Source organism: Moorena sp. SIO3A2 (assembly GCF_010672265.1).
Classification (GTDB): domain Bacteria; phylum Cyanobacteriota; class Cyanobacteriia; order Cyanobacteriales; family Coleofasciculaceae; genus Moorena; species Moorena producens.
Window position 1 is genome coordinate 1 of sequence record NZ_JAAHHC010000048.1, and the last position, 45,922, is coordinate 45,922.

Consider the following 45,922-nt stretch of genomic DNA (forward strand, 5'->3'; position numbering starts at 1 on the left):
ACCACCGCGATCTCCACTCTTTCCCTACACCCCCCTCTTCCTGACCGCTGACCCCTGACCGCTGACCCCTGACCGCTGACCCCTGACCGCTGACCCCTGACCGCTGACCCCTGACCCCTGACCGCTGACCCCTGACCGCTGACCCCTGACCGCTGACCCCTGAATAAAGAATTCCTAAGCCAATCCTAAAATAGATCTAAAAGCTGACCGATAAACTTGAGTTTTGTGGCACGATAACTATCCTGACAAGAAAAAATAGCAACAGGATTTAGCCATGACTCTACGATTGGGGGATACCGTACCCGACTTTACTCAGAATTCCAGCGAAGGGGAGATTAATTTGTATGAATGGGCAGGAGATAGCTGGGTGGTGCTGTTTTCTCACCCAGCCGACTACACCCCAGTTTGCACTACCGAGTTAGGTATGGTTGCTAAACTCAAGCCCGAATTTGAGAAGCGCAATGTTAAAGTGCTAGCCTTGAGCGTGGATGATGTTGACTCCCACAAAGGCTGGATTGGAGATATCAACGAAACCCAGACAACAACGGTCAACTACCCGATTTTGGCGGATCCAGATAAAAAGGTGTCTGACCTTTACGATATGATCCACCCCAACGCTGACAATACCCTAACCGTACGCTCTGTTTTCGTCATCGACCCACAGAAGAAATTGCGGTTAGTGTTAACCTACCCTGCTAGCACCGGTCGTAACTTTGACGAAATCCTGCGAGTGATTGACTCCCTACAGTTGACCGATGACTATAAAGTTGCTACTCCCGTTAACTGGACAGACGGGGGTGACTGTGTTATTGTACCCTCCATCAAAGATCCAGAAGAGTTGAAGGAACGGTTTCCCAAAGGATATGAGGAAATTAAGCCCTATCTGCGGATGACACCCCAACCGAACAAGTGAAATAATTATCTAGTCTGAAGGATGAAGGATTAAGGATACTTCATCCTTCATTCTTTAGAATTTAGAATTTAGAATTTAGAATTTAGAATTTAGAATTTGTAATTTAAACTTGATTTAAATGGATATCAAAGCAGGTTTTGTTGATACAGTTGGTAATACACCACTTATTCGCTTAAACAGCTTTAGCGAAGAGACGGGTTGTGAAATTCTAGGGAAAGCCGAGTTTCTCAATCCAGGAGGTTCTGTAAAAGACCGAGCTGCCCTCTATATTATTAAAGATGCAGAAGAAAAAGGCTTACTAAAGCCTGGGGGTACAGTTGTTGAAGGAACCGCTGGCAATACGGGCATTGGTCTAGCCCATATCTGTAATGCTAAGGGATACAAGTGCCTGATTATTATCCCGGAAACTCAATCCCAAGAAAAAATGGATACCCTCAGAACCCTGGGAGCTGAAGTTCGCCCAGTGCCAGCAGTACCCTACAAAGACCCGAATAATTATGTAAAGCTTTCTGGACGCATTGCCCAAGAGATGGATAATGCCATCTGGGCGAATCAGTTTGATAATTTGGCAAACCGACAGGCTCATTATGAAACTACTGGGCCAGAACTGTGGCAGCAAACTGACGGGAAAATTGATGCTTGGGTCTCAGCAACTGGGACAGGTGGAACCTATGCAGGGGTAGCGATGTATTTGAAAGAAAAAAATCCTAACCTTCAATGTGTGGTGGCTGACCCCATGGGCAGTGGTTTATACAGTTATGTCAAGACCGGTGAAATTAAACCGGAAGGTAACTCTATTACAGAAGGTATCGGTAACAGCCGTATTACTGGGAATATGGAAGGGGCTCCCATTGATGATGCCATTCAAATTGATGACCACGAATGTCTCCGGGTAGTTTACCAGCTGCTGAGCCGGGATGGATTATTTATGGGAGGGTCTGTCGGGATTAATGTCGGAGCTGCTGTTGCTCTGGCTAAACAAATGGGACCTGGTCATACAATTGTGACTGTACTTTGTGATGGCGGTGGTCGTTATCAGTCACGGCTATTCAATCAGGAATGGTTGGTATCTAAAGGACTTTCTGTGGGTGATTGCAGCTCTTGAGGAAAAAGGCTGAAGGGTCATTAATCTAGTCATCTTTGTAAGTATTCAGCCAATGGCAACGGGAAACGGGGAACAGGGAGCAGACAGAAATCCTTGACACTTATTACTAACTAATCTTTAAGCTTAACACAAATAAAAACAAATAAAAGTACCCTTTCGAGTACTGTCACAGATGCCAGCAAACTTGGTATTGTAATTGATATAGATCAATATCAAGCCTTGCTCTGTCAGCACCTTGAGCAACCTAGGCACCACGGATGTCCCTAAAAAGACACCTACACACACTGGTGCCAAGGCTTTTCACTTTGGAAAGACACCTCAAGTCAACTGAGCTTTTGGTTATAACTTGAACCATTACTCCTTCGCTCTCTGGGGCCTAGGGGCTGATAGCTGTTTGCAGAAAGTGTAGCATGGGCGTCGCGGGTTAGCTGACCGATCAAACTAGATCAGTGTCACAAATCAAGACTTAATTCTCATTATTTATTAAGAATAATGATGAGGCTTCTTCAAGAAAAACTGAAGTAAGAAGCCTGAACTTCGTATGTTGATTTTTCTAGAGGAAGTACACCAGATGCAAACCCAAGACCTCCTAAAATCCCCTAATCGTCAAAAATTTGATGCAGTAGTTGATTCTAGCTGGAAACAAAAAGAAAACTCTGAGGTATATACATTTATTAAACGCCAACTCAAGTACTTCAATCTTGAACAGGAACTTGATATAGGCCAGATACTTTTTGAGGGCTGTATTCGTGGCGTTAGCAAAATTGAATCTGGACAAGATATTCAAGACCCCTCAGACTGGCTAAAATCTACCTGCTTCTACATAATCCTAGACCATATCCGAATCACTTACGTCTACAGCAGTTCTGACTGGGAGCTAAGCACAGGCAATTGGGAGCAAGCATCCCAAGGGCACGCCATGGGCACCTACAACTAATGTGGCAACTAATGTGGCAACTACTGATGTGGTAATTCCTTGATGATCACAAGGGCTATAGTCATTAGGGTCAGCAAGGACAAATGTAAGTAGCGAGGCATACTAAAACACCGCTATGGAAAGATTTTTTATGCCAATTTGGCAACACAGCTCGGTAACCTCATTGTTTCATGGTTATACCCTTGATGAATTTATTTTACCCTACCTACTTATCAATGTCACAAATCGAGACTTAATCGTCACTAAGTGAGTAATAGTGATGATAAGTTTTATCAAATACAATTGAAAGTCAGGGGCATCATGTGCTTTTATTTTTCCCGAGGAACTACACTAGATGCAACCTAGAAAACCTCCAAAGTCCCCTAATCGTAAACAATTTGATGCCGCTGTTAATTCTCTTTTAAACCAAAGAAATAAATCGGGATTGTTTGCATTTATTGAATTTAGACTAAAGCAGTTCAATCTTGAACACAAATTTGATATCTTTGACATATTTATTGAAAGCTATATTCGCGGAGTTAGCAAAATTGAATCTGGACAACATATTGAAAATCCATCAGCTTGGCTAAGAACAACCTGCTTAAATGTGATTAGAGAGCATTTTGCTAAGAAAGGAAAGCATTGGAAAAAAGAACGTGAATTTAGCTCTATAGAATACCAGATTAGCTCTAATGATGCTTCCGATTATTTATCGGATCAATATGTCAAGGAAATACTGTCAGATATTAGACAACTAGTAAGTCCTCTAGATTTTGATATTTTTGTGTTACGAGTCATGGAGGAATTGTCCTGGATTGAAATTGAAGAACGCCTGAACTTGGCAAGTAATACAGCGTTGCGAAAACGATATCAGCGTATGAGGAAAGTTTTGAGAGATTATTTTTTTGATATCGACAACTCTATGCTCGAAGACTATGGCTTATCCTGAAGTAAGCATATGCGCTACGCGCACGCTACTTGAGGTGCCGTCAGCTGTCAGCCGTCAGCTAAAAGCTCACGGGTGCGCGTTCAGCCGTCAGCTGTCAGCCGTTAGCCGTTAGCCGTCAGCTTATTTTATTAAAAAGCACCTCAAGTAGCACCATCTGTAGCCCATAAGCTGATAGCTGATAGCACCTCAAGTAGCGTGCGCGTAGCGCTAATCGCTGATAGCTGATACGCGACACGCTGATAGCTTAGATTATTCTTAAAGATTTCCAGTGAAACAAGCAAATTTATGACGTAGAGTTTCACTGGTCTTAGGTGATTTCTGGGAAACAAAGATTTCTAAATACTCTTCTAACTTAGCGATTTGGTTTTTATAGGTATCAATATCATTGTCACTCAGCCAGCTAAATTGTTTAGCTATAACTAGATCAGCTTTATCTATCAACAGGTTAAGGATTTGGTCAGCTTCAGCTAGTTCGAGGATCTCAGCCATACGGTTGCTGTCTGACACAGACAAAGTTGGACGCGCTGCCAGTTGGCAATACTCCAGCAATAGTTCCAATCGGCGTAGATTTGATTGGGTTGGGCTTTCTGTTGAGATCGTGTACATAGAAAATCTGTTCATCTCACACTGGTTACTTTGATTGGGCTTCAGTCTTGATTGGGCTTCACTACATTAGTGAGATTTTTGCTGTAATTAGGACAAGAATCCAAGGAATTTTACAAAAGCTTTATATCTCAGAGGTTTTTTGTGAAGCAACCATGAAGCTTGAAGGGTAAAGGTGGAAGGTTTAAGGTTGATCAGGTTGAAGGTTGAAGGTTGAGGTTGATCAGGTTGAATGTTGAAGAGGTTGAATGTTAATCAGGTTGAAGGTTGAATGTTGAAGAGGTTGAAGGTTGAATGTTGACAAGGTTGAAGGTTTAATAACCAGCTAACCTGTAACCAGCTAACCTGTAACCTGTAACCTTCAACCTGATAACCTGATAACCTGATAACCTGATAACCAGATAACCTTCAACCAGATAACCTTCAACCTGATAACCTTCAACCTGATAACCTTCAACCTGATAACCTTCAACCTGATAACCTTCAACCAGATAACCTTCAACCTGATAACCTTCAACCTGATAACCTGTTCCCTATTCCCTATTCCCTGTTCCCTTTGCTATATGAGTTAGAATCTCTACCGTAGCTTGCCCAGTTTTTTGCCAACTAAATTCACTGGCTCTAGCAAGACCTGCCATACGAAGATGCGATCGCATTTGAGAATCGGTTGCTACTGCTGCCATGGCTGCTGTGATTTCCTCAGGGTTGTAAGGATTGATTAAGATAGCGGCATCTCCAGCTACTTCGGGTAAGGAGGAGAGATTGGCTGTAATTACAGGAGTACCGCAAGCCATTGCCTCTAATACAGGGATACCGAAGCCTTCCCAAAGACTGGGGAATACAAATGCGATCGCATTTCTAATCATGGTCGGTAACTGGTGCTGAGGAACATATCCCAGGAATTTGACCTGACTGGATATATCCAGTTGTTCCGCTTGGGCTTCCAGCAATGGTGTGTAGCGTTTATCCGTTGCGCCAGCAATCCAGAGTTGGTAGTCGTGGCAATTGGCTAGACCAGCGAAAGCCTCAATCAGCCGATGGAGGTTTTTGTGGGGGTCTGGGCGTCCGATGTAGAGAAAATAGGGACAATTTTCCCGGTTTTCCCGATCTTTTTCACCATCTACTGTATCCACATAATTAGGACTTACGAAATTTAGTTGGTTTTGCCCCCCTGCCCCCCAATTCTGGGGGGTAATGATGTCAAAGTCCCCCAGAATTGGGGGATTTAGGGGGCACTTGCGTAAGTCCTGATAATAATAGTGATTGGCATCGTAAGCCAGTAAGATCGGGGTGATTTTTGCGGCTGGAATCTCGAAGAAGTCAGTAAGGTCTCTAGCAGTAGCCCTAGAGTTACAGATGATGTGTTCTGCTTGACCAAGAACTTGGGGGATATAGTAGCGTTGGTAGGTAGTTAAGGGTGAGAAACCCTGGGGAAACCGTAACCCAATCAAATCATGAACCATTACCACATAGCGGCAATTGGTAAAGAGGGGAGCTTCTGGAACTGGAGAAAACAAAAGATGCGTTCGCAATTTTTTATAAATTCGCGGCAGTTGAAACTGAGTCCACAACAGACGGCGAAAATGTCCTTTCGTGCCTTGTTCAGGGCTTAAATTCCCTGGAATTGGGTAGCAAGTGTAGGTAGTAGCACTACAGAAACGGCTAGACGCAGTGGGAGAAATCAGTAGAGTAGGGTCGAGAGGTTTTAAATAAGGAAAAAGATTAGCGGCATAGTTAGCAATACCCGTGGGTTGGGAAAATAGAATCGAGAGATTAACCAACAACTGGCTCATAAGGAAAGAATTAAGAATTAAGAATTAAGAATTAAGAATTAAGAATTAAGAATTAAGTATGAGCTATTTGTAAATGCTATATAAGGCAATAGTAATTATAATTTTAAGGGAATCATCCTCAAAACAAATACTTTACATCATAAGTGCGATCAACGCTATAATTTTTGTTGACTTTTTTAAAAAAATTAACGTTACTTAACCCCTTTCTGTTCCCTACTCTCTACTCCCTACTCCCTATTCCCCTTACAACCAATTACCCACCAGAATAAAAGGTGCCCAAAACAGAGGTTCGTTAAACTTGGTATCCCCAATCAAATCTAGTTGGGCTTTCCTGACCGCTTCTGCTTTCGTAATTTCTGGCTGTTTTAGGTATTAGTAAAACTTGTTGATGAACATAGCAGTGGAGTCATCACGCACTTTCCACAATGTCCCTAAGGTAGAACGCGCTCCCGATTTAATCGCAAAACCCGCTAACCCTAACATGGCTTGATCATCCCCTTTAGCAGTTTGACAAGCACTAAGAACGAGTAAATCAATTTGGTCTTCTCCCAACAATTGTTGACTACGCAGCAGTTGCTCTAATTCTTTGACATTAATTTTATTTTCCCAGGTTAGTATAAAGGTCTCCTCAGCTTTGGAGCTAAACTGACCATGAGTTGCTAAGTGTATCACATTGGAGGTTTTAGTAGTTATTTCCTTAGAGGTTGTCTGAGAAGTCTCATTTGCTACATCCAAGCCCCCGTTGGTCCCCCAATTCTGGGGGACTTTTAGAAGCAAATTGACTCTTGTTCCCCCCAAGCGAGGGATTGCTCGCTTGGGGGGTCAGGGGGGCAAAATTCAGTATCAAAAAACTTGGGAGATATCCTCTTAGACACTCTCTCGCTAGTGAATTCTTGATTGAGCATGACTGAGTCTGGGTTCAAGCTTTTAGCAATTTGCTCAATTTTCTGCTTCACCCCTGGTAAAGCTTTAAAGCCTTGACGAGCTTCACTCAATCCCCCAGCAATTATACTAAATTTCTCTTTTCTTGACACTCCCCGCCCGCTTATGAGCGGGGATTCTTGGCTCTATGACTCGTCGTGGCTCTTTCAAACCGGAGTCAGAAAAAGTAGAGGACAAATCTCCCCAAGCGTTTAGATCCTAGATAATGGTTTCGGTGTGCCCCACCGTACCTTTTTTAGATGAATAGACAGATACTTTTTTATCTAAGTTTTTCATAGACGTTGTAGTCGTTAGACCAAATTACGCAATACGTATCTCATACATATTTTTTACGTTATCTACTTATTTTTAGATAGTATTTATCTAGCTTTTTAGTTTATTGTAAGGGTTTTTATTATAACACGCTCTGTGAAAACTGTCAAGTTTTAGCTGAAAAAGAAGGGAGCATCCCATTTTGGAAACAATATTACCCAAAGCAACGATATTTCAAGGGTTTCAGCCCCCTAAAAAGAGCTAACGTGCCAAATTAGGATGCTCCCAAAAAGAAAGCCGTCTCTAGAAGTTACCGTAAGAGTTAAGAAGCCTTAATTAATAAGTTTTAACCCTTTTGCTCATAGCCTGCTCCCAATAAATGCTTCTTAACTCTGAGGCGCGCGTCTCCTATAAGGACGGGGCTTTAAACCCAATTTTTTCGGTAACGGTTGTGGATCTAGCAGTTGCAACCCTAGAGACACGGAAATATTGTATTTTTCCACTAGATACTGCTCTCCATCGTGTAGGGTGAATCTCAGTTTTGCCTAATTGCAAAACTGAGATTCACCCTCGCACCGCAAGTGAGAGACAGAGCTATAGCAGAAGTCAGAAGTCAGAAGTCAGAAGTTAAACTCAAGCCAAACTGTAGTTTGAGACTTTTGTCATGTCCTAACTGCCCTGGCGACTGCTATAAATGTATATTGTTGAGTTATCAAAAGTTTTATATCAATGAATTAACGTCACTATTTGGAGTCAATCGAAAAACTATATATAACTGGTTAAATAGATGGGAATATCAAAAAATAAGAGGAATATATAATCAAAAAGGTAGGGGCAGAAAACCTAAGTTGAATCAGGAGCAAAAGACATTTCCATAATACTATAGTAAACTTTTGCCTCTTGCCTCTTGCCTCTTGCCTCTTGCCTCTTGCCTTGTCCGTAGCGCTATATTAGATTACTTCGTACCATACAAGCGATCGCCTGCATCCCCAAGTCCTGGAATAATATAGCCATGGTGATCTAATTCTTGATCAATAGCCGCCGTGTAAATCACTACATCTGGATGGTGCTGTTGGAAATAGTCAAGCCCTTGCTGTGCTGCTAATAAGCACAGAAACTTAATTGACTTCGGGCTAACTTCCTTGAGTCGGTCAACAGCAGCAATGGCAGTATTACCTGTAGCTAACATCGGATCAACCACCAACACATCTCGCTGAGTCATATCATCAGGGAGTTTGAAATAATATTCAATGGGCACAAAGGTATGGGGGTCACGATACAAACCGATATGACCAACACGAGACGATGGGATGAGTTCTAGAATGCCATCTAACAGACCCTGTCCGGCTCGCATAATCGAGACAATCACCATCTTCTTTTCTGAAGCCAGCATCGGAGCTAGCATCGGCGCGATTGGTGTATTGATTGGTTCATACTTTAGGGGCAAGTCCCTTGTTACCTCGTATGCCAACAATAACCCAACTTCTTTAAGGAGTTTACGAAATTTGGCTGTACTCGTTCCAGCCTGACGCATCAGGCTTAACTTATGCTGCACAAGGGGATGGTGAATTACTTTGACATTATTGATCATCAGTGATTGATCATCAGTGATTGGTGGCGACCTATTTGACTTTAACAGAATGTGAGACTATTTCAAAAATAAACGGTTGCGTGGATAATTTGTATATGGCTAATTTTTAGATAAAGTGTGATTAGCGCATTAATTATTGCCACATAAATAATGATATAGCATTTCCGGCTGATTTATCATAACACCAAAAAATATTCCTATTTCCTGCTGTTCCCTATTCCCTGTTCCCTATTCCCTTTTTATATCAATCCTATGTTTACATCTCAACTAAAAATTCTATATTATGAATACTAAATTATTGAGTTATCAGCGCCTAACTCACCTGAGCACCGCGTTGGGTATGCTTTTTCTAGGAGCTTGCATGGGAAAACCCAACCTTATAACCCAGCAAAGGTTTGAGGTCAAATTCTTAGTCGGTAGCGCTTTAGGGCAATTCTGCGAGCAAGCAGCGGAGCAATTTAACCAACAACAGCCGAAATTAGCCAATGGTAAGGGGTTCTCTCTCAGCTGCGACACTAAAAGTAGTAGCGATGTGGTAACTAGTCTGACATCCCTGGCGCAACAACTCAAATCCCGTAGCCTTAAGCGTAATGCGCCAGAATTTCCTAGCTTAGTTTCGGTGGATGGGGAAATCCATCATCGTCAGTTAATCGATCAGATCAATCAGATTTTCCCAGGGCGAGATTACATCGGAGAGATTACCGATGCACCATTGTTAGCCCAGAGCCCCATGGTATTTATGACATCGGCAGAATTAGCCGATGGATTACGCCAGCAACCGGATTTGTACAAAGCCTTGGTGAATACCAAAACCCACCAGGAACTGGATCCCAAGAGCCCTCAATTGCCCATTCACCTTGTCCACACTGCTCCTACTGGCTCCAATTCTGGTTTACAAACCTTAGTGGTTCAATTTGCCAGTGTATCTGGTAAACGACCAGAACAATTAACAGTAGCAGATGTGCAGCGTTATCAGACACAGATCCAAGGGATACAAAGTAAAGTGATTCGCTATGGTGTCTCTAGCAGTTCCTTGGCAAAGGACATGGTAAAGAATGGTTCTTTTTGGGCATCGATTGGTTCAGTGTACGAGTCTTCAGTAATTGCTGCAAATTCCCATCAGCAAGCTGGGCAAAGCCGCTATCAGGCCGTGTATCCCCAGGCAACCTTTACCTCCAATATGCGAGCAATTTTACCCAAAGCCCCTTGGGTGAGTAGGCAGGAAAAGGCTGCTGGGCAACAGGTGATTGATTATTTGCGATCGCCCCAAGTCCAAAAAATTGCCACAGAACTTGGTTTAAGGCCAGGTGTACCAGAAGTGCCATTAGGTGCCAAGTTTTCTGCTCAATTTGGTGTTGACTCCAAGGCCAGATACGATTCCCTGAGTTCCCCTCAACCAGAGGTAGTGGCAGCAATGGTCAAGTCCTGGCAGGAATTTGCCAAAAAACCCTCACAAGTGGTGGTGTTGGTAAACTCTTCCGGTTCTATGTCGGGGAATAAATTAGCAGCGGTTCAAAAGACTTTGCGCGCATACATCGAGAGTTTAGGACCAACAGAACAAATTGCCCTGATTGATTTTGATTCCGAGATTCGTCCACCAGTATTGGTAGATAGCACCCCTCAAAAACGCGATCGCGCTATGGCGTTTATTCTTAATCTCAACCCTGACGGGGGTAATCGGTTATATGATGCTGCCCTCGAAGCCCGTAACTGGTTACAAAAGAATTACCAAGAGCGTGCCATTAATGCTGTGGTGATTTTGACCGATGGCGACGATTCTGATTCTAAGCTTCGTCTTGAGCAACTATCTCAAGAACTGGAAAAAAGTGGCTTTTCCAGCGATAATCGAATTGCCTTTTTCACTATTGGTTACGGTAACGAAGGAGAGTTTAATCCTAAAGTACTAGAACAAATTGCTGAATTTAATTGGGGATACTACCGTCAAGGGGATCCATCAACTATTTTGAACTTAATGGCAGATTTAAAACTGGAGTTTTAAAAATTATGAATTATGACAGATTAATTGATAATGAGTCGCTCTAAATTATAGAGCTATCGTTGATCAGCCAATGATTAAACTTAGCTTACCCTGTTTTATCCCATGTCTTTGCTAGTCGGTGGGTAAGCATATGCGCTACAGATGGTGCTACTTGAGGTGCGGTCAGCGGTCAGCGCTCAGTGGTCAGCGGTCAGCGCTCAGTGGTCAGCATTATTCCAATGCGTACCTGTTTTATTCAAAAGCACCTCAAGTAGCGCATTAGCTGAGAGCTCTCAGCTGAATGCTTACGTCGGTGGTGTACTACTCGTAGTTGCTTTCCGGTTTATACCGAGCTACTGTAGTATCCTGATTTAGGGTAAGTGTTGTGCTCAGTTTACCAGCCGCCTTATTCTACCGATATTATCCTCCAAGAATTTATTGCCCATGGTTCCAATCACCCAGATGTTGCCACCGTTTACCAAAGTATTGCTCTCCATCGGTAGCAATAAGCACCAGATAAATCAGGGTAAACCGGATCAACACTCAGCACTCAGCACTCAGCACTCAGCACTCAGCACTCAGGGCACCTGAGATAATTCAAATCCATAAGACCACCAAATTGTACAGCAATAGCAGATAATTGATTCTTGACGACCAATAAATAATTAATAAATGATAAAGACTGCATGGGTGTTTCCCGGACAAGGTTCTCAGGTACCAGGTATGGGAGTAGACTTATTAGACCTGCCCTCTGCAAAGGTTAAGTTTAAGCAAGCTGAGGAAATTTTAGGCTGGTCTGTCCTAGATATTTGTCAAGGGGAGTCCGATCAGTTATCTCAAACCCTCTACACTCAACCTGCCTTATACGTAGTTGAGAGTATCCTGGCTGATCTGCTCATGGAACAAGGGGAACGACCCCATCTACTAGCGGGTCACAGCTTGGGAGAATATGTTGCCCTCTACACTGCCAGGGTATTTAACTTTGAGGCAGGGCTACGCCTAGTCCAACATCGGGCTAAATTGATGGATAGTGCAACTGAAGGCATGATGGTTGCTCTGATTGGCTTCAAACGCCCAGAACTTGAAGAAAAAATCGAGCAGATACAGGATGTTGTTATTGCTAATGATAACAGTCCTGCTCAAGTGGTAATTTCAGGTAAACCAACAGCAGTTCAGGATTTGCTGAGTCAGATTAAAGTCAAACGGGCTGTTCCTCTAAAAGTGTCCGGTGCCTTTCATTCTCCCTTAATGGCTGAAGCAGCGGCTCAGTTCCAGGAACTCTTGCTGTCTGTCCCCTTTACTGACGCCCAGGTACCAGTATTATCGAATGTGGACCCTGTACCCACGGTCGAGGCAGCTACCTTAAAACATCAACTCCAGTCTCAAATTACTGGTTCAGTACGATGGCGAGAAATTTCTCTGAGGCTACCAGTGGAAGGAATTGAGAAAGTAGTGGAAGTCGGACCAGGTAAGGTGCTGACTGGCTTAATTAAACGGATGTGTCCGGAGTTAAGTTTAGAAAACGTTAATAGCATTGCTGATCTGCAGCAATGCTTAGCAGTAGGCTAACTCGAAGCCCTAACCTCGATCTGATTCATGTCTTGGATGGCGGCGCAATCCTATTTGACGCGCCGCTTTGGTGGAATTCGGCCAATAATTACCAAGGTGTAGGGATGGCAAGTGTGGCAAGTGTGGGGCGTGTGGCAAGTGTGGGGCGTGTGGCAAGTGTGGGGCGTGTGGCGAGATTTTTATTAAGGGTAATTATCCGGACATGATGTCAGGAGCGCGATGAAGCGTTCGCGTAGCGTGGCCTACGGCCTCAGCTTCCGCGCTTATGCGATCGCATATCGATCAAATCCAGAACCATTAGGTTTTTTTGAGTTTTTCAAACTTACCTAACATTCTTGATGCAGTCGCTTTTGAAATCATAAAAATATGAGAAAATGCAAAATCACAGAGTAAATAAGTAAGTCAGTTGACCTTCGATGGCTCGAAAAGGTCTCTGGATTGGTGGTCTCTAGACAAAAGATCAACCACTGTTTCCTTATGGCCACTAAACTGACTTGTGCTGAGTTACCCCTGACCAGTCTAACACCTTGACCCAAGGGGTTTCGGTTAGGGGAAATGTCAGCATTCAGCTTTCAGCATTCAGCTTTCAGCTTTCAGGGACCACTGACCACTGACTACTGACGGCACCTCAAGCAGCGTGCGCGTAGCGCATATGCTTACTCAAAAACTTGTACCTTACTAGCTTAAAAAGCGCTATATTTTCTTAACCATATTCCTAAAACAAATCACTTTTATTACCAAAGGAGTTGCCGATGCTTGAAATAATGAGTATTCACAAAGCGGATGAAATCATTCAAATAAAAAAACCAAAAAATGGAATAGTTTATGGCAAAATGGAAATTACTATCAAAATTAACGAGTTACCGACAGCAAAAACTGTTAAAAACGGCTGGCAGGAATTTAGTGTTGATTGTGATGGCACGATTTTTACGATTAAGGTCAAACCTAAAGTTTGGAAAAAAATCACCACTGCTAATCAGATGTATTCCATGTGGGTGGCTGTTATTACTGGCAAACTGGGAGCCAAAATTAACAAAGGGTTTCGGGTAGAGCAACCAGGCATTCAAGTATTTGAGAAAAAACCCAAGGCACCGAAACCAGATAAAGCACAACTACAAGTACAAGCACAGGAACAACTACAAGTACAAGCACAGGAACAGCGACAGGAACAAGTACAAGCCCAATCACAGGAACAACTACAGGAGCAGCTAGCTCAATCACACGAACAGCTAGAAGCCCAATCACAGGAACAACTACAGGAGCAGCTACAGCAACAGCTAGCCCAATCACAGGAACAGCTACAGCAACAGCTAGCTCAATCACACGAACAGCTACAACCACAAGCCTAAGCAAAGACCAAGAATTGGGCGGTGAACTGATTTAATCTGAACAGTTATTATCAAATTTCGTTAATCGTTAATTGAGAATTAATAATTTTAAATTAACGATTAACAATTAACAATTAACAATTAACAATTAACAATTAACCTGGATTCCTGCTCCGGCGGGTCGGTTCGTCAGCCACCAAGCCAGAAAAGGTAATGTTATGCTAGCGTAAATGGCTAATTGTTCATAGAGTTCATTGGTTTACAGGCTTTAGCCATGAGCGATTTCCTATAGGCTATCTCCATATGAGCGATCGCATAACTCATATCCTTCTGATTGATGATGACCCAGTATTCCGATTGGGTCTCACGACTGCCTTGCAAGCCTTCGAGGAGCTGCTAGTTGTAGCTGAGGCTGATACTGGCACAGAAGCCCTATCAAGATTAGCGGCACTAGAGGCGACCAACTCCGTGGATGTGGCAATTTTGGAACTAGCTTTGGGTCCCCCTAATTCAAGTGAAGGGATAGCCTTATCAGGATTGCCACTGTGTCAGCGATTACAGCAGGAGTACCCTAACTTGCCAATCTTACTACTGACCAGGGAATCTAAACCCACCGTGCTAGCAGCAGCTCAAGCATTGGGTGTAAATGGGTACTGCCCCAAAGGAGTAGCGATCGCTACCATTCTTGAAGCCATTGGTCAAATTATTGAGGGTCAATCCTATTGGCAGACACTGTCTAACTTACCTACTATATCCTATAAAGGTGCAGGTTTTGCTCCCTGGTATCAACAGTGGCGTAACTCAGGATTCCAACAATTTGAAGCAGCTTTAGCCCAGGTCAATAGTCAGCTGCAAAATCCTCGTCTTTCCAATTGGGATTGGCTGTTTTGGACTGGACGCCGTCGAGAACTATTGGTAGCCCGTTGGCTGGCGGATCAGCTATTACCTGCTAGCATCATTCTGGTGGAACCGTCACGGGAGAGTTCCTTAGTTCCAATGCCTAAACCGGAAAGCTCACTGACTGTTGCGCCAAGGGCTCAATCCCAGCTTAGCCCTAAGGCACCACTAGTTGATCGAACATTTGAGCGAACATTTGAGCGGACAATGGTAAAACTTCAATCCGGTTTATCCAACCTCTCTGGTGTTCCCCTAGAAATTGACATTCTCCAAGTAGAGAAAAGAGCAGAGTTACTTGGTTTAGTCTTCCAAACCTTTGAAGCACTTGTTGAAGATTTGCGCTTGTCTGAAGTAAAACTGGAACATTTACCTCAGAAGCAACAGCTGATTCTGAAAGATCTGTGGGAAGCATCAATCACAGATTTCTTCGGCAAGTATTATACCTTGTACACGGACAATACACAACTAGAAGTTGTCACTATTTTGCTGGGTAACTATCCCATCGTAAAAAAGGAAATTATTGATAAAATTCCTCTAGTTATTGACTTATTAGCTCATCGGCTATTTGAGAAATCATTAGTAATTGATAATGTCTCCTATCCTGCCCAGACCCCCGAAGCAATTCAACGGTCAGAATTTCTCCTGGACAATTTAATTATCCAAATTGCTAATGGGGTGATTCAACCGTTATTAAATCAATTGGCAGATGTAGAAGTTATTAAGGTAAATTTTTATCATAAAAATCTAATGTCATCCCGGGAAATAGCCCGATTTCGCAATAATCTATCCTGGCGATATCGCCAAGATCAACTATTTGGTGAGCCACAAGCAATTTTCGAGAGTCGATATGATTTATTTATCCTAACTGACACTGGCATTAAACAAACTAGTATCTATGCTCCCCGACGTCGAGAATTAGAAAAGTTGCGAGGTTTTCAGCTAGCTGTGACTTTAGCCTATGAGCTACGGGATGCTCTTTCTCCCCGTCTGCAAGCGGCTGTTACTTGGATTGGTAATGGCGTGGTGTATCTGTTGACCCAAGTCTTTGGTAGAAGTATTGGTCTAGTAGTTCGTGGTGTAATTCAGGGAATTGGTAGTAGCGTCCAAGAGGCCAGGTTTGGGAAAAATCCTGGACGTGGAAAATAGGGGAAGACAGGGAAGAGGGGAAAGTAAAAAAATACCATGACATCCGGCATTGGGACTGATTCAACCCTCCCCACCTAAACAATTTTAGAAAACAATTTTAGAAGCCCCTGCCTTTAGGCATAGGTTTCATGACTCATTCACAGCCACACCATTTTTGCCATTACTCTGAGTATGCTCTACTACTTCCGAGCCTAGAGGATTAGCTTGATGCTGAGATGGTGGCAAAGCGGGTTCTAATATTTCCCAAGCCTCTTTGGCAATGGGCAAATACTGATCGTGAGCTGCTTTGGCTTCAGCAAATTTTGTTAAGGTTTTGGCAAAATTTCTATCCGTTGCCAGTTTCATATGTTCCGGTGTCAGGGGGTCTGGGGAAAATAAGGCTTCGATCACTGGCCGTAATTCCACCGCTTGTTGGTAAGCTTGTTCCAAGTTGACCCTTAAACTTGCTAAAGATGCGATCGCTTTTACTGACTGAATAATCTCTGCTTCCTCACCATCTGTACTACCGGTAGCTAGTGGCTCAACTAAAATCAAATCGTCAGCACTTAAGCCATCGGCAAAGCTATCCTCATTGACCGTAGTGTCTTCTGAGTCTTCCATGCGCCGTTGAATCTCTTGGATAGCTTTGGCTCTGTTTTTAGCATTGTCGGTTCTGCCTGGGACTTCAACGATGAAGCCGAGTTCCTTTAAATCCTTGGTTGTATATTGCACCGTAGCTTTTGACATAATGTTTACCCTAGTTTCGGTATCCGATTAGATTAATCCTACTTAGATTAATAGTACGCCTGATCGAGTTCCCCATGGAACATGGTTACCCCCAAATCAGCTCTCAGCTCTCAGCTCTCAGCTCTCAGCTCTCAGCTCTCAGCTCTCAGCCATTGGCCAACGGCTGACGGCTTACCACTGACCACTGACCACTGACCACTGACCACTGACCACTGACCACTGACCGCTGACCGCTGACCACTGACCACTGACTGCTTACCGCTGACCGCTGACAAATGACGGTCTAGCTAAGAATTTTTGCTTACTGAGTATTTATTAACTTTTGTAAAAATGAGTGTTCAAGACCTAGAAAACTGATATATACGTCGTTACACTATGCAAAGTGTGTGTTTATACTGATGCGTGAAAGTATTAACGGTGTGAGGCTTGTGGAACCTAGATGATTCCGATCCAACTAACTCTAAAAAACTTCCTCAGCTACCGCGACGCAACTCTAGACTTTCGGGGTCTTCACACTGCCTGTATTTGTGGTCAGAATGGAGCCGGGAAATCGTCCCTGCTAGAAGCCATTACCTGGGCGATTTGGGGACAAAGCCGTGTTGCTTCGGAAAACGATATCATCCATACTGGGGCGAAGGAAGTCCGAGTTGACTTTATTTTTCAAAATAATCAACAAACCCATCGAATTATTCGGACTCGCCATCGGAAACAGGGGACTTCCCTAGAGTTTCAAGTGGAAACACCAAATGGTTTTAAGTCTTTAACCCAGAAAGGAGTACGAGCAACTCAATTATTAATAATAGCGAATCTGAAGCTAGATTACGATACCTTTATCAACTCCTCTTACCTGCGTCAAGGTCGAGCTGATGAGTTTATGGTCAGGCGTCCCAGTGAACGGAAACAAATTCTGGCAGATTTGCTCAAACTAGACCAATACGAAAAATTGGCAGACCAGGCCAAGGATTTGTCAAAGCAGTTGAAAGGTCAAGTAGAACAGCTAGAGCAAAGTTTGCAGGGTATTAAGGAACAACTGGGAGAACGGGATGCGATCGCACAGGAAACAGCTACCCTGGAAACTGCCTTACACCAGCTGCAACAAGACCAAGACCAAGACGCCCAACAACTCAAAAAACTACAAGCGATCGGACATCAGCGGAATAGCTGGGAACAACAGCTGAACTTTGTTAGGACACAATATCTCAATCTCACTCAAGATTGCGATCGCATACAACAAGACATTGCTACTGCTGTTGCTCAACAACAACAACTTTCTGAACTACTCTCTCAAGACCAACAAATTACTGCTGGTTATGCCGAATACCTCCAGCTACAAGAACTTGAAGAAAGTCTTGCCGCCAAATTACAGACTTATCAGAAAGCGCAACAGCAACGACAACAACTCCAACAGCAGCTCGATCAACAAATTAATCAACTTAATCTGCAAATCCGTGATATCCAAGCTCAACTAGAAGCCTTGGGTACTCAAGAGCAAGAGATTCAAGATACCCTCTCCCGTTCAGGGCAAGTGGCTACAGCCCTCGCACAACTTAAGCAAGTTCGTGAACGGCTCAAGCAGCTAGATAATTTACAACTAGAAGTCTCTCCCTTGTTGCAACGTCGTGGGTCTATCCAAAGCGAACTTGACCGGGTTCAAGCCAGACTCAGTGCCAAATTAGAAGAACTGGTTTCTTCTGAAAAACAGTTATCCCAGCAAGTAGCAACAACACCTCAGCTGAGACAGGCCGCACTGCAGTTAGAGGCTGAACTTGGGGAATTAGAGAAAAAGCGGGTCTACCTGTCTCGGTTACAGGACAAAGGACTAGAACGTCGAGGCTTTCGAGAACGCCTCCACGAAAACCAACGTCGCTATGAAAAATTACTGGGGGAACTGACCCAAAAAATCCAATTGCTGCAAGTTCAGAACGCGGTTTGTCCCTTATGCGAGCAGCCTCTAGATGCAGCCCATTCTGACCGGGTGATTCAGAAAACTACTGCTGAGCACAAGGATGTTCAAGATCAATTCTGGGTAGTACGAGAGCAGCTAACAGTTTGTGAACGAGAACTTCAGGTGTTGCGCCATGAATACTCCCAAATTTCCAAACAACTCTCTCCTTATGAAGAGTTGCTAGAACAACGGGGACAACTAGCAGCACAACTAGAAGCCACTGACGAAGTTTACGACCGACTCTATGAAGTATCAGAGGAAAAGAAAGAACTGCAACAATCCCTTAGTATTCCTGGTTATGGGGTAGAATTACACGAAGAACTCAGGCAACTCGACCTCCGAATCCAACAGCTCAACTACGATGAACAAACCCATGCTCTAGCACGGGGGGAAGTAGACCGCTGGCGCTGGGCTGAAATCCACTCGGCTAAGCTAGAAGAAGCAAGGCGGCGTCAGAAAAAAATTGATGCCCAGAAACCACAGCTGCTTCGAAAGCTGGATACTCTTCAAGCCTCAGTGCATCAGTTACAAACCAATTCCCCGTTGAAGCAGCAATTGGATCAGCTGGATCGATACATAGCTGAGATTGGCTATAACTTGGATGCTCATAATCAGGTTAGAGCCTCGTTGCGTCAAGCCCAATCTTGGCAACTGCCTTATCAGGAATTACAAACTGCCCAAGAGCAACAGCCCCAAGTCGGTCAACGCTTGGCAAGCCTAACTCAAACCCTCCAGAGCAGACGCTCTAATCTCAAGGAGGTTAATACACAAATTGAGGACATTGTCAAGCAAATGGAACAAAGTCCTGATGTCACTAGAGACCTCCAAGCTTTAGAACAGGGGATGAAGCAGCGCCGACAGCAAATGGATAAACAACTATCCCAGCAGGGGCGTCTCCAACAACGGTTGCAGCAACTGGAATCCCTGCAAAGTCAGTATCAACAGCAACTCGAAAAGCTCCAACAACTCCAGCGGCAATATCGGGTGTATCAGGAATTAGCGATCGCATTTGGCAAAAATGGCATCCAGGCTCTAATGATAGAGAATATTTTGCCTCAACTAGAAGCCCAAAGCAATCAAATTTTGGCTAGACTGACTGGGAATCAGTTACACATCCAAATTGTGACCCAAAAGGCCGGGAGTCGGTCTTCTAAGAAAAAAACTAAGCTGATTGATACCTTAGATATTTTAATTGCTGATGCCACTGGTACTCGACCTTATGAAACCTATTCCGGTGGTGAAGCATTTCGGATTAATTTTGCCATTCGTCTGGCATTAGCACAACTGTTGGCCCAACGCTCAGGAACATCGTTGCAAATGTTGATTGTGGATGAGGGGTTTGGCACCCAAGATGCCGAGGGGTGTGAGCGATTGATTGCAGCAATTAATGCGATCGCATCCGATTTTGCTTGTATTCTAACCGTGACTCATATGCCTCAGTTTAAAGAAGCCTTTCAGACCAGGATTGAAGTATCTAAGACATCCCTTGGCTCTCAGTTAAGTTTGACCATGTGATCAATGCTAATATTTGTAGCAAAGGGAGTCGGGAGTCGGGAGTCGGGAGTCGGGAGTCGGGAGTCGGGAGTCGGGAGTCGGGAGTCGGGAATAGGGAATAGGGAATAGGGCATCAATAATTATAACAATTCCTACATGGATTGCTAATAACTGATATAGCACTACGCATTAAAGTTAGGACATTGATACAAGTAGCAAAAGCTGTTCTAGTAAGCTATTGCCTATTGCCTCTTGCCTCTTGCCTTCCCCTCCTGGGAGGGGTTAGGGGTGGGTTCCTCTTGCCTATTGCCTCTTGCCTATTGCCTAGCGCTATAGCTAATAACTGATTGCTGACGGCTGTTCGCGTAGCGTGCGCGTAGCGCTTAAGCTGATAGCCCTACAAAATCAAATCCATTGCTGTTTTTATAATTTCCTCGCGCTCCACCATTTTAGCAATTTCTTCAGCTTCATAAGTTCCTTGAAATGCTTCTAATGAGGCTCGATCTAGAGCGGATTCATAGGCATCTTCTAAAGTTTCTAATAATTCCTCTTCGGTTAGATAAGTTCCTTTAGCCTTGTGGCGCTTATTAGTCCGTTGAATTTGTTTAACCGCATTGCGGATTGATACTTCCCAAGATTTAGTCGTTCGTTTCTCAGCAGCTTTTTTAATTAGATGTAACAGCAGAATAATTCCGTAACTAAATAGTTTATTCAGTTTATCCGATTTGCTCATCTCCTCCAATTCTTCAATCAGTTCCAGGGCTTCAGGGATTTTGCCTTCGTAGAGCAATTCCTTTAGAGTCATTAATTCTTCCATTGGCTATTATTCCTCCGCTTTTAAATTGACCCGTCGCGACTAATACTGGAATAACCAAAGATAGTTTGTAAGCATTCAGCTAATGCGCTACGCGCACGCTACGCGAACAGCCGTCAGCCGTCAGCTCATCAACGGGAGGTAGTAAACAAGCTGGGGGGTGCTGGTACGGCTGCTTGAAAATCCCTGCTCGTTTTACTCAGCTGATAGCTGATAGCTGAGAGCGGAATACTTACTTATGAACTACATTCAATTCCCGACTCCCGACTCCCAACTCCCGATTTCCAACTCCCGATTCCCGACTCCCGATTCCCGACTCCCGATTCCCGATTCCCGATTCCCGATTCCCTACTCCCTACTCCCTACTCCCGATTCCCTACTCCCCTTAACCCATTACCCATTACCAAAATAACCGTAAAATTGCCCAATGTCTCCAATTAGGCTATTCAACTAATTCCGCAATTGTACGGTTATTTTAATCTTGAAATAGCTTCTACTATAGTAATATCTCAACCAAAATCCCGGCAGTATAGAGGCTGTTATAAACGAGCTAGTTTCGGGTCTTTTGTTGACTAACGTTAGAAAGACGGTAGGACGATAACTAGTCCAACGGGAATCAACTATCAGGGCATCTACACATAGGGTTGCAAAAAGGTTGTTGTAAACTAAGAAGCTGATTTAACTGTTGGCTGTAAACTGTTGACGACTTACTGACAACAGTTTACCACAGGCTAAGAGTACAAATGACGCTAATTGGATTATAGCACCTCTAATCAGGGTTGCATCTACTTTTTTTCTGGTTTATTATTACTTAGTTTAGAGTTTATTCCGGAGAACCTTTATAAATTCTTGCTTGCTGCTGAGGTGTTATCCATGCTCCTCTTGAAAACTGGGTTTGAGGGGGTAAAAACTGCTTTTGCAGTGGACTATATTCCAGAACCTCTCCCGTTTCTATCTTATAGACCCAGCCATGAAGCCGAATTTCCTCACTTCTGAGTCGAGATTGAATAACTGGGTAAGTACGTAAATTTTGTAGTTGGTTAAGGACGTTTTCCTCCACCGCCCCATTCAGGAGTTCATCACCTTCATAGTCTTGATAGTGTTCTTTGATAATCCGGCGAGTGGCTTCGGCATGCTTGAGCCATTGGTAAACGGCTGGCATGTCCTCTTCTAGCTTGTCGATTTTCAGTAAACCTTTCATCGCTCCACAGCGATAGTGACCGCATACGACAATTTCATTAATGCCTAAGGCATAAATAGCATACTCTACTGCTGCTGGTTCACCCCCATTACTTGCTCCATAAGGCGGTATGATATTCCCGGCATTGCGGATGATGAACATTTCACCAGGCTCAGTTTGAGTAATCAGACTCGGGTCAATGCGAGAATCTGAACAGGTGATGAATAGTACTCTGGGATGCTGCCCGTGAGACAGTAACTCAAATAGGTCTCGGTGGGTCTCGAAGTAATTGGTCTGGAATTGATGCAGACCTTGAATCAACTGCTTCATTTCAGGCTTACAGCTAGATGCTCTATAATTGGGATCTTCAATAATTTTATAGGCAATAGCGGTCTTAAATGACTTTTAGGTTTGTATTTCGGTAAGCATTCAGCATTCAGCTATCAGCTATCAGTTATCAGCTATCAGCTATCAGCTATCAGCTTATGCGCGTAGGGCATAGGCTTACCAGGTAAGTATTGGTTTAATCTCTGTTAGGTCTGCTGACCGCTGACCGCTGACCGCTGAATGCTGACCGCTGACCGCTGACCGCTGAATGCTGACCGCTGACCGCTGACCGCTGAATGCTGACCGCTGACCGCTGACCGCTGAATGCTGACCGCTGACCGCTGACCGCTGAATGCTGACCGCTGACCGCTGACCGCTGACCGCTGACCGCTGACTGCTGAATGCTCACGCCAGCATACTGATAGTATTGATTGAATTGCTACGGAGAGGGAGGGATTCGAACCCTCGTTAAAGTTGCCCCTAAACAGCATTTCCAGTGCTGCGCCTTCAACCACTCGGCCACCTCTCCAGGTAAAGTATTCAGTTAGAGCTTTGAATCTTTTTCAACTCATCGCCCGATTTCTGATTATACAGAAAATTATATAGGAAGTCAATGACTCAATCGTACACCATTCAGATTCATAATCGCCAAACTGGTGCTAAGCACAAGGTAAACGTGCCAACTGACCGCTATATCTTGCATTCCGCAGAAAACCAGGGTGTGGAGCTACCCTTTGCCTGCCGCAATGGAGCTTGTACCACTTGCGCAGTGCGAGTGTTGGCTGGAAAAGTCTACCAACCGGAAGCCATGGGACTATCTCCACAATTGCGGGAACAAGGCTATGCTCTATTGTGTGTGAGTTATCCCCGGTCAGACCTAGAGGTAGAGACTCAGGATGAAGATGAAGTGTATGAACTTCAGTTCGGTCGATATTTTGCTAAAGGTAAGGTTCGGTTTGGGCTGCCACTGGATGAGGATTAGGAAACTAGCCAAGCAGAGGTACAGTAGAGCGGGGAGCCTCCTTAGTTGCTTTCTGCTCTTGCTCGGGGGATGCCAATTGACAAATGTCCCCAACCAGATTGAAGCTCAAGTGCAAAAGGTGATCAGTGGACACACGGTGGATGTGTTGATCACCAATCAAGATCCACCATTAATGGCAAGAATCCGGATGATTGGTATTCAGGCACCAAGCTGGAAACAAAAGCCTTGGGGAGATCAGGCAAAAACCTGCTTAAAGAAGATCCTCAGTGAAACTAGTGATCAACAATCGGTTATTTTGGAGCTGGATGTCGAGGAAAAAGACCGCTATAGCCGCTGGTTAGCCTATGTATGGCTAGATGGTGTGTTGGTCAATGAGCAGTTGGTAGCTCAGGGCTGTGCCTTAGCTTCACCCCTAGTTCCTAATAACAAATATGATGATAAAATAGCCCATGCTCAAGAATATGCCAGAATTATGGGCTATGGGATTTGGAACCCAGATCAGCCTTTGCGCTTGACACCAGCAGAATTTCGCCGTCAAAATCCTTAGTGGTTATTAGTTATTAGTCATCAGCTATCAGCCATCAGTTATCAGCTATCAGCTATCAGCTATCAGCAATTAGCTATCAGCTATCAGTTATCAGCTATCAGTTATCAGCCTATGGGCTACTTGCAATCAGTACTTTTGAATAAAATAAGCTGACCGCTGACCGCTGACTGCTGATGGCCATGCTAGTTAAGGTACTTTTGAATAAAATAAGCTGACAGCTGACCGCTGACTGCTTACGGCTGATGGCCAAGCTAGTTGAGTTACTTTTGAATAAAATAAGCTGACAGCTGACCGCTGACTGCTTACGGCTGATGGCCAAGCTAGTTGAGTTACTTTTGAATAAAATAAGCTGAGCGCTGACCGCTGACTGCTGACTGCTTACCGAATTAATTCATAAACTACAGGTTATCTGCTCAATGACAGAACATACCTCCGAACAACTACAAACTTTCCTTGATATTGCCGCTAAAGCTGCCACTGCTGCTGGTGATGTTTTGAAAACTTACTGGGGCAATCTCAAAACTGTAGAAGAGAAAGGTCGTCCTGGAGATTTAGTCACTGCAGCTGATAAAGAAGCAGAAGCAGTAGTCTTAGATATACTCAAAAACGATGTGCCAGACCATTCGATTCTGGCAGAAGAATCCGGTCAACTGGGAGACAATGAAAGTAAATACCTATGGGCGATTGACCCCCTGGATGGTACTACTAATTATGCCCATCAATACCCCATTGCTGCTACCTCTGTGGGGTTGTTGATTGACGGCAAGCCTCAGGTGGGAGCAGTATATAATCCCTTTCGGGATGAGTTATTGTGCGCAGCTGTGGGCTTAGGGGCAACCTGCAATGGTCAGCCAATCCAGGTTTCCCAAGTCTCTGACCTGGGTAAGAGCTTGTTAGTCACTGGATTTGCCTATGACCGGCGGCAGACTTCCGATAACAACTATGCCGAGTTCTGTTACCTGACTCATCTGACTCAAGGCGTTCGCCGTAGTGGTTCTGCATCCATCGATTTGTGTGATGTTGCTAGTGGACGATTGGATGGCTATTGGGAACGAGGGCTTTCTCCTTGGGATGTAGCCGCTGGTATCGTTATCCTAGAAGAAGCTGGTGGTAAAGTTACTGCTTATGATGGCAGTCCTATTGATATTAATTCTGGGCGGATTCTGGCAACTAATGCCAAGATTCACGACAGTCTCAGTGCTGCCTTGTTAGAGACACCACCTTTATCGTCTTGGAAATAAAATATTAAGCTATTAGCTATCAGCTATCAGCTATCAGCTATCAGCTATCAGCTATCAGCTATCAGCATTAAGCTATCAGCTATCAGCTATCAGCTATCAGCATTAAGCTATCAGCTATCAGCTATCAGCTATCAGCATTAAGCTATCAGCTATCAGCTATCAGTTTTCAGCCAAAGGCCAACGGCTGACCACTGACGGCTGACCGCTGACCGCTGACCACTGACCACTGACGGCTGACCGCTGACCGCTGACTAATTATTTATAATAATAGATGTAAACTCGATTAACTGGCGTCCATGAGTGACGCATTTTTTATAGCTAATATCTACAATGTCTACAATCTCTACAGAAAATGTTGCTCAATTTTTCCATGCTATTTCTCTACAAGAAGATTTAAAACAGCAGCTAATAGCTACTAGAAATCCAGAAGAGGTAGTTAAGGTAGCACAGGATTACGATTTTAAGTTTACCGTAGCTGACTGGCAACAGTTTATCCAGGGGCATCACTCTAGTCAGCCTACCAGTGATACTTTTAAAAATGAAATAATAGGATTAGATGTTACTGAAGAACAGTTAGATGCTTGGTGGAAATTTGCTTGGGAAACAGGAGATATCAATCTGATCGGGTGGGTTTATGACAAGAGAGATGCTATCACTTGGGTGCAATTGCTAGATGAGTTTAAAGTAATTAAAAAAGACGATTAATTGTCAGCTATCAGCGGTCAGCGGTCAGCGGTCAGCGGTCAGCGGTCAGCGGTCAGCCTTCAGCGGTCAGTGGTCAGTGGTCAGCGGTCAGTGGTCAGCGGTCAGGCTGAAAACTGATAGCTGATAGCTGATCGCTTAAGATTCAATCACTCCATTAATCAGTAACGCTGCTTTAGTTTTGTCTAAAATAACTTTTTCATAGGTTTTGATCGACTCGTTATGAATGGGTGTAGCCATGAACCTATATTGACTGGACGTTGTTAGTTCATCAATCTTCAGGTGAGTCGCCATCGGGTCTTCTATCTGATACTCTTTCTCGAAGTAAAGTAAGCTAATTGTGGTCAGGTGTATTCGATCAGCAATAGCAGCAGCAAGCAATCGATAAAAACGAGCTGCAAAACGGGGGTCTTTCTCTAGTTTATGGGTTAATTTAGCTCGATCAATTGACCACACAATGGAGTCTTCTAAAGCTTTAACTGTAGCGGAAGGGGGATGATCTTTCACAAAAGACATTTCTCCGACTACTTCACCGTTGGATAATCGAGCAATTTCCAGACTTTTCCAAGCTTCAACGGAAACGGTTAAGATGCCATCTAGGACAATGTAGAGTGCATTGATAGATTCTCCTTCATGAATCAAGACATGACCAGCTGGAATTTCTTTACTGCCTAACCATATACTGCTCAGGGTTCCAGTTAATAATGGCTCACCACTTTTGGCAGCAAAAACCCAGGCTGGACTGCTTTCTCCACCTTTGGATGTGATCTGGTAATCCATGATGGTGAATTCATCAGTTTTTTCGTGATTGATATTTTTTCTGAGATTTAATTCTGTGCCAAGGTTGAACTCAATTTGATTGGAAGTAGGGTCTAAACCCATGGACATCTTATTGTCATGGTTAATTTTACTACCTTGCTTTGACCTTCGCTTTTTCTCTATGGAAACCTTAAAATCATCATTGAAACCACGGTGATAATAGGGAAGTTTGCCATTGGTTAAGTTCAGCCTTAGCTCTCCACCGGTTAGCCCAAGTTTGATGCTACCACCGGGTAGTTCTAAAAATTGATCATGAAAGTTTATAGTTAAGAATAGGTCAATTTTATCTGGCTGAACGATAGTCCCCTCTAATTTCATGAACAGGCAATCTTCGTATTTATTATCAATTTCAATAGTTTCTAGTTCTTTTCGCAAATCCTGCGTTATTACCATGCCAGTTGAAATTGGAATCATGAAGTTATTTTGATTAAAACCTAACATAATAATTTATAGTTTTTTAATCTATGTTGATCAGAAATTAAGATTTACGAAAGCTACAATAATCCTCGATTTATTCCGAGAAATTACTGAATTAGTAAGCAGTCAGCTGTCAGCGGTCAGTGGTCAGCTTTCCGTAACTCAGATTAAACCAATGCTTACCTATTTTAGGCGTTGCTGAATAATAGAATGATTTTAAGAGTAGGTGCGCGCCTCCTAGGGCGCGAGGGATTGCTCGCGCCCTTGGGTCACACCTGTAGAATGGGCATCTTGGTGGAAGGGGCATCTTGCCCGTTATCAATATCTGGTCGAGCGGGCAGGATGCCCACTCTACTGCTATTCATTACTTGATTCAGGAACGCCAAAAGCCAAGCTAGCTAGCCACAGTTAATCTGAAACGACATAAAGGTAAAGTTGAGCGGTGTGAAACCATTTTATAACAAAGCTAAACACTTTTGGTTTCACATCCGCTCCAATGCCATATTAGGCCAAAAAAAGGGGAGCATCCCAATTTGGCACGTTAGCTCTTTTTAGGGGGCTGAAACCCTTGAAATATCGTTGCTTTGGGTAATATTGTTTCCAAAATGGGATGCTCCCAAAAAAAGTTGCTTGGTGGTGGTTGGATTGAGGTATAAAATCCAATTTACAAGATTGCCGATCACTCAAACTTATTGATGGGCAAATTATTTGTAGAAGGTTTTTCCTTCCTCGACAAGTCCTAAGCTTTGGAGGGTGTCGTTGATAGCATCCATCATACCCACGTCTTGCAGGGTTCCTTTACCATTTACTACGCGACGCAGAGCGACATAGAAGGTAATTTCCCCAACCGCCATTTCGTCGGTTTTGCTACCGCCAGAAACAATCTTCTGAGCATAATAGTTTAATTTTTCTTCGATCAAGTCATTCAGGTTCATTATTAGTTGTCTCCTTTGAAAGGTTCTAAATCCTTGCCTAAAGCCCTTTGATTGGGCCTGCACAGTAGCTTTTTGCCAACCGATCCTACCATGAAATGTGGGACAATGCTTACTGAATTACAGCAGTTTTCAATTGGGTGAGGAGTCGGGAATCGGGAATCGGGAATCGGGAACAGGGAACAGTTCAGGAGCAATTTAGGTTGACCCGGTGGGTGGAATGGGCATCTTGGTGGAATGGGCATCTTGGTGGAATGGGCATCTTGGTGGAATGGGCATCTTGCCCGTTATCAATATTTGTGGAATGGGCATCTTGGTGGAATGGGCATCTTGGTGGAATGGGCATCTTGCCCGTTATCAATATTTGTGGAATGGGCATCTTGCCCGTTATCAATATTTTCGGACGGACTTTCCCAACTAGCGAAGAGGCGAAAAATCAGGACGAGCCCGTCTTATCACGCAGCCTACGTACTAGGCTGGCTAATGCTAAAAATTAATTCTAAATTCTTCATTCTAAATTCTTCATTAGTCTATTGCTTTTTGACTTGTTCAGCGAAGCTTCCTAATTTCCTCTACAGGTATGCCAGTAGTTTGGCTAATGGTTTCATCATCCAAAAGAGGCAGAAGTTGGCGTGCAATTGTTTGGGCTTTTTCTTTCTCACCTTCTTCTCTCCCTTGTTTCATTCCTTTTTCTATCCCTTGTTTCTCAGCAAAAAGAATCAGCCCTTGTTGGTCATGAATAAACATTTCTCGTTTTCCTAGTTCCTCCAACTCCTTCCTGGTTAAATTCGCCTGAGACGCAATGCCAAATGCCTGTTGAAACTCTGGGAGTTGTGCCATTTTATCTGGGACTGTATCTAAGGAAGGGGCATTTTTTAAAAAATACATCCACAACTCATCCAAGTCTTCTAACTCCTCCAACTGCTTCTCAAATTTCGGTAACTCTACAAACAATAATTGTAAGTAATTTTCTACGTAGCTGATGTTGGTACTTTTTTCTCGGAACTCAAAATGATTAATTACCTGATTATTCTCAGGAAACATAATAAAATCGGTAATGGTCAGAGCAATCACTGGTTTGAGATAACGGTAGCCTTCCCCTTTACCTAATTGTAGTGAGTAAGCTTTAGCTGCGTTATACAAAACTCGACGAGCAAAAGACTCTACCTGCAAAACCTGCATTTCAATAATCACTAGAGAACCATCCCTCAGCTTAGCTTTCACATCGAGGAAAGAGTCTTTGAGGATTGGCAGAGGAGAAGACTGATAAGGATCAATAATTTCTAAATCTTGGATGAGAGGTTGATTGTGATAGACAAGAGCATTGAGGAAGCTAATCAGAATCGGCTTACTTTCCTGGGAGGCAAAGATTTTTTTAAAGGCAAAGTCGGTTTTGGGGCTGATGAATTTCATGGCTGATATTGGGCTGAGGGTGCCTTTACTAAAACAAGTAGTAGACTACAACTATAGCAATTCTAAGACTTGTGAGGTACAAATATCTAGGTTTTAGGGAGCAGGGAGCAGCGATGCAGCGCGGTCTTGGGGGTTTCCCCCATGAGCGACTGCATCAAGACGGGAGCAGGGAAGAGGGAAGAGGGAAGAGGGAAAAAAATCCTGTTGAGCTTACACTCCCCATCTCCCCACCCTTCCCACACTTACTTTCTTTTTGGCAACTATGATATCGACCCTACTCCTCCTCTTCTTCTTCCCTGAGCCAACGCCAAATCAACACGCAAAGATTCAACACTATGATTAGGTTTGCATCAAGGAATAAAGCTAGTAACTCCACAACGAACTCTATTAATAGCCAACGTTTTCGGTTGCGATTAGTCTTCTTGGTCATAGTCATTATTTTCAAGTGAAATGGTTAGTAAGCATTCAGCCGTCAGCCGTCAGCCTTGGCCAAACACGCTACGCGAATGGCTGATAGCTGATAGCTGATAGCTTAAAATGCTTCTGACTTCTAGCCTATTGACTAAAAAAATAGGTGTATAGGAGTTTGATATAAAAAACTTTGATGGTATTTACTGGAAAATATACCTAAATAAAAATAGGTATTATAACTATGAAGTAATAAACTAAAATATCCTAAAATAAAAACAAATAAAAATTGCTGTTAACCTAACACAAATCGAAATCTACATGGCAGAATTTAGTTAAGCATTCAGCGCATAGCGCATCAGCTATCAGCTAATGCGCTATGCGCACGCTACGCGAACAGCTTATGGGAGTTAAGTATCACAGGCTGGAAGCCTGTTCTACCTCTTGCCTCTTGCCTCTTGCCTCTTGCCTACTCCCTACTCCCTGCTGCCTGCTGCCTGCTCCCTTTCTTATGATAAATACCATGAACAACCAACAATCTCAACAACAACAGTTCATTGAATACATCGCTGACCAGATTTTCCCGATATCGAAAAGATCCGAAACCCAAAAACTATGCTTTCTACTGCGTTTTAGTCCTGAAAACTGGCAAGAAGAGAATGTGGACATTGCTCGCAAAATGGACGAAAAACTGGGAGGGTTTAATGAACAAAGTATTAATGCTACCCTGGCCGAAGTATTGAAAAAGCTGAAAAAGCAGTTTGGGGAGGAAATGAATAAAAATGGGGTAAATTGGGAGAATAAACGAGGAAGACCAGCGGATGACAAACAATCTCCTTGGCGAATTGCTTATGGCTGGTTATGGGATCATAAATTCCCTTACTGGCAAATGGATGGGCTTTGGCAAACCCTGATTAAAAAAGCGGCATCTCCTTCCCATTGGCTTCGTTTTACTCCAGATTCTATTAAAGGCATGGTTGGACCTACAAGGAAGAAGCATGAAATTGTTGTAGACGTTCCTTAGTATATGCATGTGGAGCTAAATTGTAACCAAAAGCATCTGTTGTTACTAAATCGCGGTATAGATAACAAGGATGTAGTTACCAACTATGTAGTCTGTCCTTCCCAAGCTTTTGCTCCAGATAATCGACTCACACAAAAGAAAATGCTGATGCCTCAGTCAGGGGCAATGTGTGAAGAGATAACATTTGATACGGTAGGGCAAGAGGAGTTTCTGGCTATTGTCTTAGAAGATTCCTTAGATTTTCCTTGGTTAACTCCTAATCAAGAAGAACCAGTTCCGATTTGGAATCCGGAACGGCTTAAGGAATTGTGGGCAAGGTTGGCAGGAGATAGCAATAATTGGCAAGCATTTTATCGCTCATTCCAGGTAGTAAAAGCATCTGCTTAGAATTAGGTAACAGGAAACACAGTAGACTAATATGGACAAACAACAATTTCAAGAGTATGGCAACTTCTTAATGTCCATCTTACGGGCAGTTGAAACTGACCATCGCCCTCAGTCAGTTTACCCCCTACTCCAAAAGAATCTCGACAAGCTAGATAAAAATTTAGAGCAGATATTGCAATCTTGGGCAAGGGAAACCCTCCCTCAACTTCAGCCAAAATTAGCTGAAGATGTTGCTAGAGTTATTCTCGAGTTCGGCATTTTGATTCAACAGTTTACTCTGGGCGACATAGCCAGTAACCTAGAAATTGCCATTGCTAGTTATCAAGTCATTGATATAGTTTTTACCTTGGAGGCATTTCCCCAAGATTGGGCAATGATTCAAACCAATCTCGGCGGTGCCTACTGTGAGAGAATAAAAGGGAAGAGAGCAGATAATATTGAACAAGCGATTGCTCATTGTATAAATGCCCTAAAAATCTTTACCAAGTCAGCATTTCCCCAACATTGGGCAATGACTCAAAACAATCTCGGCAATGCCTACGTCGACAGAATCAAAGGAGATAGAGCCGATAATATCGAAGAAGCAATCAGTGCTTATAAAGATGCCCTAAAAATCCGTACCAAGTCGGCATTTCCTAAACAATGGGCAAGGACTCAATCCAATCTCGGCAATGCCTACTTCAACAGAATCAAAGGAGATAGAGCCGATAACCTCGAACAAGCAAGTTTGCATTTAAACAATGCCCTAAAAATTTATGAGAAAATGAATTTATTTGAACGATATAAAATCCAAACTATTATCGGCAATGTTCATTCAATAAAAAATAAATTGTATCAAAAATTATATCAATCCGATCATCATAAATTAGATAATTTAAAAAAAGCAATCTGTGCTTATAAAAATGCCCTAGAAATCTGTACCAAGTCCACATGTCCCCAACATTGGGCAGGGATTCAACAAAATCTCGGCAATACCTACCGTAACGGAATAGAAGGGGAGAGAGCTGATAATATTGAACAAGCCATCGCTCATTATGAAAATGCTCTACAAATCTATACTAAGTTCGCATTTCCCCAAAATTGGGCAATGACTCAAAACAATCTCGGTAATGCCTACTCTGATAGAATAAAAGGGGAAAAATCTGATAATATAGAACAAGGCATTGCTCATTATAAAAATGCCCTAAAAATCTTTACAAAGTCGGCATTTCCCCAAGATTGGGCAACAACTCAAAACAATCTCGGTGTTGCCTATAAAAAAATCAAAGGAGATAGAGCCGATAATCTTGAACAAGCCATCGCTCATTATAGAAATTCCCTACAAATCCGTACTCCAGAAAACTTCCCTCTCGATTGTCTGCACACAGCTTGCAATTTAGGTAACCTTGCTCTGGACAATAACAATTGGCAACTAGCTATCGAAGGCTACGCCCTAGCTATCCAAGCGGTAGAACAAAGCCGGAGTTGGGCAATTGATGAGGAGCGTCGCCAAGAGATTCTTGCTGATTCCATTTACGTATATGGCAACATAGTACAAGCTTGCCTCAATTTAGGTCAGATCGAAAAAGGACTGGAATATACTGAACGTTCTCGTGCCCAACGCTTGGTAGATATGATGGCTAGTAATGAACTCTACCAAGGAGGAGAAATTGTCCCAGAAGTAAAACAGCTTTTGCAGGACTACGAGGAACTGCAACAGCGTATCAATCTCCTCCGTTTTGGTTCTGCTTCGGAGGTTGTTCCAGTTCTAGCAGGAAGTCCTAATAAAACCATGTCATTGGGAATGCCAGTGAAACAATCTGATCAATCCTTGACTAGGGAAGCTTTATTACAATACCAGAAAGAAATCCAGGAATTAGAGGCAAAAAAACAGCAAGTTTGGCAACAACTGCGCCGCTATGACCCGGTTTTGGCAGGACAAGTCCAGGTGGAGCATCTCGATTGGGAGCAAATGCAGCAGTTAATCGAAGAATCAACCACTGCTCTGCTTAGTTTTTACACAACAAGAGAGCATACCCATATTTTTATCCTGTTTAAGGATCGCAGTCCTCAAGTTTTCACTTGTCAAGGACAGGGGTGGAAAACTTTACAGATTTGGATCTTCAATAATTGGTTCAAGCCCTATGTTGAGGCACAAAGTGAATGGAAACAGAAGATAGGGGATTTTCTTGAGGAACTTGCTGAGCGCTTGCAGTTGCAGGAGCTGGTGGGACACTATCTGACTGGGATTGAGGAGTTGATTATTGTGCCTTATCGATATTTACATCAGATTCCTTTTGCGGCGTTGCCCTTAAAACGGGGAGAGCAAGAGGGTTTATTAGCAGCAGAGCAAGAAAAGAGTTCTCTTGCCCAAAATCGGGGTATGGTCTTCGCCAGCAAATCCTCCAAATCCTCTGGCACTAAACCTGTTACCAACACTACTTATTTATGCGATCGCTTTCGTATTCGCTTGGTTCCCAGTTGCCAAATCCTCCACTATTGCCACCAACGCCCAGCAATCCCAGGTCAAGAAATGGGTATAGTCGAAGATGCTACCGAGGATCTGCCCTTTACCAGTTTTGAATGCAAAACCCTGGCGGAAATGTATCAGGTTCCTGCTAAGCAGCGCTTACAAGGACGGAATGCCACGGTCAAATCATACCACACCTTAGCCCAGCAAGTGCATATCCTCCACTCCAGCCATCATGCCCAATCTAACCCCATGGAGCTCTTGGAATCTCATTTACGGTTAGGAGATGGTTCCCTTACCCTGGGTCAACTCTTAACTCCTGGTTGGCGCATGCCCAATCTTTCCGAAGTTTTTGCCTCAGCCTGCGAGGTTAATTTCACTGTTACCGACATTACTGATGACTTGCTTAGTCTAGCTACCGGTTTTCTCTGTGCTGGAGCCAGGAGTGTGGTTAGTACCCAGTGGTCCGTAGATGATTTGGCCAGTGCTTTATTAGCGATTTTTTACTACCATGGCCGCCGGTCAGGGATGAGCCGCTCCCAAGCACTACAGCAAGGGCAAATTAAATTGCGCAATTTAACCGGAAAGGAGTTTGCTGATAATTATCAGACTCAGTTAACGGAACATCTGGAACAAAAGTTAAAAGAGGCCAATACTGCTAAACAGAATGCCAAAGATCAGGGAGATCAGGAAGAGTTGGATAAGTGGGTCACAATTGTCGATAAATTCGAGATACAGCAAAAGCGTTTGGAGTCTTTGAGTAAGGAAGATTTTCCTTTTGCTCATCCTTTCTTTTGGGCTGGTTTTGTTTCCCAAGGAATTTAGAATTTAGAATTTAGAATGAAGAATGAAGAATTTAGAATTTAGAATTTAGAATTTAGAATTTAGATCCTGTAGGGTGGGCAAAAGGTGAGCACAGATCAGCTGTAGGGAAAACTCTAGGAATTTTGCCCACCAAAAAGTCAGATCTGTAGGGTGGGCAAAAGGTGAGCACAGATCAGCTGTAGGGAAAACTCTAGGAATTTTGCCCACCAAAAAGTCAGATCCTGTAGGGTGGGCAAGGTAATTGGTCAACTTAAGGGCTCTAACCAATTTATTTCCCCTTGCCCACCCTACAAAACTAGCTAAGGCTAAAAATTCATTCTAAATTCTTCATTCTTCATTCTAAATTCTTCATTAGTTAATCCTGGTGGGCAAGGTAATTGGTCAACTTAAGGGATCCAAGCAATTTATTTCCCCTTGCCCACCCTACAAAACTAGCTAAGGCTAAAAATTCATTCTAAATTCTTCATTCTTCATTCTAAATTCTTCATTAGTTAATCCTGGTGGGCAAGGTAATTGGTCAACTTAAGGGATCCAAGCAATTTATTTCCCCTTGCCCACCCTACAAAACTAGCTAAGGCTAAAAATTCATTCTAAATTCTTCATTCTTCATTCTAAATTCTTCATTAGTTAATCCTGGTGGGCAAGGTAATTGGTCAACTTAAGGGATCCAAGCAATTTATTTCCCCTTGCCCACCCTACAAAACTAGCTAAGGCTAAAAATTCATTCTAAATTCTTCATTCTTCATTCTAAATTCTTCATTAGTTAATCCTGGTGGGCAAGGTAATTGGTCAACTTAAGGGATCCAAGCAATTTATTTCCCCTTGCCCACCCTACAAAACTAGCTAAGGCTAAAAATTCATTCTAAATTCTTCATTCTTCATTCTAAATTCTTCATTAGTTAATCCTGGTGGGCAAGGTAATTGGTCAACTTAAGGGATCCAAGCAATTTATTTCCCCTTGCCCACCCTACAAAACTACAAAACTAAATTCTTCATTCTTCATTCTAAATTCTTCATTAGTTAATCCTGGTGGGCAAGGGGATTGGTCAACTTAAGGGCTCTAACCAATTTATTTCCCCTTGCCCACCCTACAAAACTAAATTCTTCATTCTTCATTCTTCATTCTTAATTCTTAATTCTAAATTCTAAATTATTCATTTTTATATTTATACATTTATTGATAAAGTAAACTAAAAGTAAATTCTTAAATTAGATCTGCTCCTCAAGAATGACAAAAAAAGATATACAAGAAAGAACGCTAAAGTTTAGCGTAAGAATAGTCAATCTCTGTAAATTTCTGAGACAAAATGGTGGAACTGGATATGATTTAAGCAAACAATTAATCCGCTCTGGAACAAGTATTGGAGCAAATGTTGAGGAAGCACAAAATGCAGAAAGTAAACGAGACTTTATTCATAAAATGAGTATATCCCTCAAGGAAGCTAGAGAGACCAATTATTGGTTGAAAATCTTAATCGCCACCGAGAAAAACCTAGAACCAAGATTGCTGTCTTTACTCAATGAATCCAACGAATTAATTTCTATTATTCATGCAATTATTAAAAACACTAAGGCTCAAAACTAATTCTATAGTAATTATCAAACTGATGAGGTACAAATTTATGGATTTTAGGGAACAAGGAATAGGTAATAAGCAAACAAAATCTCTGTACATCATAGCTATGATAAACGCTATAAATAAATTCTAAATTCCCAATTCTAAATTCTAAATTCCCAATTCTAAATTCTAAATTCCCAATTCTAAATTCTACATTCTAAATTCTACATTATGATAAAAGTTGACACTTTCGAGGGTAAAGGTATCCCCTTTTTCATAGGGATAAAGTACCCAAAACCCTTGCTGATTACGCCTAAAGCACTCTACTCCTATTGTCTCTGACTGGATTAGAACATACTCTTGCAAGGTTTTTAGCTTACGGTATTTGGCAAACTTATTCCCCCGGTCGTATGCCTCTGTAGAGGGTGAGAGCACTTCTACAATTAGACAGGGATACTCAATAAACTGGTTAGACTCTTGATCTCTGGAATCACAAGTTACTACTACATCTGGGTAGTGGTAGGAACGAACTGAAGATATTTTTACCTTCACATCTGCGATATAAACCTCACAGCTACTGTCTTGTAGGTGAGTATTTAGATCACTGGCCAGATTTAAAGCAATCCGGTTGTGGGGTTTCGAGCCTCCGGTCATGGCGAAGACTTCCCCATCAATATACTCATAACGAATCTCTTGAGTCGGTTCCCACTCCAGGTATTCTTGGGGAGTCATCCGGTAAGGCTGTGGACTGGCAATCATGGTTTTTTGCAATCAATAGACTTCGCGGCAGTTGTCGGGAACAGCGGATCTGGGAACAGGGAACAGTGGACAAGAATTGACGTTACAATTTTCGGACGGACTGTCCCAACACTGGTACTCAAGGTTTAACATGAGGGCAAGCCCGCCCCTAACCCACCCTACGCACTAAATTAATTCTAAATTCTAAATTCTAAATTCTAAATTCTAAATTCTAAATTCTAAATTCTAAATTCTAAATTCTAAATTCTACTTGGTGGTGCGTTACGGGGCGGCCTATTCTAATACTGGCTACGAAGTGGAAAATTAGGGCAAGCCCGCCCCTAACACACCCTACGCACTAAATTAATTCTAAATTCTAAATTCTAAATTCTTCATTCTAAATTCTTCATTCTAAATTCTTCATTCTTCATTTCAGATGTTTTTGCCAGGCCAATCGTGCTGCTCCCACCATCCCCGCTCGATTACCTAATTCTGCTTTAAGTAACTCTAAACCAGTACGGGAGGAAGGCAAAACTCGTTGCTCTATTTCTGCTAGAGTTGTTGGCAAGAAAAATTCGGCACTAGCACTGATGCCACCACCAATGATAATGGCTTCTGGTGTCAGTGGATAAATAAAACTAGTTAGCCCAATCCCTAATAAGCGTCCGTAATCTGCCCAAAATTCTAAAGCTTCCTGGTTTCCTTGCTGGGCTAATTTACCAAGTTCTGCTGGTTCTTTGCCACTGTTGCCTCGGATTGCCCTAATGGAAAGGTATTGCTCTAGAGAACCCCGATTACCAGTATTAGACTCGGGACCATCGGGATATAGATTAATTAACCCCAACTCCCCAGCAGACCCGAGATGACCTGTGAAGAGTTGACCATCGAAAATTATTGCCCCTCCTACTCCTGTGCCTAGGGTGAGTAGAATCAAATTCCTAAACCGACGACCAGCCCCTAACCAAGCTTCTCCTAAACCAGCACAGTTAGCATCATTAGCAACAACTGTGGGATAACCGACTTTGGCTTCTAACTCATCGGCTAGGGGAACATCGTGCCAATCCGTTAGGTTAATCGCAACCTTAGCAATTCTACCAGCAACATCGGCAGGGCCAGGACATCCAAGCCCGATACCAATCACGTCTTCCCTGGTATCGAGACGAGAGATTGCTGCTACTATTGCTTCGATCACCGCTGTCGGTGTTGCAGGTTGGGGTGTATCTACTGTTAGAGACTCCAGTTCGGTTCCATCTTCACGGAAGCGTCCCAACTTAATCGCAGTGCCACCTAAATCAATGCCTATGGCTTGGGTCATTAGTTTTGAGTCATTTGTCCTGAGTCATTTTAAGGCAAAAGGCAAAAGGCAAAAGGCAAAATGCAAGAGGGTTTTATAAAATTTCAATGTTTCTGACGAAATCGGGGATTAATCAACTCACTTAATCCTTCTCCTACTAAGGACAATCCTACCACCATCAGTGTCATGGCTAAACCAGGGAAAAGCGCTGTCCACCAAATGCCAGTTGGTAAGGCATCGAGGGCTTGACGTAAGTCATGACCCCACTCTGGGGTTTGTTCTGGCAATCCTAATCCTAAAAATCCCAGTCCTCCCAAGATTAAAATGGCATCAGCGGCGTTGAGGGTAAATAGAACTGGTACACTTTGAATCACATTGAGAAATAGGTAGCGCGATAATATCCTACCAGGGGAAGCTCCCAGGGCTTGAGCGGCTTCGATGAACAATTCAGTTTTGACGCTAGTGGTGTGATTCCGGACTACCCGATAGTATTGGGGGACATAGGAAATACTTAATGCGATCGCAGCATTGAAGACTCCTCTACCGACTACAAAGGCCAGAGTCACCGATAGCAGTAGTCCTGGCAAGGTATAGATCGTATCCATTAAAAACAGTAATACCCGATCGAGTTTGCCACCGAGATAACCACTTATTAACCCCAAAGGGACACCAATTATCAGGCTGAGGGTGGTGGCGAGAACGACTACTTTTAGAGCAGCTTGAGAGCCAAACCAGGTGCGAGAGAAGACATCATAACCCTGGCGAGAGGTACCAAACCAGTGATTCCAGCTCGGTGGTTCATGAATGGGATTACTGAGGGACTGGGTAGGGTCTTGTAGCCATCCCCAAGCTTGAAAGGTGGGAGCGAAAAGGGCTACTACGATAAAGCACCCAGTAATCACTAGTCCCGCTACCATTAGTTTGATGGATAGACTAGGCCCTCTAGTAAAAGACAAAAAGCTGGGGAATGATTGTTTGGTTGAGGTCATCCTTCATCCTTGATAGTCATAGCATTTATGTAAGCTATCAGCTATCAGCTATCAGCTATCAGCTATCAGCTATCAGCTATCAGCTAATGCACTACGCGCACGCTACACCGAACAGCTATCAGCTTTGGGTCTGTAGTCACGCTACAGCGAACAGTTTATGCCCATAACGCATGCTATACCGAACAGCTTTTGAATAAAATAAGCTGACGGCTGACAGCTGAAAGCTTACGCATTTATCATACTGATCAGATAAACAATCTTGTCTACCTTTTGCCTTTTGCCTTTTGCCTTTTGCCTTTTGCCTATCTATTAAACAGTAGTAGGTAAATGGCGTTCAATGGCTTGACGATACTGACTCTTTTGCTTAATTCCTTTAAATTCCGCTAGGAACTCTTTGTCCTTAAATAACTGTACGGTAGGTGTTCCCACCACTTGAGCATTTTCAGCTATTTCTTTGTCTTGGTCAATATCGATCTCGACAAAGTGAATTTTGCCATTATACTCATCTACTACTTTATCCAGCATGGGCTTGAGAACCTTACAAGGACCACAACTGGGGGAAATATACTTGACCATGATTATGCGATCGCTTTCATGGAACAGTTTACGCAAGGCATAGCCCCCCAGATGGCGTGTTTCCTTGATATCAAAGGTTTCCGCCGTCTCAGCTATTGGTTTTTCTTCCGTTTCTTCAGGTTTTTCAGCCGTTGGCTGTTCTGATGCCGGTTGTTGATGATACTCATGAGTTAGGTTATTGGCAGATAGCCAGCGTTCTGCTAACATAGCCCCCATACAACCTGTCCCAGCCGCAGTGATGGCTTGACGGAACTCATGGTCTTGGACATCACCAACCGCATAGACTCCCTCTACACTGGTTTCCACCGAGCCGGATTTAGTGACAATGTAACCCACCTGATCTAACTCCAGTTGTCCTCTAAACAAGGACGTGTTAGGAGTGTGACCAATAGCGTAAAACATTCCCCGAACTGAAATATCCTTTTGTTCACCAGTTTGAGTATCCTGGACTCTTACCCCAGTCATCGAACCATTTTCTCCAAACACATCCACTGGCTGAGTATTCCAGTGAATAGTAATTTTGGGATTATTCAACACCCGGTCTTGCATGGTTTTACTAGCTCGCATCTCATCCCGACGTACTAGCATATGAACATGGGAGCCATACTTGGTCAAATATACAGCTTCCTCTGCCGCTGAGTCACCCGCCCCGACTACCGCCACTTCCTGACCACTGAAAAGGGGAGATGCACCATCACAGATGGCACAAGCTGAGATACCATTACTCCAGTACTGAGCTTCGCTGGGTAAATGCAACCGTTTCGCTGTTGCTCCGGTAGCAATCACAATACTATGGGTTTTTACTTCCCGTTCCTCAGAGCGCACAATGAAGGGACGCTGACTTAAATCTACAAAGATCACATCTTCGGTATAGCATTCCGTTCCCCAGCGTTCTGCTTGAGCCTTCATCCGTTCCATTAATTGAGGTCCGGTGATTCCCTCTGGGAAGCCAGGGAAGTTTTCTACTTCTGTGGTAGTCATCAGCTGTCCACCAGGGATTCCCCCAGCTTGGAAGCCTTCAAACATTAAGGGTTTCAGGTTAGCTCGTGCGCCATAAATCGCTGCTGTGTAACCGGCAGGACCAGAACCGATGATGACAAGATTTTCTACAGGGGAGTTGGACATTAAAGCAAACTCATAACGACTACGCTTTTATTATAAATTATTATACCATATACAACTTAGCTAATGCTGTCATACATTTAAATTGTGAATAGGGGCGCTTTGGAGGTAAGAATTCAGCTGACGGCTGACGGCTGACGGCTGACGGCTGGCTGCTGAAAAGCGTACAATCTGACTTGCTCAAAACAGAGGTAAATTAAAACTCATCCCTGTACCGAAAACTGTCCCATCAAAATTAATTCTGGAGTTGGACGACGAACCAAAGCTTTGTCCACCATACAAATAAATTTGACTATTGCTAGAAATCTTATAACTGACACGACCAATTAACTGATGATAGTCATCATACCGTTCCCTTTCGGTATAATCAGATAAGGCAATTTGGTAATTAATAGCTGCTTTAAATCGGGGGTAGGGGTAATAGGCTAAAGATGCTCTGAAAACATTACTAATCTTAGATCGTGTGTCTGGATCAGCAAAACGTAGGTTTAACTTATAGGACGTATCTAAGGCTAAGTGCTTTGCTAACCAATCCCGTCGGCTGAGTCTAAGATACAGAGAATTATAATGAGCGAAGCGATCGCCTCCCTCTTGCTTGAATAACTGTTGATTGCTCCATCCTAACTCCCCATAGGTTCTTTTCAATAGCTGCTGACGAACTCCCAGCTTAACTTTCAGTTGATTATAATCAAGTTGGGATCTATCTCCATAACGCACTACATTACCACTTACTGACGTTATGAGCTTAGTGTCAGGTCCGAGGGATGGTAGAGCTAATAGGGTTAGTCCTGGTTTCAACAAACCATCATCAACTGGATCGACTCCAGCGAAAATATTATCGCTTCTGAAATAACTGACTCTACCCTGTAAATATACTGTAGGTTTACGGGGAGTCGGTGGTTTTTCTTGGAGCCGCAAACGCAGCACCCCCAGTTCCGGGTCTCGATCATTAGCTTTGGAATCTGAGTTTGAACGATTATCTCCAGAAGCAGGTTTACCTTGAGATATCTGTGACCTGTCAACTACCTCAGTTGAGCTAGAACCCGATGAGTGCTCACTAACAACAAAGGAAGATAATAGTTCTCCACCACTCCCGATTTTAACCTGAGATAACTTAGGAGTACAATGCTGTTTTAGCTGATTAGTATTAGCTTGGTTTTCTGTACCACTAAACACTAAACTGACTGCTGACTGATGGGAAATACTGTCTATAGGGTGACATCCAGACCAAGCGGGTTTACTGATTGTCAGTGTACTTAATAAAATTAGATGTCCCAAAGTTGCTAAATAGTTTTTTTTAATCTGGTGCTGGGGAGCCTTAATATCATCATATTCGTCGTGAATATTTTTATTTTTTGATACCATATTTAATCAAAAAAACATTAATTTACTAAAAGTTTATTTAGGCTTATAAACGCTAATTTATCTGTAGCAAAAATTAAACTTAAAACCTCTATCACGTTTGAATAATCATTGTTATAGAATAGTCATTGCTAAGCTTTGAGGCATCTAATTGATAGATTGAATCGGCAAGGGGGCAGAGCCACCGAGAATGATGGGAAAGGGGTTTGGTGTTTTTACCTAGACTAAACAATAGACAAGTTAAATGGGCAACAGCTTACCAAAATTGCTCAATGTAGGTAGAGGATTTTTCTCCCAGCTAATAATTACTAACGACCAGCCGTGTTTTCAGGATTGACCAACCTGTATTTCATACTACTCTGAGGAAAAAATATCCTGATTTGCATTAGAGCCTACAGAATCTCGTATAGGAGAGTTTTGTACCTACTTTTCGAGAAGGCAACGCCAAAGCCCCGTAAGCTATCAGCTAATGCGCTACCTCCCAGCGTCGAAGCCTGTGCCACGCACGCTACTTGAGGTTCTTATCGGGAAAGTCCCAGCGTCGAAAACGCGACTGCATCAAGAAAATAGCTAAGCATTCGTTTAATTTCTGTTAAATCAGCTGATGGCTGATAGCTGAATGCTGACCTCTCAACTACCTGAAAATACTGACCTTTGAGCTATTGGAGTTGCCCCGTGTTTCGCAAGACAGTCCTAGTACTTTCCATCTCTCTATGGAGCGTTAATTCACTAATTTTTTCTAAACCAGTCAGTGCCGAAATTCCTTTAACTCGTGCTGTGGTAGAGAAGCTACGTAACCGAGTGCGATTGATTCCTCAAAATCAGTCAGCTCGACCAGCCCGTCCATCTGATGCCATGACTATAGGAGATGCACTGGTAACAGCTCGCTCCTCCATGGCTCAACTGCGCTTCAATGATGGTTCCCTAGCCCGACAAGGAGAGTTAGCTGTCTTTCGATTTATACCTAGAAGTCGTACCTTTGAGCTATCCAATGGCACACTGCTGCTATTAATTCCTCCAGATCGGGGTAAAACTCGAGTGCGTACACCCAATGCTGTAGCTGGGATTAGGGGGTCAGCTCTGTTCATGCGATATATCACTGACACCAATACAACAATTGTCGGAGCTCTGACCAATAGCGGTATTGTGGTCTATAATCGCACTCGTTCTCAAGGTCGGGAATTAAAAGCTGGGCAGATCGTGGTCATAACCGAGGATCGAATTGAGCAGGTTTATGAATTTGACCTCAGAGAGTTTTATGAAACCAGTGAATTAGTCAAGGGGCTGAATTTGACCCAGACAGAACCGGCGGATAGTCCAGATCAAGCTTTGGATTTAGTGCGAGGGGAAATTGCAGATGCTCTAGAGGCGCAAGATCCTATTATGGGCAACAACATAATAGTTAATCCTACTTTCATTCGTCTTCGGGGGAGTGAATCGGACGAGTTTCCCAGTGCTGATTTTACTGTGATTGATCCTGGTGTTGATGTCTTCGATCAAGATGTGGGTTCTGAGAATTCCAATGCTGATATCACTGATCAGGTTAACCAGTTAGATATTAGGTCTACCTTAGAAACCGGTGAGTTTCTTAACACTGAGCAGGATGATGAAACTGTTGAACTGGATCCCGAAGACGTTGACAAACCACTAGAGCCGGAACCGGAACCGGAACCGGAGCCCGAACCGGAGCCGGAACCGGAGCCGGAACCGGAGCCGGAACCTGAGCCGGAACCTGAGCCCGAACCGGAACCGGAGCCCGAACCGGAGCCCGAACCGGAACCGGAGCCGGAGCCGGAACCGGAGCCGGAACCTGAGCCTGAGCCTGAGCCGGAACCTGAGCCTGAGCCGGAACCTGAGCCGGAACCTGAACCCGAGCCGGAACCTGAACCTGAGCCTGAGCCGGAACCTGAGCCTGAGCCGGAACCTGAGCCGGAACCGGAGCCGGAACCTGAACCTGAACCCGAGCCTGAACCTGAACCTGAGCCGGAACCGGAGCCGGAACCTGAGCCGGAACCTGAGCCTGAGCCGGAACCTGAGCCAGAACCCGAACCCGAGCCGGAAACGGAAATTCCTGTTCAGCTACCGGATCAAGGTCAAGGAGTAGAGGATGACTTCCCTGGTCAAGGTCAAGGAGTAGAGGATGGCTTTCCTGGTCAAGGTCAAGGAGTAGAGGATGGCTTTCCTGGTCAAGGTCAAGGAGTAGAGGATGGCTTTCCTGGTTGAGGAAATCCCTGAGCTTATGAGGTTAGTTGTGGTGGTTGAATTTCTTCAATAAAAGCCGTCTTAGTCATTGGTTTTTTGTCAGCAACAGAGTGGTCTGATTATCAATCAGAGCAGGTTTACCATCACTGGTATGGGTGCTAAATGACTCAAAATAGCGACGAACTGGGGTAGGAAACTCAGGAAAGTTGAATACAGCATCACCATCAGCAATATGAGCCCAGAAGTAGCGTAGACTGGGAGCAAGTTTCTGGGCATCTGAATCGGGTAAATTTAAGGGGGGAGAAGTCAGGAGTTTCACCATGAATGGATAAGAGCGATCGCTCATCCATTCTCTAGATATTTGGGTTAGGTTTTCCCAACCAGGGACTGATTCCACTCGATGAGATTCAATTTGCAACCATCTTTTGCCCTGATTATCGGTACACAACTGCAATATCCGGTAGGGGTGAGGATAGCTAACTAATGAACCTGTTGTGATTTCGTAGACTCCCTCTTGATAGGCGATATCCTGTACATGCAAGTGACCTGTAAATAGTAGATTGACCCCAGCAGTTTTGAGAATATTGTGTAATACTGGAGCATTTTCCAAGATATACCGATGTCCCAAGGGATGGTTAGCTTGATCCGGCAAATGCTCGATGACATTGTGATGCACCATCACCAGCACCAATTTATCCTGGCACTGGGGAAGCACTTGCTCAAGCCAGATCAGCTGTTGCTGATCAAGACGCCCTACCTGTTTACCACCGGTATCGAACTGGTTAGAATTTAACCCAATCAGCTGTACTCCAGGCAAAACTTCACAGGTATAGTACAACTGCTCGGGATTTTCATAACCAAATTGGCGATAGTAGTAGGGAAATTCCTTTAGTCCAATCGAGTGTTCATTGGGTAAGATATTGGGGACATCATGATTTCCAGGTACGACGTACACTGGAAAAGGCAACTGGCTCAATCGCTTTTGTAACCAGGCATGATTGTCTGGTTCACCATGCTGGGTTAAGTCTCCTGGTAGGAGGAGGAAATCCAAGGCTTCCTGCTCTAAATCCTCCAGAATCCTTTCTAGGACTGGAATACTAACTTCTACCAAATGAAACCGATTGGGATGATCCCAGATGGTGTGGGGTAACCCGATATGTAGGTCACTTACCACGGCAAAGCGAAAATTTAAACTCATAACTAAAACTTTTCTTGATTAACCCCTAGTTTAATTATTATTAAAATTATCGCTCATGACCTTTGCTTTTATACCATTACAACCCCTTGTTTAGGTTCAATTTAACTGCTCACCTAAACAATAATGGATAATCTTTAATTTAGCCTGACATAATTAGGCTTTAGTCTATAAAAAACTTTAAAGATTACATTTAGGATAAATACAGATGAGTTGGAATTGCCTTCATTGAGGTGCGCGCCTCCTAGGGCGAGTAAATCGCCCTAGGAGGA

46 protein-coding genes, 1 tRNA gene and 3 pseudogenes are annotated in these 45,922 nt (G+C 43.4%); 27 read left to right on the forward strand and 23 right to left on the reverse strand.

Annotation, left to right across the window (positions count from 1 at the left end; translation table 11 throughout):
• Nucleotides 1-274: 274 nt before the first annotated feature.
• The 5 genes from F6K64_RS31200 to F6K64_RS31220 all read left to right on the forward strand — a co-directional run bounded on the left by F6K64_RS31200 (nucleotide 275) and on the right by F6K64_RS31220 (nucleotide 3,995).
• A complete protein-coding gene (locus F6K64_RS31200) occupies nucleotides 275-913 on the forward strand; it encodes a peroxiredoxin (RefSeq protein WP_008178020.1) in 639 nt (212 codons plus the stop codon).
• A 118-nt stretch (nucleotides 914-1,031) separates the two neighbouring features.
• Nucleotides 1,032-2,018 carry a cysteine synthase A gene (locus tag F6K64_RS31205; protein ID WP_008178022.1) on the forward strand — a complete coding sequence of 329 codons (987 nt, stop codon included), beginning with the start codon at nucleotides 1,032-1,034 and terminating at the stop codon, nucleotides 2,016-2,018.
• Nucleotides 2,019-2,559: 541 nt separating this feature from the next.
• On the forward strand, nucleotides 2,560-2,955 hold the full coding sequence (locus tag F6K64_RS31210) for a hypothetical protein (protein ID WP_008178024.1): 396 nt from the start codon (nucleotides 2,560-2,562) through the stop codon (nucleotides 2,953-2,955).
• Between the two features lie 334 nt (nucleotides 2,956-3,289).
• A complete protein-coding gene (locus tag F6K64_RS31215; protein ID WP_008178027.1) occupies nucleotides 3,290-3,883 on the forward strand; it encodes an RNA polymerase sigma factor in 594 nt (197 codons plus the stop codon).
• Nucleotides 3,870-3,995, forward strand: coding sequence for a hypothetical protein (locus F6K64_RS31220; protein ID WP_287249629.1), 126 nt, complete (start codon nucleotides 3,870-3,872; stop codon nucleotides 3,993-3,995). Before F6K64_RS31215 ends, F6K64_RS31220 begins: the two co-directional genes overlap by 14 nt.
• Nucleotides 3,996-4,138: 143 nt before the next feature.
• Here F6K64_RS31220 and F6K64_RS31225 read toward each other — a convergent pair whose 3' ends face one another.
• From F6K64_RS31225 to F6K64_RS31240, 4 genes and pseudogenes are all read right to left on the reverse strand, one after another.
• Nucleotides 4,139-4,504, reverse strand: coding sequence for a hypothetical protein (locus F6K64_RS31225; RefSeq protein WP_143764181.1), 366 nt, complete (start codon nucleotides 4,502-4,504; stop codon nucleotides 4,139-4,141).
• A 515-nt stretch (nucleotides 4,505-5,019) separates the two neighbouring features.
• Nucleotides 5,020-6,279: a glycosyltransferase family 4 protein gene (locus F6K64_RS31230; RefSeq protein ID WP_287267420.1), complete on the reverse strand. Its 1,260-nt coding sequence runs from the start codon at nucleotides 6,277-6,279 to the stop codon at nucleotides 5,020-5,022.
• A 243-nt stretch (nucleotides 6,280-6,522) separates the two neighbouring features.
• A pseudogene (locus tag F6K64_RS31235) lies at nucleotides 6,523-6,951 on the reverse strand (CHAT domain-containing protein).
• Nucleotides 6,952-7,046: 95 nt separating this feature from the next.
• Nucleotides 7,047-7,313 (reverse strand): hypothetical protein, encoded by a 267-nt coding sequence (locus F6K64_RS31240; RefSeq protein WP_008178035.1) that lies wholly within the window; start codon nucleotides 7,311-7,313, stop codon nucleotides 7,047-7,049.
• 852 nt (nucleotides 7,314-8,165) lie between these two features.
• On the opposite strand from F6K64_RS31240, the pseudogene F6K64_RS31245 reads away from it, so the two are divergent.
• Nucleotides 8,166-8,336, forward strand: a pseudogene (locus F6K64_RS31245) (helix-turn-helix domain-containing protein); the annotation flags it as partial.
• Between the two features lie 92 nt (nucleotides 8,337-8,428).
• Here the strand turns inward: F6K64_RS31245 and upp are convergent.
• Nucleotides 8,429-9,064 carry a uracil phosphoribosyltransferase gene (gene upp, locus F6K64_RS31250; protein WP_008178037.1) on the reverse strand — a complete coding sequence of 212 codons (636 nt, stop codon included), beginning with the start codon at nucleotides 9,062-9,064 and terminating at the stop codon, nucleotides 8,429-8,431.
• A 283-nt stretch (nucleotides 9,065-9,347) separates the two neighbouring features.
• On the opposite strand from upp, the gene F6K64_RS31255 reads away from it, so the two are divergent.
• From F6K64_RS31255 to F6K64_RS31285, 7 genes are all read left to right on the forward strand, one after another.
• On the forward strand, nucleotides 9,348-11,063 hold the full coding sequence (locus F6K64_RS31255; protein WP_008178039.1) for a VWA domain-containing protein: 1,716 nt from the start codon (nucleotides 9,348-9,350) through the stop codon (nucleotides 11,061-11,063).
• Nucleotides 11,064-11,204: 141 nt separating this feature from the next.
• Complete coding sequence (locus tag F6K64_RS31260; protein WP_131827278.1) at nucleotides 11,205-11,417, forward strand: hypothetical protein; 213 nt, start codon at nucleotides 11,205-11,207, stop codon at nucleotides 11,415-11,417.
• A gap of 69 nt (nucleotides 11,418-11,486) precedes the next feature.
• On the forward strand, nucleotides 11,487-11,633 hold the full coding sequence (locus F6K64_RS31265; RefSeq protein WP_008178041.1) for a hypothetical protein: 147 nt from the start codon (nucleotides 11,487-11,489) through the stop codon (nucleotides 11,631-11,633).
• An 81-nt stretch (nucleotides 11,634-11,714) separates the two neighbouring features.
• Nucleotides 11,715-12,611, forward strand: coding sequence for an ACP S-malonyltransferase (fabD, locus tag F6K64_RS31270; RefSeq protein ID WP_008178043.1), 897 nt, complete (start codon nucleotides 11,715-11,717; stop codon nucleotides 12,609-12,611).
• On the forward strand, nucleotides 12,593-12,817 hold the full coding sequence (locus F6K64_RS31275) for a hypothetical protein (RefSeq protein ID WP_287267422.1): 225 nt from the start codon (nucleotides 12,593-12,595) through the stop codon (nucleotides 12,815-12,817). The genes fabD and F6K64_RS31275 overlap by 19 nt, the downstream gene beginning before the upstream one ends.
• Nucleotides 12,818-13,363: 546 nt before the next feature.
• A complete protein-coding gene (locus F6K64_RS31280) occupies nucleotides 13,364-13,960 on the forward strand; it encodes a hypothetical protein (RefSeq protein ID WP_193374684.1) in 597 nt (198 codons plus the stop codon).
• Nucleotides 13,961-14,242: 282 nt separating this feature from the next.
• The gene (locus F6K64_RS31285) at nucleotides 14,243-15,982 is read left to right on the forward strand and encodes a DUF3685 domain-containing protein (protein ID WP_008178046.1); all 1,740 of its coding nucleotides are present in this window, start codon (nucleotides 14,243-14,245) and stop codon (nucleotides 15,980-15,982) included.
• Between the two features lie 126 nt (nucleotides 15,983-16,108).
• Here F6K64_RS31285 and F6K64_RS31290 read toward each other — a convergent pair whose 3' ends face one another.
• The gene (locus tag F6K64_RS31290; protein WP_008178048.1) at nucleotides 16,109-16,708 is read right to left on the reverse strand and encodes a hypothetical protein; all 600 of its coding nucleotides are present in this window, start codon (nucleotides 16,706-16,708) and stop codon (nucleotides 16,109-16,111) included.
• A gap of 131 nt (nucleotides 16,709-16,839) precedes the next feature.
• Entirely contained in the window at nucleotides 16,840-16,983 is a 144-nt protein-coding gene (locus F6K64_RS31295; protein ID WP_165691872.1) for a hypothetical protein, read from the reverse strand.
• A 164-nt stretch (nucleotides 16,984-17,147) separates the two neighbouring features.
• Here F6K64_RS31295 and sbcC point away from each other — a divergent pair, with 164 nt between their 5' ends.
• Nucleotides 17,148-20,168 (forward strand): exonuclease subunit SbcC, encoded by a 3,021-nt coding sequence (gene sbcC / locus F6K64_RS31300; RefSeq protein WP_008178050.1) that lies wholly within the window; start codon nucleotides 17,148-17,150, stop codon nucleotides 20,166-20,168.
• Between the two features lie 6 nt (nucleotides 20,169-20,174).
• Here the strand turns inward: sbcC and F6K64_RS31305 are convergent, their stop codons facing one another.
• Nucleotides 20,175-20,330: a hypothetical protein gene (locus tag F6K64_RS31305; RefSeq protein ID WP_154659641.1), complete on the reverse strand. Its 156-nt coding sequence runs from the start codon at nucleotides 20,328-20,330 to the stop codon at nucleotides 20,175-20,177.
• A 214-nt stretch (nucleotides 20,331-20,544) separates the two neighbouring features.
• The gene (locus F6K64_RS31310) at nucleotides 20,545-20,964 is read right to left on the reverse strand and encodes a DUF29 family protein (RefSeq protein ID WP_008178053.1); all 420 of its coding nucleotides are present in this window, start codon (nucleotides 20,962-20,964) and stop codon (nucleotides 20,545-20,547) included.
• A 235-nt stretch (nucleotides 20,965-21,199) separates the two neighbouring features.
• Here F6K64_RS31310 and F6K64_RS31315 point away from each other — a divergent pair, with 235 nt between their 5' ends.
• A complete protein-coding gene (locus F6K64_RS31315) occupies nucleotides 21,200-21,373 on the forward strand; it encodes a hypothetical protein (protein ID WP_154659642.1) in 174 nt (57 codons plus the stop codon).
• Nucleotides 21,374-21,784: 411 nt separating this feature from the next.
• Here the strand turns inward: F6K64_RS31315 and F6K64_RS31320 are convergent, their stop codons facing one another.
• The 4 genes and pseudogenes from F6K64_RS31320 to F6K64_RS31330 all read right to left on the reverse strand — a co-directional run bounded on the left by F6K64_RS31320 (nucleotide 21,785) and on the right by F6K64_RS31330 (nucleotide 22,997).
• Nucleotides 21,785-22,471, reverse strand: coding sequence for a carbonic anhydrase (locus F6K64_RS31320; RefSeq protein WP_008178055.1), 687 nt, complete (start codon nucleotides 22,469-22,471; stop codon nucleotides 21,785-21,787).
• 174 nt (nucleotides 22,472-22,645) lie between these two features.
• Nucleotides 22,646-22,822: a hypothetical protein gene (locus F6K64_RS31325; protein WP_353815269.1), complete on the reverse strand. Its 177-nt coding sequence runs from the start codon at nucleotides 22,820-22,822 to the stop codon at nucleotides 22,646-22,648.
• Nucleotides 22,747-22,959 (reverse strand): annotated as a pseudogene (locus F6K64_RS38540) (hypothetical protein); the annotation flags it as partial. The pseudogene F6K64_RS38540 and the gene F6K64_RS31325, both read right to left, overlap by 76 nt.
• A tRNA-Ser gene (locus F6K64_RS31330) sits at nucleotides 22,911-22,997 on the reverse strand. The gene F6K64_RS31330 and the pseudogene F6K64_RS38540, both read right to left, overlap by 49 nt.
• An 84-nt stretch (nucleotides 22,998-23,081) precedes the next feature.
• On the opposite strand from F6K64_RS31330, the gene F6K64_RS31335 reads away from it, so the two are divergent.
• The 4 genes from F6K64_RS31335 (at nucleotide 23,082) to F6K64_RS31350 (ending at nucleotide 25,943) form a co-directional block, all read left to right on the forward strand.
• Complete coding sequence (locus F6K64_RS31335; protein WP_008178059.1) at nucleotides 23,082-23,450, forward strand: 2Fe-2S iron-sulfur cluster-binding protein; 369 nt, start codon at nucleotides 23,082-23,084, stop codon at nucleotides 23,448-23,450.
• A 76-nt stretch (nucleotides 23,451-23,526) separates the two neighbouring features.
• The gene (locus F6K64_RS31340; protein ID WP_229414242.1) at nucleotides 23,527-23,997 is read left to right on the forward strand and encodes a thermonuclease family protein; all 471 of its coding nucleotides are present in this window, start codon (nucleotides 23,527-23,529) and stop codon (nucleotides 23,995-23,997) included.
• A 416-nt stretch (nucleotides 23,998-24,413) separates the two neighbouring features.
• On the forward strand, nucleotides 24,414-25,238 hold the full coding sequence (locus F6K64_RS31345) for an inositol monophosphatase family protein (RefSeq protein WP_008178066.1): 825 nt from the start codon (nucleotides 24,414-24,416) through the stop codon (nucleotides 25,236-25,238).
• Between the two features lie 330 nt (nucleotides 25,239-25,568).
• Nucleotides 25,569-25,943 (forward strand): Nif11-like leader peptide family natural product precursor, encoded by a 375-nt coding sequence (locus tag F6K64_RS31350; protein WP_008178068.1) that lies wholly within the window; start codon nucleotides 25,569-25,571, stop codon nucleotides 25,941-25,943.
• 135 nt (nucleotides 25,944-26,078) lie between these two features.
• Here the strand turns inward: F6K64_RS31350 and F6K64_RS31355 are convergent, their stop codons facing one another.
• Together F6K64_RS31355 and F6K64_RS31360 are read right to left on the reverse strand one after the other, a co-directional pair.
• Nucleotides 26,079-27,173 carry a cyclic nucleotide-binding domain-containing protein gene (locus F6K64_RS31355; RefSeq protein WP_287255280.1) on the reverse strand — a complete coding sequence of 365 codons (1,095 nt, stop codon included), beginning with the start codon at nucleotides 27,171-27,173 and terminating at the stop codon, nucleotides 26,079-26,081.
• Between the two features lie 707 nt (nucleotides 27,174-27,880).
• Complete coding sequence (locus F6K64_RS31360; RefSeq protein ID WP_008178072.1) at nucleotides 27,881-28,111, reverse strand: hypothetical protein; 231 nt, start codon at nucleotides 28,109-28,111, stop codon at nucleotides 27,881-27,883.
• Between the two features lie 137 nt (nucleotides 28,112-28,248).
• On the opposite strand from F6K64_RS31360, the gene F6K64_RS31365 reads away from it, so the two are divergent.
• On the forward strand, nucleotides 28,249-28,605 hold the full coding sequence (locus tag F6K64_RS31365; RefSeq protein WP_287257479.1) for a hypothetical protein: 357 nt from the start codon (nucleotides 28,249-28,251) through the stop codon (nucleotides 28,603-28,605).
• 52 nt (nucleotides 28,606-28,657) lie between these two features.
• On the opposite strand, the gene F6K64_RS31370 is transcribed toward F6K64_RS31365, so the two are convergent.
• Nucleotides 28,658-29,521 carry an Rpn family recombination-promoting nuclease/putative transposase gene (locus F6K64_RS31370; protein ID WP_287267424.1) on the reverse strand — a complete coding sequence of 288 codons (864 nt, stop codon included), beginning with the start codon at nucleotides 29,519-29,521 and terminating at the stop codon, nucleotides 28,658-28,660.
• Nucleotides 29,522-29,592: 71 nt separating this feature from the next.
• Here F6K64_RS31370 and F6K64_RS31375 point away from each other — a divergent pair, with 71 nt between their 5' ends.
• The gene (locus F6K64_RS31375; RefSeq protein WP_287257369.1) at nucleotides 29,593-29,787 is read left to right on the forward strand and encodes a hypothetical protein; all 195 of its coding nucleotides are present in this window, start codon (nucleotides 29,593-29,595) and stop codon (nucleotides 29,785-29,787) included.
• A gap of 8 nt (nucleotides 29,788-29,795) precedes the next feature.
• Here the strand turns inward: F6K64_RS31375 and F6K64_RS31380 are convergent, their stop codons facing one another.
• On the reverse strand, nucleotides 29,796-29,951 hold the full coding sequence (locus F6K64_RS31380; protein ID WP_154659849.1) for a hypothetical protein: 156 nt from the start codon (nucleotides 29,949-29,951) through the stop codon (nucleotides 29,796-29,798).
• A gap of 357 nt (nucleotides 29,952-30,308) precedes the next feature.
• Here F6K64_RS31380 and F6K64_RS31385 point away from each other — a divergent pair, with 357 nt between their 5' ends.
• From F6K64_RS31385 to F6K64_RS31400, 4 genes are all read left to right on the forward strand, one after another.
• A complete protein-coding gene (locus tag F6K64_RS31385) occupies nucleotides 30,309-30,953 on the forward strand; it encodes a hypothetical protein (protein WP_131827279.1) in 645 nt (214 codons plus the stop codon).
• Nucleotides 30,954-30,992: 39 nt separating this feature from the next.
• The gene (locus tag F6K64_RS31390; RefSeq protein WP_131827280.1) at nucleotides 30,993-31,340 is read left to right on the forward strand and encodes a hypothetical protein; all 348 of its coding nucleotides are present in this window, start codon (nucleotides 30,993-30,995) and stop codon (nucleotides 31,338-31,340) included.
• A 31-nt stretch (nucleotides 31,341-31,371) separates the two neighbouring features.
• Nucleotides 31,372-34,614, forward strand: a complete 3,243-nt coding sequence (locus tag F6K64_RS31395; protein ID WP_287267426.1) for a CHAT domain-containing protein — start codon at nucleotides 31,372-31,374, stop codon at nucleotides 34,612-34,614.
• A 1,228-nt stretch (nucleotides 34,615-35,842) separates the two neighbouring features.
• Nucleotides 35,843-36,199: a four helix bundle protein gene (locus F6K64_RS31400; protein ID WP_287256594.1), complete on the forward strand. Its 357-nt coding sequence runs from the start codon at nucleotides 35,843-35,845 to the stop codon at nucleotides 36,197-36,199.
• A 183-nt stretch (nucleotides 36,200-36,382) separates the two neighbouring features.
• Here F6K64_RS31400 and F6K64_RS31405 read toward each other — a convergent pair whose 3' ends face one another.
• From F6K64_RS31405 to F6K64_RS31415, 3 genes are all read right to left on the reverse strand, one after another.
• Nucleotides 36,383-36,931 (reverse strand): Uma2 family endonuclease, encoded by a 549-nt coding sequence (locus F6K64_RS31405; protein WP_008186564.1) that lies wholly within the window; start codon nucleotides 36,929-36,931, stop codon nucleotides 36,383-36,385.
• Between the two features lie 406 nt (nucleotides 36,932-37,337).
• On the reverse strand, nucleotides 37,338-38,225 hold the full coding sequence (locus tag F6K64_RS31410; RefSeq protein WP_008186567.1) for an ROK family protein: 888 nt from the start codon (nucleotides 38,223-38,225) through the stop codon (nucleotides 37,338-37,340).
• A gap of 83 nt (nucleotides 38,226-38,308) precedes the next feature.
• Nucleotides 38,309-39,193: an ABC transporter permease gene (locus F6K64_RS31415; RefSeq protein ID WP_044493863.1), complete on the reverse strand. Its 885-nt coding sequence runs from the start codon at nucleotides 39,191-39,193 to the stop codon at nucleotides 38,309-38,311.
• Between F6K64_RS31415 and F6K64_RS31420 the strand changes: the two genes are divergently transcribed.
• On the forward strand, nucleotides 39,172-39,360 hold the full coding sequence (locus F6K64_RS31420) for a hypothetical protein (protein WP_075873661.1): 189 nt from the start codon (nucleotides 39,172-39,174) through the stop codon (nucleotides 39,358-39,360). The two genes, F6K64_RS31415 and F6K64_RS31420, sit on opposite strands and share 22 nt — an antisense overlap.
• A 142-nt stretch (nucleotides 39,361-39,502) precedes the next feature.
• On the opposite strand, the gene trxB is transcribed toward F6K64_RS31420, so the two are convergent.
• Nucleotides 39,503-40,894, reverse strand: coding sequence for a thioredoxin-disulfide reductase (gene trxB, locus F6K64_RS31425; RefSeq protein WP_008186570.1), 1,392 nt, complete (start codon nucleotides 40,892-40,894; stop codon nucleotides 39,503-39,505).
• 177 nt (nucleotides 40,895-41,071) lie between these two features.
• Nucleotides 41,072-42,256, reverse strand: coding sequence for a hypothetical protein (locus F6K64_RS31430; protein WP_008186572.1), 1,185 nt, complete (start codon nucleotides 42,254-42,256; stop codon nucleotides 41,072-41,074).
• Between the two features lie 672 nt (nucleotides 42,257-42,928).
• On the opposite strand from F6K64_RS31430, the gene F6K64_RS31435 reads away from it, so the two are divergent.
• Entirely contained in the window at nucleotides 42,929-44,476 is a 1,548-nt protein-coding gene (locus tag F6K64_RS31435; protein WP_287267428.1) for a FecR domain-containing protein, read from the forward strand.
• Between the two features lie 64 nt (nucleotides 44,477-44,540).
• Here the strand turns inward: F6K64_RS31435 and F6K64_RS31440 are convergent, their stop codons facing one another.
• Nucleotides 44,541-45,653, reverse strand: a complete 1,113-nt coding sequence (locus F6K64_RS31440; RefSeq protein ID WP_008186576.1) for a metallophosphoesterase family protein — start codon at nucleotides 45,651-45,653, stop codon at nucleotides 44,541-44,543.
• Nucleotides 45,654-45,922: the final 269 nt, after the last annotated feature.

Coding starts and splice junctions, on each gene's coding strand:
- F6K64_RS31200 (WP_008178020.1), top strand. CDS start 275: ATGACTCTACGATTGGGGGATACCGTACCCGACTTTACTCAGAATTCC.
- F6K64_RS31205 (WP_008178022.1), top strand. CDS start 1,032: ATGGATATCAAAGCAGGTTTTGTTGATACAGTTGGTAATACACCACTT.
- F6K64_RS31210 (WP_008178024.1), top strand. CDS start 2,560: ATGTTGATTTTTCTAGAGGAAGTACACCAGATGCAAACCCAAGACCTC.
- F6K64_RS31215 (WP_008178027.1), top strand. CDS start 3,290: ATGCAACCTAGAAAACCTCCAAAGTCCCCTAATCGTAAACAATTTGAT.
- F6K64_RS31220 (WP_287249629.1), top strand. CDS start 3,870: ATGGCTTATCCTGAAGTAAGCATATGCGCTACGCGCACGCTACTTGAG.
- F6K64_RS31225 (WP_143764181.1), bottom strand. CDS start 4,504: ATGAACAGATTTTCTATGTACACGATCTCAACAGAAAGCCCAACCCAA.
- F6K64_RS31230 (WP_287267420.1), bottom strand. CDS start 6,279: ATGAGCCAGTTGTTGGTTAATCTCTCGATTCTATTTTCCCAACCCACG.
- upp (WP_008178037.1), bottom strand. CDS start 9,064: ATGATCAATAATGTCAAAGTAATTCACCATCCCCTTGTGCAGCATAAG.
- F6K64_RS31255 (WP_008178039.1), top strand. CDS start 9,348: ATGAATACTAAATTATTGAGTTATCAGCGCCTAACTCACCTGAGCACC.
- F6K64_RS31260 (WP_131827278.1), top strand. CDS start 11,205: ATGGTGCTACTTGAGGTGCGGTCAGCGGTCAGCGCTCAGTGGTCAGCG.
- F6K64_RS31265 (WP_008178041.1), top strand. CDS start 11,487: ATGGTTCCAATCACCCAGATGTTGCCACCGTTTACCAAAGTATTGCTC.
- fabD (WP_008178043.1), top strand. CDS start 11,715: ATGATAAAGACTGCATGGGTGTTTCCCGGACAAGGTTCTCAGGTACCA.
- F6K64_RS31275 (WP_287267422.1), top strand. CDS start 12,593: ATGCTTAGCAGTAGGCTAACTCGAAGCCCTAACCTCGATCTGATTCAT.
- F6K64_RS31280 (WP_193374684.1), top strand. CDS start 13,364: ATGCTTGAAATAATGAGTATTCACAAAGCGGATGAAATCATTCAAATA.
- F6K64_RS31285 (WP_008178046.1), top strand. CDS start 14,243: ATGAGCGATCGCATAACTCATATCCTTCTGATTGATGATGACCCAGTA.
- F6K64_RS31290 (WP_008178048.1), bottom strand. CDS start 16,708: ATGTCAAAAGCTACGGTGCAATATACAACCAAGGATTTAAAGGAACTC.
- sbcC (WP_008178050.1), top strand. CDS start 17,148: ATGATTCCGATCCAACTAACTCTAAAAAACTTCCTCAGCTACCGCGAC.
- F6K64_RS31310 (WP_008178053.1), bottom strand. CDS start 20,964: ATGGAAGAATTAATGACTCTAAAGGAATTGCTCTACGAAGGCAAAATC.
- F6K64_RS31315 (WP_154659642.1), top strand. CDS start 21,200: ATGAACTACATTCAATTCCCGACTCCCGACTCCCAACTCCCGATTTCC.
- F6K64_RS31320 (WP_008178055.1), bottom strand. CDS start 22,471: ATGAAGCAGTTGATTCAAGGTCTGCATCAATTCCAGACCAATTACTTC.
- F6K64_RS31335 (WP_008178059.1), top strand. CDS start 23,082: ATGACTCAATCGTACACCATTCAGATTCATAATCGCCAAACTGGTGCT.
- F6K64_RS31345 (WP_008178066.1), top strand. CDS start 24,414: ATGACAGAACATACCTCCGAACAACTACAAACTTTCCTTGATATTGCC.
- F6K64_RS31350 (WP_008178068.1), top strand. CDS start 25,569: ATGTCTACAATCTCTACAGAAAATGTTGCTCAATTTTTCCATGCTATT.
- F6K64_RS31355 (WP_287255280.1), bottom strand. CDS start 27,173: ATGATTCCAATTTCAACTGGCATGGTAATAACGCAGGATTTGCGAAAA.
- F6K64_RS31360 (WP_008178072.1), bottom strand. CDS start 28,111: ATGAACCTGAATGACTTGATCGAAGAAAAATTAAACTATTATGCTCAG.
- F6K64_RS31370 (WP_287267424.1), bottom strand. CDS start 29,521: ATGAAATTCATCAGCCCCAAAACCGACTTTGCCTTTAAAAAAATCTTT.
- F6K64_RS31380 (WP_154659849.1), bottom strand. CDS start 29,951: ATGACCAAGAAGACTAATCGCAACCGAAAACGTTGGCTATTAATAGAG.
- F6K64_RS31385 (WP_131827279.1), top strand. CDS start 30,309: ATGCGCACGCTACGCGAACAGCTTATGGGAGTTAAGTATCACAGGCTG.
- F6K64_RS31395 (WP_287267426.1), top strand. CDS start 31,372: ATGGACAAACAACAATTTCAAGAGTATGGCAACTTCTTAATGTCCATC.
- F6K64_RS31400 (WP_287256594.1), top strand. CDS start 35,843: ATGACAAAAAAAGATATACAAGAAAGAACGCTAAAGTTTAGCGTAAGA.
- F6K64_RS31405 (WP_008186564.1), bottom strand. CDS start 36,931: ATGATTGCCAGTCCACAGCCTTACCGGATGACTCCCCAAGAATACCTG.
- F6K64_RS31410 (WP_008186567.1), bottom strand. CDS start 38,225: ATGACCCAAGCCATAGGCATTGATTTAGGTGGCACTGCGATTAAGTTG.
- F6K64_RS31420 (WP_075873661.1), top strand. CDS start 39,172: ATGATTGTTTGGTTGAGGTCATCCTTCATCCTTGATAGTCATAGCATT.
- F6K64_RS31415 (WP_044493863.1), bottom strand. CDS start 39,193: ATGACCTCAACCAAACAATCATTCCCCAGCTTTTTGTCTTTTACTAGA.
- trxB (WP_008186570.1), bottom strand. CDS start 40,894: ATGTCCAACTCCCCTGTAGAAAATCTTGTCATCATCGGTTCTGGTCCT.
- F6K64_RS31430 (WP_008186572.1), bottom strand. CDS start 42,256: ATGGTATCAAAAAATAAAAATATTCACGACGAATATGATGATATTAAG.
- F6K64_RS31440 (WP_008186576.1), bottom strand. CDS start 45,653: ATGAGTTTAAATTTTCGCTTTGCCGTGGTAAGTGACCTACATATCGGG.